Here is a 46,095-nt window from a genome sequence, read left to right as displayed (position 1 = left end):
CGGCGTGACCGGGAACCCGGCCAACACCAACGCCCTGATCGCGATGAGCAACGCCCCCGACATCCCGCAGGAGCGGTTCTCGGCCCTGACCCGGCTCGACCACAACCGCGCGATCTCACAGCTCGCCGCCAAGACCGGTGCCCCGGTCACCGACATCAGGCAGATGACGATCTGGGGCAACCACTCCGCCACGCAGTACCCCGACGTCTTCCACGCCGAGATCGGCGGCAAGAACGCCGCCGAGGTCGTCGACGACCAGGCGTGGATCGAGAACGACTTCATCCCCACGGTCGCCAAGCGGGGCGCGGCGATCATCGAGGCCCGTGGCTCCTCGTCGGCCGCCTCCGCCGCCTCGGCCACCATCGACGCCGCCCACGACTGGCTGCTCGGCTCCGCCGACGGCGACTGGGTGTCGATGGCGGTCGTGTCCGACGGCTCGTACGGCGTCCCGGAGGGCCTGGTCTCGTCGTTCCCCGTCACCACCCGCGGCGGCGACTGGGAGATCGTCCAGGGCCTCGAGATCGACGACTTCTCGCGCGGGCGGATCGACGCCTCGACCGCGGAGCTCGCCGAGGAGCGCGACGCGGTCAAGGGCCTTGGTTTGATCTGAGCCAGACCTGAGGTCTGCTTTCTTCTCACCGGGTCTCGACACGCCGGTTCGCCGCCCTCGCAGGCTCGGTCGGCGACGGCTTGCTCGACCACCATCATCAGCCGCTGACGCTTCGCTTACAGCGGCTGATTAGGAATCGACTCGGAGAGGAAGATCAGGGTGGCGCCGACGCCGCTGAGGATCCCCGCGTCCACGGCGCGGTTCCGGACGGCGAGCATGCCGGCGTCCTTGCGTCGCAGCACCAGCCGCGCCACCGCCCCAGCGATCATGGCCGCGCCCACCCACTTGACGCCGAGGCGCCAGTCGCCGCCCCAGCACAGGCCGATCCCGACACCGGTCGCGACCAGCACCGCGAGGTAGATCAGGCCGCCGACCGTCGAGGGAAGGCGCTGCGGCTCGGGTTCGGACGCCACCTCGCCCGGGTGTGGATCGACGGGTGGGTGGTCCACTGCGGTCAACTCAGCCCCGGGCCGGTCCGGAGAGGGCCTTCTCCGCCATCTCCACGATGTTGGACAGCAGCATGGCGCGGGTCATCGGACCCACGCCGCCCGGGTTGGGCGAGACCCATCCCGCGACGTCCCAGACGTCCGGGGCAACGTCTCCCGCGAGCTTGCCGTCGACGCGGGAGACCCCGACGTCGAGGACGGCGGCGCCCGGCTTGACCATGTCGCCGGTGATGATCCCCGGCACCCCGGCGGCCGCGACCACGATGTCGGCCTGACGGGTGTGGGCCGCGAGATCGCGGGTCCCGGTGTGGCAGAGCGTGGTGGTCGCGTTCTCGGAGCGACGCGTCAGCAGCAGGCCGAGCGGCCTCCCCACGGTCAGGCCACGACCGACCACCACCACGTCGGCGCCCCGGATCTCGACATCGTGCCGCCGGAGCAGCTCGATGATGCCGATCGGCGTGCACGGCAACGAGCCGCTCTCACCCAGCACGAGCTTGCCGAGGTTGACCGGGTGCAGGCCGTCCACGTCCTTGTCGGGATCGACGCGGGACAGCAGGGCGAACTCGTCCAGGCCGGTCGGCTGCTGCACCAGGAAGCCCGTGCAGCTCGGATCGGCGTTGAGGGCATCGATGACCCGCTCGACGTCGGCCTGGGTGGAGGAGGCCGGCAGGTCGACCCGGATCGACTCGATCCCGATCTCGGCGCAGTCCTTGTGCTTGGCGCCGACGTACCACCGCGATCCCGGATCGTCACCGACCAGGACTGTTCCGAGGCCGGGCACGGCGCCGGACTCGCGCAGCTTGGCGACCCGCTCGGCCAGCTCCACCTTGATCGCGTCGAGCGTGGCCTTGCCGTCGAGTGTCTTGGCGGTCATGTGGTCATCCTGTCATCGTCTGGCCTGCGGTTTGCTGTCACCTCACCGGGTTTCGACACGCTCCGTCGCGGCTTCGTTCCTCAGCCGCGGTCGCTGCTCAACCACCAACGATCGCTCCGGCTCCGCCGGAGCGATCAGTGCGCAAAGTGCCGGGTCCCGGTGAAGTACGTCGTCACGCCGGCGGCCCGCGCGGCGGCGATGACCTCGTCGTCGCGGATCGACCCGCCGGGCGCCACGATCGCCCGCACCCCCGCGTCGATGAGGATCTGGGGACCATCGGCGAATGGGAAGAACGCGTCCGAGGCGGCCACCGAGCCGGCCGCCCGCTCGCCGGCCCGGGTGACGGCGAGATGGCAGGAGTCGACCCGGTTGACCTGTCCCATCCCGACGCCGACCGAGGCGCCTCCGGAGGCCAGCAGGATCGCGTTCGACTTCACCGCGCGGATCGCCCGCCAGGCGAACTCGAGGTCGGCCAGGACCTCCTCCGACGCGGGCTCGCCGGCGACCAGGCGCCAGCGCGACGGGTCGTCGCCGGTCGGGTTGCCGTCCTTGTCCCTGCCCTCCGCGTCGATGGCGTCGCGCTGCTGCAGGAGCAGCCCGCCGGAGATCGCCCGCATGTCCCCACCCGCGCCCGGCGCGGCGACGCGCAGCAGCCGGAGGTTCTTCTTGGTGGTCAGGACCTCGAGTGCGTCGTCGTCGAAGTCCGGCGCCAGCACCACCTCGGTGAAGATGTCCTTGACGGTCTCGGCCATCTCGCGGGTGACCGGGCGGTTGGTCGCGATGATCCCGCCGTAGGCCGACACCGGGTCGCAGGCGTGGGCGCGGGCATGGACCGCGGCGATGCCCTCCCCCTCGACCCCGACGGCGATGCCGCACGGGTTGGCGTGCTTGATGATCGCGACGGTCGGCCGGTCGCCGTGGTCGTGGGCCGCACGGTAGGCCGCGTCCGCGTCGACGTAGTTGTTGTAGGACATCTCCTTGCCGTGGAGCTGCTCCCCCTGGGCGAGCCCCGGCTGCGGCTGGAAGCCGTTGACGTAGAGCGCGGCCGCCTGGTGCGGGTTCTCGCCGTAGCGCAGGGTGGCCTGCTTGGTCCACGTCGCGCCCATCCAGGCCGGGAAGCCGTCACCTCCGGAGGAGTCGCTCAGCACGTTGCCCATCCAGGAGGCCACGTGGACGTCGTACGTCGCCGTGTGGACGAACGCCTCCGCGGCCAGCTCCTGGCGCTCGGCGAGGGTGAAACCGCCCGCCCCTGCGGCGCGGAGCACGTCGGGGTAGCGCTCGGGGGAGGTGACGATGGCGACCGAGGGGTGGTTCTTCGCCGCGGCGCGCACCATCGAGGGGCCGCCGATGTCGATCTGCTCGACGCACTCGTCGGGCGTCGCCCCCGACATCACCGTCTCGGTGAAGGGGTAGAGGTTGGAGACGACCAGGTCGAACGGCTCGACGCCGAGCTCGGCGAGCTGGGCCACGTGGGTGTCGAGACGGCGGTCCGCGAGGATGCCCGCGTGCACCTTCGGGTGCAGCGTCTTGACCCTGCCGTCGAGGCACTCGGGGAACCCGGTGAGGTCCTCCACCTTCGTCACCGGGAGCCCGAGGGACTCGATGAGGGCGGCAGAGCCACCGGTGGACACCAGGGCCACGCCGGCGTCGTGCAGGCCCCGCACGAGATCCTCCAGCCCGGCCTTGTCGTAGACGGAGACGAGCGCCCGCCGCAGCGGGATCCGGTCGTTCATCGGCCGAACCGCACCTTCCTGTCGGTGATGGTGAATCCTTCGCGGGCCATCCTGCCCACGTTCTCGACGAGCATGGCGCGCTCGGCGACCTTGATCCGCTCGTGCAGCGATTCGACGTCGTCGTCGTCCTCGACCGGCACCACGGTCTGGGCCACGATCGGACCGGTGTCGACCCCGCCGTCGATGACGAAGAGGGTGCAGCCGGTCACCTTGACGCCGTAGTCCAGGGCCTCCTGCGGGCCGTGCATGCCCGGGAACGACGGCGAGAGCGCCGGATGGGTGTTGACCACCCGCCCGCCGAACCGGGTCAGGAACTCCTCGCTGACCAGCTTCATGAAGCCTGCCGAGACGATCAGGTCGGGCAGGTGCTCGGCGCAGGAGGCAGCGAGCGCCCTGTCCCACTCCTCCCGGGTGTCGTGGTCCTTGACCCGGTGGACGAAGGTCGGGATGCCGGCCCGCTCGGCGCGTGCCAGGCCCTCGATCCCCTCCCGGTCGGCGCCCACCGCGACCACCCGGGCGCCGTAGGCCGGGTCGGCGCAGGCGTCGAGGAGCGCCTGGAGGTTGGTGCCCGAGCCCGAGACGAGGACCACGAGGCGGGCGGGGGCGGGGGCGGACACGCGCGGCAGTCTAGGCGCTGGCCGGGGCCGCGCGCCGGGCGGTTCGCCGCTGCCGCCAGGTCATCGCCAGCCCCCCGAAGAGTCCGCCGATGCCGAACGTGGTGATGGCGTGGACCAGCACGTCGAACGCGAACGGTTCGACCGTCTGCATCCGGCCCGGACCGATCGCGCCGCCGGCGATCGTGGCCAGGAGGCCGACGACGACCCCGGCGAAGACGCCGCCCGTGCAGCCGCGGAGCCCGCCCTCCTCCCACCGGAGGGTGGGGTGGCGCCGCTGGGCCCGCGCCGCCCCCGCCCCTGCCACCAGCAGGGGCAGCGCCATCAGGTACGGCGTCCAGGCGCTCGGCGCACCTGCGTCGGGCAGGGCGGCGAGGAGCGGGACCATCGGGAGCGGTCCGAGCGCCACCACCGTGGGCGAGACGATCGTGCCGGTGCCGACGGCGAACCCGGGCCCCAGCAGGTAGGCGCCGGCGAAGAGGGTGGCGTTGGGGACGACGAGGAGCGTGGCGAGCACGAACAGGGTGGACTCGCCGGTGTTCATCCTGAGCTGCGAGAGCACGTTGACGGCGGTCCCGAGGTCGACCGCCAGCGCGGCGACGAGCAGGACCACGGCCACCAGGAGGTGGTAGCGGACGATCGAGACGCAGGCGGCCACGGCCCCCCGCACCGGCACCGGGACGAACGCCGCCCAGATCGCCGCGCGACCCGCTCCCACCGCGATCGCGGGCCCGCCGACGCACGCGGCCAGCACGACCACCCACAGCAGGGTCCGGCCCAGCGACGGGGCGGTCTGCGGCGTGGCCGCCAGGGCGTGGGTCACGAACGCGACCAGCCCGTAGCCGAGGGTGAAGCACGCGAGCGCCGTCGGGACGGTCCAGTCCCGCTCGCCGTCGGCGATGGCGTCGGCGTCGGGGCCGTGCCCCGAGATCGCGTCACCGACCCGCTGGCCCACACGCCAGACGGCCCAGGCGCAGACCAGGGTGACGAGGAGCGGTACGGCGGTCACCGTGACGCCCTCGACCGAGACTCCCGAGAAGTGGGCCATCAACCAGCCCAGCGCTCCCACCTGCAGGGCGTCGCGCGGTTCTCCGTGGGTGCCGGCATCGCTGAGGAACCACCCGAACACTCCTGCGGCCAGGCACACCAGCAGCACCGAGCCGGCCGCCACCACGCCGCCGAGGGTGGCGAGGACGACCAGCGGGCGCCGGTGCCGGGGGTCGGAGGGGCCGTTCGCGGCGCGCTCGGCGGTCCTGCCGTCGGTCGTGGAGAGCAGCGAAGTCATGGCCCGGCCATCCTCCCCCCGGCGTCCGGTCCACCGGCGATCCCACGCCGATGTGCGCCGTGACGCCGCCTCCCGTATTTTCTTACTGTCATGCTCATCCCCCCACCAGGCCGGCCCCGCGTCCCGGGCCGCGTCGACCCGGCATGAAGAGAGCCGACGAGTTCGACGCGTTCTACAAGGACGCTCGTTCGCGACTGCTGCTCCAGACGTATGCGCTGACCGGCGACCTCCCGGCGTCCCGGAGCGCGGTCCGTGACGCGTTCATCGTCGCCTGGCACCACTGGCGCAAGGTGTCGCGGCAGGAGGACCCCGAGGCCTGGGTGCGCCCGTACGCCTGGGCCCACGCCCAGCGCCGTCACACGGCCCGTATCTGGCACCGCGACAAGAGCCTCGACCCGGAGGCCCGGGCCACCCTCGACGCGTTGGGGAAGCTCCCGCTGGCGCAGCGCAAGACCCTGCTGCTGACCCAGCTCACGTCGCTGAGCATGAGCGAGATGGCCCGCGAGGCCGGCATGTCCCTAGCCGATGCGGAGAAGAAGCTCCAGCTCGCCACGGCACAGTTCTCCGTCCATCGCAGTGTCCAGACGACGAGCATCCGGTCGCTGATCGAGGCGCTCCGCGAGCCGGTCGAGGCGGCGCGCTGGCCCCGCCCGACGATCATCCGCCGGGCCGGGTCGGCCCGACGCCGTACCCACACGCTCATCGGGGTGGCGGCCGCCGCGGCCGCCGTGGTCCTCTCCGGAACCCTGGTCGCCGACGCCGATGGCGTCAGGGCGAGCCTCGACCGCGAGTCGGTGTCGACCTCGTCCTCCCGCTCGTCCGGGTCGGCGGACGGGTCGGGTTCCGCGCCGGCGGCGTTCTCCGGCGACGATCTGCTCAGTGCCGACCAGGTCGAGGACTACGTGGCCGGGCGGAAGTGGCGGGAGATCGAGACCACCGACAACACCCAGGGCGACGGCCTCATCCTGCCCTGCCAGCAGGCGCGGTACGCCGACCCCCGGGGCGAGGGCGCCCTGCTGCGCACCTTCGGCACCACCCCGCGCAAGGGCGGCCAGGAGGACGCGGCGTTCCAGCTGACCGAGATCTCCGAGTCCGTCCGGTCGGCCCGACGGGCGTTCCGCGCCAGCCTCGAGTGGTACGCCGGGTGCACCGATCGCCGGATCCAGTTGATGGCGACGCGGCGGGTGACACAGGTCGGCGACGACGCGAGCCTCCTGGTCCTGCGGTCGTGGGCCGGAGCCCGACCGACCATGGTCGTGGGGGTCAGCCGCAGTGGGGCGATCACGACCACGACGATGAGCTGGACCCAGCCCCAGGCGGCGCCCAGCCTGAACGGGGCCGCCCGCCTCGCCGCGGCTGCCGTCAACGGGCTGTGTGCGCGGCCGGAGGCGGGAGCCTGCGCGACCCGACCCAGGCTGGCCAGGTCCGCTCCCATCCCGGTGGGCGACGCCCCGGGCATGCTCTCCGAGGTCGACCTCCCGCCCGTGACCCGCGTGATGAAGCCCTGGGTCGGCACCGAGCCCCGCCGGGCGAGCGTCAACGTGGCCGCGACCGGATGTGACAAGACCGCCTTCACCGGCAAGCAGGTGAGCAACAACCTGACCCGCTCGTTCGTCATCCCGGCGGCCAAGCTGCCGGCGGCGTTCGGGATCACCGAGACGGTCGGCACGCTCCGGCCGGGCGCCGCCCGGACCTTCGTCGCCGGCGTACGCCGTGACCTCGACGCCTGCCCCGACCGCAACCGGGGGCTCGGCACCGACGTGACCCGGCTCGCCCACCGGCAGTCGAAGGCCCGCGACCTCACCGTGTGGCGGCTGACGACCGAGCTCGACGACAACCGGTCGGTGACCTACCTGATGGGGATCGTCCGCGAGGGCACCGCCGTCGGCCAGGTCACCTTCGTGCCCGAGCCCGACGTGACGATGGGCCCGGATGCGTTCGTGGCGCTCGTCGCCCGCGCCGGTGAGCGGCTGCCCGCCATGCCGCCGCCCGCCGGCTGAGGCCGCGCGAGCGACGGCAGCGACGGCGGGCGGACCCGGCGTGCGTCAGGACGTCTCGAGGATCTCCCGCATCAGCTGGGCGGTCTCGGAGGGCGTCTTGCCGACCTTCACGCCCACCGCCTCGAGCGCTTCCTTCTTGGCCGCGGCGGTCCCGGACGAGCCGGACACGATGGCGCCCGCGTGGCCCATCGTCTTGCCCTCGGGAGCGGTGAAGCCCGCGACGTAGCCGACGACCGGCTTGCTCACGTGGTCCTTGATGTACGCCGCGGCGCGCTCCTCGGCGTCGCCGCCGATCTCGCCGATCATCACCACCGCGTCGGTCTCGGGGTCCTCCTCGAACGCGGCCAGCGCGTCGATGTGGGTGGTCCCGATGATCGGGTCGCCCCCGATCCCGATGCACGAGGAGAAACCGAAGTCACGCAGCTCGTACATCATCTGGTAGGTCAGCGTGCCCGACTTCGAGACCAGCCCGATCCGTCCGGCCTTGGTGATGTCGGCCGGGATGATGCCTGCGTTCGACTTGCCGGGGCTGATGATGCCGGGGCAGTTGGGGCCGACGATGCGGGTCTTGCCCGACGACTCGGCGTAAGCGCGGAACTCCGCGGTGTCGTGGACCGGGACGCCTTCGGTGATGACGACGGCGAGACCGATCCCCGCGTCCACCGCCTCGACCACCGCGCCCTTGGTGAAGGCGGGCGGGACGAAGAGCACCGACACGTCGGCACCCGTCTCCGCCATCGCCTCGTCGACCGAGCCGAAGACGGGGACCGAGGTGCCGCCCTCGAAGTCGACGGTGGTGCCCGCCTTCTTGGGGTTGACCCCGCCCACGATGTTGGTGCCCGAGTCGAGCATCCGCTGGGTGTGCTTCATGCCCTCGGAGCCGGTCATGCCCTGGACGATGACCTTGCTGGAATCCGTCAGGAAGATAGCCATGATTCGTTGATCCGTCCTTGTCAGGCGTTGGCCAGCTCGGCGGCCTTGTCGGCCGCGCCGTCCATGGTGTCCATGATGGTGACCAGCGGGTGGTCGGCCTCGTCGAGGATCCGTCGGCCCTCCTCGACGTTGTTGCCGTCGAGACGTACGACGAGCGGCTTGTTGGCCTCGTCGCCCAGCGCGTCGAGCGCACCCACGATGCCGTTGGCCACCGCGTCGCAGGCGGTGATGCCGCCGAAGACGTTGACGAAGACCGACTTGACCTGGTCGTCGCCGAGGATGATGTGCAGGCCGTCGGTCATCACCTGGGCGGACGCCCCGCCGCCGATGTCGAGGAAGTTGGCCGGCTTGACGCCGCCGTGGGCCTCGCCGGCGTACGCCACCACGTCGAGCGTCGACATGACCAGGCCCGCGCCGTTGCCGATGATGCCGACGGCACCGTCGAGCTTCACGTAGTTCAGGTCCTTCTCGGCGGCCGCGAGCTCGAGCGGGTCGACGTCCTCGACCAGCTCGAAGCCGGCGTGGTCCTCGTGCCGGAAGTCGGCGTTGCCGTCGAGCGACACCTTGCCGTCGAGCGCCTCCAGGCTCCCGTCACCGAGCTTCACCAGCGGGTTGACCTCGACGAGGGTCGCGTCCTCCTCGACGAAGACCTTCCAGAGCTTCTTGATCATGTCGCGGGCGAGGTCGCGTACGTCCTCGGGGAAGCGCGTCGCCTCGATGATCTCGTCGACCTTCGCGTCGTCGACGCCGGTCTGCGGGTCGATGGCGACCTTGGCGACCGCGTCCGGCTTCTCCTTGGCGGTCACCTCGATCTCGACGCCGCCCTCGATCGAGGCGATGCAGAGGTAGTTGCGGTTGGCCCGGTCGAGCAGGAAGGAGAAGTAGTACTCCTCGGCGATCTCCGCCGCCGGCGCGATCAGGACCCGGTGGACCGTGTGGCCCTTGATGTCCATCCCCAGGATCTCGCCGGCCTTCTCGGCCGCCTCCTGCGGGTTGTTGGCCAGCTTCACGCCACCGGCCTTGCCGCGGCCGCCGGTCTTGACCTGGGCCTTGACCACGACCTTCCCGCCGTGCGCCTCGGCTGCCGACTCGGCGTCAGCAGCGTCGGTGATCACGGTGCCGACCGTCACGGGCACTCCGTGCTTGGCGAAGAGCTCCTTCGCCTGGTACTCCATCAGATCCACGTCTCGGCCCCAGTCCTTTCAGCCGGCCACCCGGCTCGTCACAGGCACATTCGATGGCACCCTATGCCCGCCGGGACCGGCGCGACCACGCCGGGGCGGGCCAACTCTTCCCTAGGGTGGGTCGCGTGACGCGCACGCAGTACTACACCGCCACCTCCGCCGACGGCTTCATCGCCGACGAGCACAACTCCCTGGACTGGCTCTTCGAGGTGGGCCGCGGCGCCGAGGTCGACCCCGCCGACAGCCGCGAGGAGGAGTGGGACGAGTTCATCGGCGGCGTGGGGTCGATGGCGATGGGTGCGACGACGTACGAATGGGTGCTCGACCACGAGAACCTGCTGGAGAACCCGCAGCGGTGGCACGACTACTACGGCGACCGGCCGGCGTTCGTCTTCACCCACCGCGACCTCCCGCCCATCCCGGGAGTCGACCTGCGGTTCGTGTCCGGCCAGGTCTCCGGCGTGTACGACGACCTCGTCGCGGCCGCGGCCGGGCGAAACATCTGGGTGGTCGGCGGCGGGGACCTGGTGGGCCAGTTCGACGACGCCGGCCTGCTCGACGAGATCCTGCTCAACGTGACCCCGGTGTTCCTCGGAGCCGGTGCTCCCCTGCTGCCGAGGCGGATCACCTCCGAGAGGGTCACCGTGCGGGAGGCCCGGCAGGCGGGCCAGCGGGTGCGGATCGTGCTGGACGTGCGCCGACCGGGTCAGGCCGGGGCGTCCTCGGCGAAGTGACCGGCGACCCAGCCGGTGATCTCTCCGGTCGGCGCCCCCGGCGTGAAGACCTTGGCGACCCCCATCTCCTCGAGCACCGGGATGTCCTCCTCCGGGACGATCCCGCCACCGAAGACGACGATGTCGGCGGCGTCGCGCTCGGCCAGCAGCTCGATCAGCTTGCGGAAGAGCGTCATGTGCGCCCCCGACAGCACCGACAGGCCGATCAGGTCCGCGTCCTCCTGGATCGCGGTCTCGACGATCTGCTCGGGCGTCTGGTGCAGCCCCGTGTAGATCACCTCGTGGCCCGCGTCACGCAGCGCCCGGGCCACGATCTTGGCCCCACGGTCGTGACCGTCCAGGCCTGGCTTGGCCACGACGATGCGGATCCGCCGGGCCTGAGTCTCTGACATGTGGGGCAGGTTATCCGACGGGTGACGAGCCTCACGCAGGCCGGTGGCACCCCGCGCAGGCGTCAGAACCGCCTCGTGTACCCAGGTTGTCCACCGTCACACCCTCCGGGAGTTCCGGCTGGTCTAGCCATCGGTTAGAGTCTGGCCTCGTTGTCTCCTAGCCCCCGACCGATGGAGAACTCGAACAATGGGTGCCCACCGAGCGAAGCGCCGCGGCCCGCGCCGCGGACCCTCGGTGAAGCCGACCCCGCGTGTCGACGCCGCGCCGGTCGCCCCCGCTCCCCCCTCGGTCGCTCCATCCGCTGCCGCCACGCCTGGCCGACGCAAGGCATCGAGGCACAGCGGCCGCCGCCGCAACCTCTTCCCGGGCCTGCCGCCGCTTCCCATCGCCGGCGGCATCGCCGCCCTGGTGGTCTCGGCGGGAGGAGCCATCACGGTCGCCCACCCCGCACTGGTGGCCGGTGAGTCGCGCATCGCGGGCGCGAGCGCACTCAACGGCACCAGCGGAGCAGCCTCGACCAACCTGCTCAACGACCGCACCGCGGCGGTGAGCCGCGACTCGCGACGCGACGCCCTCGAGGACGCCGCCGACCAGAAGCTGGTCGCGCAGGCGGAGCAGCAGGCCCGCGAGCGCAACGCCGCCCTGGCCAAGTTCGCTCAGCAGGCCGAGGCACAGGCGGCCAAGATCGCGCTCAACCAGTGGGTGCTGCCGGTCGATGGCTACGACCTCACCGCCGAGTTCGGCGACTGGGGACTGTGGGCGAGCTACCACACCGGCCTCGACTTCTCCGCGCCGTACGGCGCCCCGATCAAGGCCATGGCCAACGGCGAGATCACGGAGGTCGGGTACGACGGCTCCTACGGCAACAAGGTCGTCATCACGCTCGACGACGGCACGGAGCTGTGGTTCTGCCACATGTCGGACTTCGCCGTGAGCTCCGGCGAGACGGTCCGCGCCGGTGAGGTGATCGGCTACATCGGCGACACCGGCAACACCACCGGCCCCCACCTCCACCTGGAGGTCCGGCCGGGTGCCGGCGACCCGGTGGACCCCTACGCCGCGATGCTGGTGCACGGCCTCCAGCCTTGAGGTGCGGCTGCCTTCTTTCTCACCGGGTCTCGACACGCCGGTTCGCCGCCCTCGCAGGCTCGGTCGGCGACGGCTCGCTCGACCACCATCAGCGGATCCGCTGCCGCGTTTCCGCTAGAGCTTCTCAACGGGGGCGTAACGAAGCAGCAACCGCTTGACGCCCTCGGACCCGAAGTCGATCGACGCCACCGACTTCTCCGCCACTCCCTCCAGCGCGACCACGGTGCCCATGCCGAACGAGTCGTGCAGCACGCGGTCGCCCGGCTCCAGGGAGGGGATCTCGCGCGCCGTCTTGGCCTTCGCCGCGGCGTCGGCCTTGAGGGCAGCGGAGGAGAAGTTGCGGCGTCCCGCTTCGGTCGGGGTGCCGAGCCGGGCGGCGGACCCGCCGGCCAGGTCGGGCCGGCTCCACCGGGTCTGCGCGGCTTCGGTGCGGCGCCAGTCGACGAGGTCGACCGGCATCTCGTCGAGGAACCGGGAGGCAGGGTTGTGTGCCGGGGCTCCCCACGCAGACCGGACCACGGCCCGGGACAGGTAGAGCCGCTGCTCGGCCCGGGTGACGCCGACGTAGGCCAGCCGACGCTCCTCCTCGAGCTCGGGCTGGTCGCCCAGGGATCGGGAGTGCGGGAACACGCCGTCCTCGAGCCCGGTCAGGAAGACGACGGGGAACTCCAGCCCCTTGGCGGTGTGGAGGGTCATCAGGGTGACCACCCCGTCGTCCTCCTCGTCGGGGGTGTCGGGGATCTGGTCGGTGTCGGCGACCAGCGCCACCCGTTCCAGGAAGTCGGAGAGCCCCGGAACCGAGGAGCCCGCGACAGTGTCATCGAGGTCGGCCGGGTCGGCGGAGGGGCCGGCGACGGGGTCGTCGGAGAACTCCCGGGCCACGGCCACCAGCTCGGCGAGGTTCTCCACGCGCGTGGCGTCCTGCGGGTCGTCGGAGGCCTCGAGCTCGGCGAGGTACCCGGTGCGGTCGAGCACCGACTCGAGGATGACGTCGGGCCGCTCGCCGGCGTCGACCATCGACTGGAGCTCGTCGACGAGGCCGACGAAGCCCTCGATCGCCTTGAGCGACCGGGTCGCCAGTCCGGGGGCATCGGCCGCCCGGCGCAGGGCCTCCCAGAACGTGGTCCGGTCACGGTCGGCCAGCGACTGCACGCACTCGACCGCCCGGTCACCGATCCCCCGCTTGGGGGTGTTGAGCACCCGGCGCAGGGAGATCTCGTCGGCCGGGTTGACCAGCATCCGGAGGTAGGCGAGCGCGTCGCGGACCTCGCGGCGTTCGTAGAAGCGGACGCCGCCGACGACCTTGTAGGGCATGCCGAGCCGGATGAAGATCTCCTCGAACACCCGCGACTGGGCGTTGGTGCGGTAGAACACCGCCACCTCGCCCGGCCGGGCCGCGCCGCTGTCGGTCAGCTTGTCGATCTCCTCGGAGACGAAGCGTGCCTCGTCGCGCTCGTCGTCGGCGACGTACCCGACGATCCGCTCGCCGTCACCGGCCTGGGACCACAGCCGCTTGGGCTTGCGCCCCCGGTTGTGGCCGATCACCGAGTTGGCGGCGTTGAGGATCGTCTGGGTGGAGCGGTAGTTCTGCTCCAGCAGGATCGTGGTGGCGTCGGGGAAGTCCTGCTCGAAGTCGAGGATGTTGCGGATGCTGGCGCCGCGGAAGGCGTAGATCGACTGGTCGGCGTCGCCGACGACCATCAGCTCGGCGGGCTCGACCCGCTCGCCGGCCTCCTCGGGATCGTCGGCGCAGAGCTGGTGGACCAGGGCGTACTGCGCGTGGTTGGTGTCCTGGTACTCGTCGACGAGCACGTGCCGGAAGCGGCGCCGGTAGGTCTCGCACACGTCCGGGTGGGCCTGGAAGATGTGCACCGTGGTCATGATCAGGTCGTCGAAGTCGAGCGCGTTGGCCTCGCGCAGGCGCCGCTGGTAGAGCGTGTACGCCGACGCGTAGGCCTCCTCCAGGCCGTTGCGGGCGTCCTTGGCCGCCTCCTCGTGGTCGCGCAGCTCGTTCTTGTGGTTGGAGACCCAGTGGAGGATCGCGTTGGGCTGGTACTGCTTGGGATCGAGGTCCAGGTCACGGCAGACCAGGGTCATCAGGCGCTTGGAGTCGGCGGCGTCGTAGATGGAGAAGCTGGACTTGTAGCCGAAGTGGTGGATCTCCTTGCGGAGGATCCGCACGCAGGCGGAGTGGAACGTGCTCACCCACATGATCCGGGCCCGCTTGCCGACCAGGGCCTCCACGCGTTCCTTCATCTCCGCGGCTGCCTTGTTGGTGAAGGTGATCGCGAGGATCGAGCCCGGGTGGGCCTTGCGCTCGGCGACCAGCCACGCGATCCGCCGGGTCAGCACCCGGGTCTTTCCGGATCCGGCACCGGCCACGACGAGCAGCGGATGGCCGGAGTGGACGACCGCCTTGCGCTGGGGCTCGTTGAGTCCGTCGAGCAGCTCCTCGGCCGTGGGGCCGCGCCGGGTGGTGCGCGCGTCGGCCGCGATCTCGAAGTCCAGCTGGTCGGTGGCCGAGGAGCCGGTGGGGTGCGGCGGTGGGGGCGTACTCATCTCTCCGCCAACCCTACGTGTCGCCATCGACCAGTCCGCTCGGCCATTGGCTTGTAACACGCCGTCCGCCGGGCTTCCATCCCGTTGCAGCGGGATGGGAGTGCCGAGGACGGCGTGTTACAGCGGCGGAGTGGCCCACGTAAGGGTCCACAGTTCGCCGGTCAGACACCACTCTCCACAGGAGGCTCGGCCACGCGATGCGGCCGGCGGCGAGGTTGATGAGGCTCGGGTGCATGCACCCTGCCATTGCCGGCATCATGGCCACCCAGCACGGGCTCGTCACGCGACGCCAGGCGATCGAGGCCGGCCTCCCTCCGGAGCGGGTCGATCGGCTGGCGAGGACCGGCGCGTGGGTGACGGTGCGGCGAGGCGTGTACGTCGACCGCGAGCTCTGGGCGAGCCTCAGCCGACCCGAGGAACGCCAGCTGGCCCGGGATCGTGCCGCCAGCCTGCGGATCTCGCGCCCTCACGTGATGAGCCACGACTCCGCAGCCCTCGAGCTGCGCCTCGACATCCTGCGCCACGCCAACCCGATGACACACGTGACCCGGCCCGGCATCGTGGGCTCACACCTGCGGCACGGGGTCAAGCACCACCTGGCGCCGTACCCGCCGGATCAGGTCGTCGAGACCAACGGGCGGCGGGTGCTCGGCCCTGCCCGGACAGCCGCCGACATCGCCCGCGAGCACGGCCTCCAGCCGGGCGTGGTCGCGTTCGACTCGGCATACCGCCACGGGTGCACCGCGCACGACCTGGACGCGGCGTGCGCGCCGATGACGAACTGGCCGAACGTCACCACGGTTCGAGCCGCGCGCAGGCTCGCCGACCCGGGCGCGGAGTCGGTCGGCGAGACCCTGGCCCGGCTGCTGGTGACCGAGCTGGGCCTCGGCCGGCCAGAGACGCAGTTCGGTCTCACCGACGGGCTCCGGACGGTGTGGTGCGACCTGCGCATCGGGCGCCAGGTCATCGAGTTCGACGGCAGGCTCAAGTACCTCCGCCGACAAGACGGTGGGGTCGCCACCGTCGACCCGCGGGAGGTCCTGTGGGCCGAGAAGCAGCGACAGGACTGGGTGTGCGGGTTCAAGCTGGGCATGTCGCGCGTCGTCTGGGACGACCTGTGGGGTGACCGCCGGCGCCTGGCGCTCCTCAGGCTGCGCCGGGAGTGCGCCGAGACCGCAGCTCGCTTCGGCACCTCGATCGAGGACCTGGCGCCATACGTCGTCCGGAGCTCGCGGCGCTCCGCCTAACCCCTGCTGTGGACATCGCCGGCGGGCGGGGGCGAGGCTGGGCGGATGGCCGATTCCCCGCACGTGCTGATCGTGGGCGAGGGCCCGGTGGCCGAGGCCCTGGGCTCGATGATCTCCGCGCTGGGCTGGACGTCCACCTCGGCGACCACGCTGGAGGAGTCGGAGCGTGTCCTGCCATCAGCCGCGGCGGTCGTCGTCACCAGCCACCACGAGGACCTCGACGGCCCCGCGATCCGGGCCGCGCTCGCTGCCGGCACGTCGTACGTCGGCGCGATGGGGTCCCGGCGTACCCAGGCCCGCCGCCGCGAGTGGCTGCTCGAGCACGGCGTCACCGAGGCCGACCTGACCGCCGTGCACGCCCCGGTCGGACTCGACATCGGCGCGGACGAGCCGGGTGAGATCGCCATCTCGATCCTGGCCGAGGTGATCGCCGAGCGGCGCGGCCGGGCGGGCTCCGTGGGCTCCATCGGCTCCCGCGACGGGGCCGTCCACCCGGAGCAACCGCCCGGGACGGCGTACTGCCCCGGCGGCTGAGGGGCGCCCCCGCTGTAACACGCTGTCCACCGTTCTTCCACGCCGTTGCAGCGGCGTGGAAGTGCAGCAGACGGCGTGTTACATGCGGTCGAGCGAGCGGGTCAGGCGTGGACGGTCGACCAGAACACCGCGACGACGACGTTGGCCACGGTGAGCAGCAGCAGGGCGTAGAAGAGCCCGTCCGGGATCCGCGGCTTGCGCATGTTGGCCATCACCAGGATCAGCACGACCAGCCCGATCGCGAACTTCACGCCGATCTTGACGTGGTCGACGGCTGCCTCTCCGGACTCGAGCACGCCCACCAGGAGCAGCCCGGCCAGGAAGGCCGTCCCCGCGCCGTCGCGCATGGCGGCGTTGACGACCTTCTCCGGGGAACGGACCTGGACGATCAGGCCGCCGAAGAGGGCGGCGAAGCCGAGCAGGTGCAGGACGAGCAGGACCAGCCGCAGTGTTTCCATGGCGGCAGCCTACTGATGGGGCCGCCCGTTCAGCTCTTCGCGGTCTTGCCCGATCCGCGGCGAGACGCACGTGGCGCCGGACGGACGACGAGCACCGGGCACGGCGCGTAGTGCTGCACCCGTTGCGCGGTCGACCCGACCAGGACCACGTCGCTGATCCCTCGCCCACCGGCGGCCACGACCACGAGGCCGGCCGACAGCTGCTTGGCCGCCTTGATGATCTCGTTGGCCGGCGATCCACCGCGGACCTTGCGGTACACCTTGGGGCCCCAGCCGTCGAACTCCGCGGCGACCACGTCGACCGCGTTCTCCGCGGCCGCGCGGAAGCTGCCGGCCTCGGTGCCGGCCTTGCGCTGGTCGACGTTGGACAGGTCGTCGGCGAAGGCGACCGCGGCCAGCGGACGGACCACCGCGATCACGGAGATCCCGGTGATCTTGGTCGGGTCCGCGAAGGACTTGAGGTGACGGGCAGCCGCGAGGGACTGCTTGGACCCGTCGGTGGCGACGATGACGTGCATCTCAGGACTCCGTTCCCTGCGCAGAAGTGGGGTCGCCGCGTTCCGCGCCCGGCGGGCGGTTGCGCTTGCCGAAGAGGTACTCGATCAGGAAGAGCACGACCCCGACAGCCACCAGACCGGCGCACCAGTACAGCGACGTGGGGTCGTCGTAGATCACGTACCCGAGGATCGCGACGTTGCCCAGGAGGCCGACGAACAGCAGGAACGTGTTGGCACGATAGGTCTTCTCCGACTCGTCGTGGCCGCGCAGCTTGAGGCAGGAGATGATCACGAGCGCGTAGATGAACAGCAGGAACACCACCGTGACCAGGGACAGCCGCTCGATCAGGGACGCCCCCTCGACGTTGGGTGCCACCGTGCCCACCACGAGCAGCGCACACACCACGGCGCCGCTGAACAACAGGCCGACCCACGGGCTGCGTCGGCTGGGGTGGATCTTGGCGAAGACCCCGGGCACGACGTCCTCCTTGGCCATGCCGTAGAGGATCCGCGGCTGGGTCACGACGGCGACGAGGGTGGTGTTGGTGATCGCGATCATCGCGATCACCGAGAACAACGTGCTCATGAACTCGACGTTGATCGGCAGGATGCCCTTCTCGATGACCTCGAGCAGCGCGGCCGGCGAGGCGGCCAGGTCGTCGATCGACACGGTGAGCGCCGCCGCCATCGAGACCAGCACGTAGATCACACCAGCGGTGATCATGCCGCCGATCAGGGAGCGCGGGAACGAGCGGTAGGGGTCGATCGTCTCCTCCGCGACGTTGGCGGTGTTCTCGAATCCGGTCATCGCGAAGAACGAGAGCGCGACACCGGCGAGGATCGCCAGCGCTGGGCTGGTGCCGCCGGCGGTCTCGAACTCGGTCAGCGTCGCGAAGTCCGCGTTGCCCTCGGCGATGAACCAGATCGCGGTGATCAGCACGATCATCAGGCCGGCGATCTCGACGAAGGCCATCAGCATGTTGATGACGACCGATTCCGTGATGCCGATGAAGTTGATGATGCTCAGCACCACGATGAACCCCAGCGTGACCAACAGGGCCGGCGGCCCTGGCCAGAGGGTGGCGAAGTAGGAGGAGAAGCCGTCCGCCAGGGCGCCGGCAGCCGCGAAGCTGGAGGACAGGAAGGAGACGGTGATCAGGAAGGTCAGCACCTTGTTGCCGAACGCCTTGTTGACGTAGAGCGCGGCACCGGCCGCCTGCGGGTACTTCGTGACCAGCTCCGCGTACGCGGTGCCGGTGATCGCCGCGACCGTCACCCCGACGGCGAACGCGATCCAGAACGCACCGCCCACCGCCGCGGCCACGAGACCGATCAGCACGTAGATGCCGGACCCGAGCACGTCTCCCAGCGTGTAGAAGAAGAGCTGCTTCCCGGTGATCGACCGTTTCAGGTCGCTCTCATGGCCAGGCTCGTCGTACGGCGTGGCGTAGGTGGTTTCTTCGGCCATGGAGGCCTCGCTTCCAGGGTCTGCGGCCAATACGTCCCGGTCGGACAACCGAACCGCAATTGGCGCCGGGTTGTAAAGGGCATGAACGGGAAGGTTCTGGGTAAGCCGCGTCGGATCGATGGGCCGCCCGGCGATTCCCGCACACCCGGGACCTGCTGGGACAATGACGGGACAGTCGCCGCCTTCCCGGAGTCCCTTCGCCTTGAGCAGCCCCCACGACACCCCGCCCGTACGGCGGCGCCCGCGTCACCTGATGGACCCGGACCGACCTCGCCCGGCGCGCGACCCGCACGCCGAGGACCGTGGCCTGACCAGGGTGCAGCAGTGGGTGATGTCGACGCTCGCCGTGACCACCCTTCTCCACCTGTCGGCCGGGGTGATCATCGCCGGCATGGCGGAGTCGGATCCGACCAGGAGCGCCCAGATCGGCCTCAGCATCATCGCGGGGGCGATCGGCGTGATGGCGGTCGTCGCCGCGCTCGCCATCCACGGGCAACCCCTTCTCTCCCGCTGGCTGCTCCTGGGCCCCCTGCCGACTGCTGTCGGCCTGTGGCTCATCGTGGGCTGAACCGGGCCGCTAGAGCAGCCGGCGGTCCGAGGCCCACCGCGCGAGCTCGTGCCGCGAGGAGAGCTGGAGCTTGCGGAGCACGCTGGACATGTGGGTCTCGACCGTCTTGATCGAGATGAACAGCTCCTTGGCCACCTCCTTGTAGGCGTAGCCGCGGGCGATCAGCCGCATCACCTCGCGCTCCCGCTCCGTCAGCCGGTCGAGGTCCTCGTCGACGTCGGCCACCTCGATGGAGCCGGCGAAGGCGTCCAGGACGAAACCCGCCAGCCGCGGCGAGAACACCGCGTCGCCGTCGGCGACCCGCTGGATGGCCGCCACCAGCTCGGGTCCGGTGATGGTCTTGGTGACATAGCCCCGGGCACCGCCGCGGATCGTGCCGATCACGTCCTCGGCCGCATCGCTCACCGACAGGGCCAGGTAGCGGGTCTCGGCGGACCGGGCCTTCCGCATCACCTCGACCCCACCGCCGCCGGGCAGGTGCACGTCGAGGAGTACGACGTCGGGCCGGTGCGCGTCCACCGCGGCGACCGCGGAGTCGACGTCGGCCGCCTCCGCGACCACGTCGACCTGGCCGCCCAGCTCGGAGCGCACGCCGGCGCGGAACATCGCGTGGTCGTCGACCAGCACCACGCGGATCGGCTCAGCCATGGGAGTCCTCCTGCCTCGGGAGGTGCAACCGCACCTCGGTGCCCTGACCCGGCTCCGACACCACCTCGGCGGTGCCGCCGTGCCGTTCCATCCGGTCGATGATGCTGTGGCGCAGCCCGTGCCGGTCGTCGGGGACCCGGTCGGGGTCGAATCCGCTCCCCCGGTCGCGGACGAACACGTCGACCGCCGTGGGCGAGACCTCGGCGTAGACGTCGATCTGGCCGGTGCCGGCATGCTTGGCGGCGTTGGTGACGGCTTCCCGGGTGGCGTTGACGACCGCCCGGAGACTCTCGGCCAGCGGGCAGTCGCCGACGTTGACCACGTCGACGGAGACGCCGTGGCCGTCCTCGACGGCCGCGGCCACCCCGCGCAGCGCACTGGCGACCGTGCTCTCGTCGGTCGCCTCGCCGGCGTACAGCCAGGACCGGAGGTCGCGCTCCTGGGAGCGGGCGAGCCTGGCGACCGTGGAGCCGTCGCCGGCGTTCTTCTGGATCAGGGCCAGGGTCTGGAGCACGGAGTCGTGCAGGTGGGCGGCCAGGTCGGCCCGCTCCTGGGTGCGGACCCGCTCGGCCCGCTCGGCGGTCAGGTCGGAGGCGAGCCGGTAGATCCACGGACCGACCACGATGGCCAGCCCGACGACGGTCAGCAGCGCGGCGATGGTGACGTCGCGCGCCATCTCCAGGGAACCGCCGCGGAGCGCGAAGACCACGAAGGCGGAGACGATCAGGCCGATCCCGGCCGCGAGCCGGGCGTAGGCCGCCCACCCGCCGCGTCCGAGCACGGCCCGGACCGGGTCGATCCGGCCGGTGGTGTCGAGCCAGCGCTCGCGCTGCGCCTCGTCCGCCTGGCGCCACAGCAGGGCGATGCCGACCAGCCCGAGGAACAGGGGCCAGAACACCAGCCCCCGCCCCAGCACCGCCTCGAGCAGGAAGACGGCCCCGATGCCGAGCGCCGCCAGTGCGATCGCCGGGCCGACGTCCCCGAGCCTGCGGATCCGGCCCGGACGCCGCCCGCCGCGGGTCGCGCTCTCCAGGCCGGGGGCGCCCTCCTCGAAGCGGGAGTCGGTGGGCAGCACCAGCCACAGGGCGGCGTACATCGCGATGCCGACGCCACCGAGGGTCGCGGCCACGACGAAGGCGACCCGGACCCACAGCACCGGCAGCGCGAGATGACGGGCCAGACCGCCGGCCACGCCGCCGATGATCGGCTCCTGGCTGTCGCGATAGGCGCGGCGCGGCTCGCGACCGCCGTCGGCGGCAGCGTGCAGCGTGGTCGCACCCGGAGTCGTTGTCATGACCCGGCAATCGTCACACAGGGCAGGGGCACGGACCATGAGGTGCAACCCCGGCGCGACCCTGACCCACCACCCCCGCGGGGCGGGCAGGATCAGGGTCGTCCCCGATGGCGTACGGCCCCGTCGACCCACAGGCTTGGAGCATGACCACAGGCACACCCACTGGACCACCAGATGCACCGTCCGGCCCCACCGACGGTCCGGCTCCCGACGAGCTGGCCGAAGGGGGCCCCCGCGCCACCCGCGACGAGATCCGCGACCTCGGCCGGCTCCGTCGTTCGGTCGCCGACCGGAAGGTCGCCGGCGTGGCCGGTGGCCTGGCCCGGCACCTCGACGTGGATCCACTGATCCTGCGGGTCGCCTTCGTGGTGCTCGCCTTCTTCGGCGGTGCCGGCCTCCTCCTGTACGGCGCCTGCTGGCTGCTCGTGCCCGAGGACGGCTCGGACACGGCCGCCATCACCCTCGACGACCGGAGCCGCACCGTCGCCCTGCTGGCCGTCGGCGTGCTCGCGGCGTTCGCCCTGCTCGGCGACTCCTGGGGCGTCTTCTGGTTCCCCTGGCCCCTGGCGATCATCGCCCTCGTCGTGCTGCTCTTCCTGACCCGCAAGGACCGCCGCTCGGCGGCCCCTCCCCCGGGTTCCGGTGGCCCGGCGCCGGTCGCGCCGGGCGACACCTCGACCTACGAGGGCACCACGTCCGACGGCAGCACCTGGACCTACCAGGTCGGCTCGTCGCACCGGGGCCCCGGACCGTACGCGGACGACGTCCCGCCGTACCAGGGCCCGACGACGTCGTACGTCGCCCCCCGCGACCCGCGCCGGCGGGGACCGATCCTCTTCTGGTTCACCCTCGCGCTGATCGCGCTGGCGATCGGGATCCTGGGGATCGTCGACGTCGCCGGAGTGGCCGTACCGCCACCGGCATACCCGGCGCTGGTCGTCGGCCTCTCCGGGCTGATGCTCCTGGTCGGTGCGTTCTGGGGCCGCGCGGGCGGACTGATCCTGGTCGGCCTGCTCGCAACCGTCCCGATGGTGGCGATGACCGCCGTCGGACAGTGGGACGGTGGCGACCGGATCCGCGAGACCCCGCCCTCCGCCGCCGAGGTGGAGAACGTCTACGACTTCGACGCCGGCGAGCTGGTGCTCGACCTCACCGAGGTCACCGACGTCGAGGCGCTGGACGGCCGGGAGATCCGCGTCGAGGGGGGGGCCGGCCGGATCGAGCTGCTGGTGCCCGACGACATGGACGTGAGGGTCACCGGCGAGGTCGGCGGTCCGGGTGCGATCACCCTCTTCGGGGAGCAGCAAGGAGGCATCGGCCAGACCGGCAACGGCTTCCACAACGGCGGAACGGACGTCCCCCGCCTGACCATCCACGCCGAGCTCGGTATCGGCGAGATCCACGCAGAGAGCGAGTGAGGACATGAGCGAGCAGGACAGCGGACGTCACCCCGTCAACATCGGCCACCTGGTGATGGGCATCGCCTTCCTCGGCCTGGTCGGGATCTGGGCGCTGGTCCAGGGCGACGTCGTCAACAACGCCGACATCCGGTGGCTGCTGCCGGTCCCGTGGGTCTTCGCGGGCGTCGCGGGGCTCCTGGCCACCACCCTCTCCGCGAGGAACCGGCACACCACCCGGCAGACCGGCTGGGTCGGTACCGACGACGCCGAGGACTGATCAGGCCCGAATCAATCAGGCACTGCGGTCGGCTGCGGCCAGCCAGTCCTCGAGCGCCATCACCGTGGTGTCGGGGTGGTCGGAGAAGATCCCGTCCACCCCGGCATCGAGGAACGCCGTCGCCTCCGCGTAGCCGTCGCCCTTCGCGTTCGGGTCGGCGCCGCGGCGGAAGTTGGTGGCCATGAACTGGTTCTCGTCCCGCAGCGTCCACACGTGCACCAGCAGGCCGGCGTCGTGGGCGTCGGGCACCAGGTCCGACGGCTCCCCGGTGGCCCCGGTGACCGCGTCACGGGGCAGGACGAGGTCCTTGTGGGCCCCGACCCCGTCGGCGTACGTCGCGATCCAGGCCAGGCCCGCCGGGGTCGTGAGGTCGCGGTAGGTGCGCGGGTCGCCCGCCCTCGCGAGGTCGTACGGCGCCCCCGACGCGTCGACCAGCTGCACCAGCGGCACCCGCGTCACCTGGGCCAGATCCCGCAGGTTGGCAGTCTCGAAGGACTGGATGAACACGCCCGCCCCGGCCCGGTCCAGGCCGTGCCGGCGCAGTGCCGCGACCAGCGGCTCCTCCAGGGACAGTCCGAGGCCGTCGAAGTAGCTGGGGTGCTTGGTCTCGGGGTAGACCCCGATCCGGCGCCCGGTCCGGCGCTCCTCCTGCCGGACCAGGGCCAGCACCTCGTCGAGGGTGGGCACCTCGAACATGCCGTCGTAGCGCGTGTTGTCGGGCCGCACCAGCGGGAGCCGCTCCACGGCGCGCAGGGTCTTCAGCTCGGCCAGCGTGAAGTCCTCGGTGAACCAGCCGGTCACCGGCCGCCCGTCGATCGTCTTGGTGGTCCTCCGGTCGGCGAACTCCGGGTGCTGCGCGACGTCGGTGGTGCCGCTGATCTCGTTCTCGTGGCGCGCGACCAGGACCCCGTCCTTCGTCGAGACCAGGTCGGGCTCGACGTAGTCGGCGCCGAGCCGGATCGCGAGGCGGTAGGACGCGAGCGTGTGCTCCGGGCGGTAGCCGGAGGCGCCACGGTGACCGATGACCACCGGCGCGGTGGTGCTCGGACGGTGGGACTCGACGGGCAGCGCCGTGGCGGCCGGGGCGGCCGGGACACCAAGGGCGGCGATCGCAGTGGCCATGGCGGCGCCTCCAGCCAGGGGACGGGTGAGGGTGCGGAAGGTCATGGCCACGACGGAAGCGGAGCCAGGTGACGGGGGGTCGCCCGGCAGGTGAAGGTCGGATGGCGATGATGGAACACATGTCCCTCCCCCAGATCGACGGTCTCCACTCCCTCGCCGCACGCGAGCACCCCGAGCTCGTCTCGCCCCGGGTGGCGACCGCCCTGGCGGACTGGCCCGCCGGGGACCAGGTCGCCGTCGTCGAGATCGACCCCGCCCTCGCCGACACCGCGGCCATGAGCGAGGCCTACTCGCTGTCGATGGAGACCGGGGCCAACTGCGTCGTGGTGGCCGGCCGGCGTGCCGGGGAGGAGCGGGTCGCCGCGTGCGTCGTACGCGCGGACACCCGGGCCGACGTCAACAACCTGGTCAAGCGGACGCTCGACGTGCGCAAGGCGTCGTTCCTGTCGATGGAGCGGGCGGTCGAGGAGTCGGGGATGGAGTACGGCGGGATCACGCCGCTGGGGCTGCCTCCCGGATGGCGGATCCTCGTCGACGCGCGGGTGCCGGAGATGGACGTGGCGATCATCGGCTCCGGCGTACGTCGCTCCAAGCTGCTCGTCGGAGGCCACCTGCTCGCGGAGCTCCCGGGCGCCGAGGTCGTGGACGGCCTGGCCGGCTGACGTTCACCTGGCCGCCACCCCACCGACGAGTCCACGACCCCCGGCGCCTCCATGCTTGCAGTGACACCGCAGCCCACTGGAGGGTCACCATGTCGGTCACCAGTCGTGACATCGCCATCGGGATCGCTGCCCTGGTCGCGTTCCCCCTCGTGGTCAATCTCCCGGCCGCGCTGGCCTCCGACGGCTCTCCCCACCACAGCTCGCCGCTCTTCGAGCGTGGTGGGCACGGACACGCCCGCGCGACCCCACCGCCGCCCCGGTAGGCACCCCTGGTGGGCGCCCCTCGTGGGCGCCCCCTGGTTGGCGCCCCCTGGTTGGCGCCCCCTGGTTGGCGCTTGGCCATTTCGGCACCCAACCCTCCCGGGTGGTGCACCATGTGCATCGTGGCCGATGACAGGAACGAGACCCAGGACGAGAAGCTCGACCGCAAGTGGGGCGACCTGCTGCAGGAGCTGCGGGTCATGCAGACCGGGGCGCAGCTGACCGCGGGCTTCCTGCTCACCCTGCCGTTCACGACGAAGTTCCCCAGCCTCGACAGCTTCCAGCAGACCCTGTTCCTGGTCCTCGTGGTGGTCGCCGCCCTCACCACCGCGGTCGTGATCACGCCGGTCGCGGTGCACCGGCGGATCTCCGGCGAGCACGTCAAGGAACGCCTGGTCAAGACCGCGCACAGGCTCGTGGGCGTCGGCCTGACGCTGCTGGCGCTGCTGGTGACCGGCATCGTGGTGCTCATCTTCGACGTGGTCCTGGACCGTACGACGGCGCTCGTGACGGGAGCCGCAGTGGCCGTGGTCCTCGCCGGCCTGCTGGTCGCCCTCCCGCTGAAGCTGGTCGGCCCGAAGGACTGAGCTCGGCCGACCGAAAATCGGTCGCCGCTGTCGGCACTGGTCCGTACCGTTGGACGGGTGCGCAAACTCCCCCTCGACCACCCGGGAACCGCCGACCACCGGTCGCCGGGCCGCTACCTGTGGTGGCTGGCGAAGGGGCAGTGGCACACCCTGCTGCTGGGCATGGTCTTCGGCATCATCTGGATGAGCACCCAGGCCGTGATGCCGTTCGTCCTCGGCCGGGCGATCGACCTCGGCGTCGCCGACAAGGACGCCGCCGAGCTGCTCAAGTGGGCCGGGCTGCTGTTCGCCATCGGCCTCGTCCAGGCCGTGGCCGGGATCATGCGCCACCGCTTTGCGGTGACCAACTGGCTGACCTCGGCCTACCGCACGGTCCAGCTGGTCGGCCGCCAGGCGGTGCACCTCGGCGGCACCCTGCCCCGCAAGGTCTCGACCGGCGAGGTCGTCGCCATCGGCACCAACGACCTGTCCCACATCGGCAACGTCATGGACGTGACCGCCCGGTTCGCGGGCGCGATCGTGTCGTTCCTGCTGGTGTCGGTGATCCTGCTGAGCACGTCCATGACACTCGGCCTGGTGGTGCTGCTCGGCGTGCCCGCCCTGACGCTGCTGATCGGCCCGATCCTGAGCCCCCTCCAGCGACGTAGCGCCCACCAGCGCCACCTCATGGGCGAGCTGTCCAACACCGCCAGCGACATCGTGAGCGGGCTGCGGGTGCTGCGCGGGATCGGCGGCGAGCAGGTCTTCCACGACCGCTACCGCCGCGAGTCGCAGACCACCCGCCGGGCCGGCGTCGACGTCGCGCGGCTCCAGTCGGTGCTCGACGCCCTGCAGGTCTTCCTCCCGGGCGTCTTCGTGGTGCTGGTCGTGTGGCTGGGGGCGCGCTCAGCGGTCGCCGGAGACATCACGGCCGGCGAGCTGGTGGCGTTCTACGGCTACTCCGCGTTCCTGATGATCCCGCTCCGGACGGCGACCGAGTACGCCAACAAGCTGATCCGGGGACGGGTGGCCGCACAGCGGGTCTGCCGGGTCATGGAGCTCACCCCCGACCACACCGACCCCGAGCTGCTCGCCCCGTCGCCGCCGGTCGGCTCGGACCTGCACGACGTGCGCACCGGGCTGCACGTGCGTGCCGGCCTGCTGACCGCGGTGGTGGCCGACCAGCCCGACGAGACCGCGGCCCTGGCCGACCGGCTCGGGTTGTGCGCCGCGGTCGTGGACGACGACGTCCGGCTGGGCGGCGTACCGCTCTCGACGCTGTCGCGCGCGGAGGTGCGCGAGCGGATCGTGGTCTCCGACACGGGTGCGACCTTCTTCTCCGGCCGCCTCGGCGACGGCCTCGACGTACGCGGCCGTGGCGGCCTCGAGCGGGCTCTCGACACGGCGTCGGCCGACGACATCTTCGACGCCATCGACGACGGCCTCGACACGATCGTCGCCGAACGCGGCCGGACCTTCTCCGGCGGCCAGCGGCAGCGGCTGATCCTCGCCCGGGCCCTCACCAGCGACCCCGAGATCCTGGTCCTGGTCGAGCCGACCTCCGCCGTCGACGCCCACACCGAGGCGCGGATCGCGTCGCGGCTGCGCGCCCAGCGGGCCGGTCGCACCACCGTGGTCACCTCGAGCAGCCCGCTGATGCTCGACGCGGTGGACGAGGTCGCGTTCCTGCGGGGCGGTCGCGTGGCGGCGGTGGGCACCCACGCCGACCTCCTCGACCGCGAGCCGGCGTACCGCGCCGTGGTGACCCGCGAGGTGGGTCTCGACCAGCGAGAGGGGGCCCTGCGATGAACACGATGCTCCCCGTCGCCGACGGGCGCTCGGTGCGCCGCTACGCCACCCGGATCGCCCGCCGGCACCCCCGGTTGCTGTGGGGTGCGCTGGCGCTGCACGTCGGTGCCGCCCTCGCGGCGCTAGCCGCGCCGAGGCTGCTCGGCGACCTGGTCGAGGCCGTGGCCGCCGGAACCACCGTCGGTCACGTGGACAGGATCATCCTGGTCCTGGCCGGGTTCCTGCTCGTCCAGACGGTGCTCACCCGGTTCGCCCGCTACGCAAGCCAGGTGCTCGGCGAGCAGGTGCTGGCCGAGCTCCGCGAGGACTTCGTCGGCAACGCCCTGGCACTGCCGGTGGGGGTCGTCGAGTCGGCCGGGTCGGGTGACCTGCTGACCCGCACCAGCCGGGACGTCGACCAGCTCGGCTGGTCGGTGCGCTGGGCCCTGCCCGAGTGGACGATCGCTGTGGTCTCGGCGGTGCTGACGTTCGCCGCCGCGCTGTCCGTCGGCTGGTGGGTCGCGCTGCCGTGCCTGCTGGGCGTGCCGCCGCTGGTGATCGGGCTGCGCTGGTACCTCGCCCGCGCCAAGGACGGCTACCTCCGCGAGAGCGCGTCGTACTCCGTGATCAACGCGACCCTGACCGAGACCGTCGAGGGCGCCCGCACGGTCGAGGCGCTCGGGATCGGCGACCAGCGGGTCGCGCAGATCGACGAGGACATCAAGGAGTCCTACGACGCCGAGAAGTACACGCTCTTCCTGCGCACCGTGTTCTTCCCCAACATGGAGATCGCCTACCTGATCCCGACGGTGCTGACGCTGCTGTTCGGCGGCTGGCTCTACACCCAGGGGTCGGTGTCGCTGGGCGACGTCACCGCCGCGACGCTCTACGTCCAGATGCTGATCGACCCGGTGGACCGGATCGTCTCGATCCTCGACGAGCTGCAGATGGGGGCCGCCTCGCTGGCCAGGCTGCTCGGTGTGGCGCAGGTGCCCGACGACCGGGAGGTCACCGGCGCCCAGCCGCTGGACGAGAAGCTCGACGCCACCGACGTGCGGTTCTCCTACGTCGACGGGCGCGACGTGCTGCACGGGGTCGACCTCGACGTCGGGGTCGGCGAGCGGATCGCGATGGTGGGGCCGTCGGGAGCCGGCAAGTCGACCCTGGGCCGGCTGCTGGCCGGGATCCATCCCCCGCGCACCGGCGCGGTCACCGTCGGCGGAGTGGGCCTGGTCGAGCTGCCGCTCGGCGACCTGCGCGGCCACGTCGCGCTGGTGACCCAGGAGCACCACGTCTTCGTGGGCACGCTGCGCGAGAACCTCGCCCTCGCCGCACCCCCGGGCGCCGGTGACGAGGAGATCCGGGCCGCCCTCGACGCGGTCGACGCGCTCGAGTGGGTGGATCTGCTGCCCTCAGGGCTCGACACGATGGTGGGGTCGGGCGGCCGGGCGCTGACCGCGGCGCAGGCGCAGCAGATCGCGCTGGCCCGACTGGTGCTGGCCGACCCACACACGCTGGTCCTCGACGAGGCGACCTCGCTGATCGACCCGCGGGCCGCACGCCACCTGGAGCGCTCGCTGGCGGCCGTGCTGCACGGGCGGACCGTGATCGCCATCGCACACCGGCTGTTCTCCGCCCACGACGCCGACCGCGTCGCCGTGGTCGAGGACGGTGTGATCTCGGAGTTCGGCTCGCACGACGAGCTGGTGTCCACCGGCGGGTCCTACGCCGCGCTGTGGGACTCCTGGAACGGCCACCGCTGAGCGGCGGTTGATCCGGTGCAGGGGGTGCACCGGGTCAACCGCACCAGGGCCGAAGGCGCTTCAGACGCCGGAGATGCGGATCCCCGACTGGGTCTTGTACGCCTTGTTGATGGAGATCAGCACGGCGGTGAGCGGCTCGAGCTGGCGGGCGAGCCGCAGCCTGCCGGCGTCGATGCCGGCGCGTCCGGTGACGCAGCGGGCCAGCTCCACGACCACCGCCTTGCCCTCGGCGGAGTCGCCGCACACGAGGACGTCCTCGTGGTCGAGGAACTCCTCCTCCGCCCACAGGTTCTTCGCGGACACGTGGTGGAACGCACCGACGACCGTCGCGTCGGGAGCGATCCGCTGGGCCGACTCGGCGGCCGAGCCCTCGCCGCCGTCGATCACCCGGCCGTGGGGACCCTGCTTGTCGAAGGCGAGCGGGTTCACGCACGAGATGACCGTCTTGCCCGCGAGCGGGAGGGAGGCGACGAGCTCGTCGTGGCCGTCGTACGGCACCGCGAGCAGTACGACGTCCGCCTCGGCGCACGCGTCGGCGTTGGCCGCGCCGGTGACACCGCCGCCGTCCAGCCGGGCGTTGACCTCGTCGGCGGCGGCCTGCGCCTTCTCGGCGGCCCGGGACCCGAGCACGACCGCGTGGCCGTGCTTCGCGAAGCGGTAGCCGAGGCCCTTGCCCTGCGGTCCGGTGCCGCCCATGACTGCGATCCGGTACGTGTTCTCCACCGTGGTCTCCTCGTGTCTCGCCACCCGGTCATCCTGCTACCGTGACAGTGATCCTGTCACAGTTGGGGCAGCCAGCCGAACCCGCACCGGAGGACCACGTGAAGCTCTCGATGCCACTGATGTACGCGGGCAACCCGCGCGAGACCGCCGACCAGCTCGCGGCCCTGGAGAAGGCGGGTCTGGACACGATCTGGGTGGCCGAGCCCTACGGCTTCGACGCCCCCACCCTCATGGGCTACCTCGCCGCGAAGACCGAGACGGTCGAGATCGGCGCGGCCATCCTGAACATCTACTCCCGCACCCCCGGCGCGCTGCTGCAGACCGCCGCCGGGCTCGACAACGTCTCCGGCGGCCGGGCCGTGATCGGCCTCGGCGCCTCCGGGCCGCAGGTGATCGAGGGCTTCCACGGCGTCCCCTACGACAAGCCGGTGACCCGCACCCGGGAGATCGTCGACATCCTGCGCCGCGGCATGCGCCGCGAGGCGCTGACCAGCGACGGGCTCTACAAGCTCCCCCTTCCCGCCGACCAGGGCCTCGGCCTCGGCAAGCCCCTGAAGCTGCTCAACAAGCCGGAGCGGTCTGCCGTACCGCTGTTCATCGCCGCACTCGGACCCAAGTCGGTCGAAGGGGCGGCGGAGTACGCCGACGGCTGGCTGCCGTTCCTCTTCGTCCCCGAGAAGGCCGACCAGGTCTGGGGCGATGCCCTCGCCAAGGGGACCGCGAAGCGGCAGGAGGGGCTCGGTCCCCTCGAGGTCTCCGCGGGCGGCATGGTCGCGATCGGCGAGGGACCCGAGACCAAGGCGCTGCTCGACTTCGCCCGGCCGACGTACGCCCTCTATGTCGGCGGCATGGGCGCCCGGGGCAAGAACTTCTACAACGACCTGGCCTGCCAGTACGGCTTCGAGAAGGAGGCCAAGGAGATCCAGGACCTCTACCTCGACGGCCACAAGCGTGACGCCGAGGCGAAGGTGCCGCTGGAGTGGCTCGAGGCCGGCAATCTGGTCGGCCCCGAGTCCTACGTCAAGGAGCGGATCGCGGCCTTCCAGGAGGCCGGGGTCACCAACCTGCAGCTCACGCCCGCCACCGAGGACCCTGCGGCGACCATCGCGCAGGTCAAGGAATGGGTCTCCTGATGCCGGCGAAGCCGTCGATCTACACCCAGGAGCACGAGGACTTCCGCGCAACGGTCCGGGAGTTCCTGGAGCGCGAGGTGGTCCCCCACCACGACCAGTGGGAGAAGGACGGCCAGGTCAGCCGCGAGGTGTGGACCAGGGCCGGGGCGCAGGGCCTGCTCTGCTTCGACGTCGACGAGGAGTACGGCGGCGCCGGGGTGAAGGACTTCCGCTACAACATGGTGGTCGCGGAGGAGATCAGCCGGGTCGGCGCGAGCGGGCTCGGCTTCCCCGTGCACACCGACGTGATCGTCCCCTACCTCAGCTCGCTGGGCACCGACGAGCAGAAGCGTCGCTGGCTGCCCGGCGTGGTCAGCGGCGAGCTGATCTCGGCGATCGCCATGACCGAGCCCGGCGCCGGCAGCGACCTGCAGGGGATCCGGACCAGCGCGGTCGACAAGGGCGACCACTACGTGCTGAACGGGTCCAAGACGTTCATCAGCAACGGCATCATGTCCGACCTGGTCATCGTGGTCGCGCGGACCAACCCCGAGGCCGGCCACCAGGGCATCAGCCTGCTGGTGGTCGAGCGTGGCATGGAGGGCTTCGAGCGAGGGCGCAACCTGGAGAAGGTCGGCCTCAAGGCGCAGGACACCGCCGAGCTCTTCTTCGACAACGTGCAGGTGCCGAAGTCGAACCTGCTCGGCGAGGAGGGATCCGGCTTCATCTCGCTGATGAACAACCTGCCCCAGGAGCGGGTCTCGATCGCCGCCATCGCCGTGGCCGCCTGCGAGCACGTCCTCCAGCTCTGCCTCGACTACGCGAAGGAGCGCGAGGCCTTCGGGCGGCCGATCGGCAAGTTCCAGCACAACCGGTTCCTGCTGGCCGAGATGGCCACCGAGGTCCACATCGCCCGGGTGTTCGTCAACGACTGCGTGTTGAAGCTGAACGCCGGGGAGGTCGACACGGCGCTCGCCTCGATGGCCAAGTGGTGGACGACCGAGCTGCAGAAGAAGACCGTGGACCAGGCCGTCCAGCTCTTCGGTGGCTACGGCTACATGATGGAGTATCCCGTCGCCCGGGCCTTCGTCGACAGTCGGATCCAGACGATCTACGGCGGCACCACCGAGGTCCAGAAGGAGATCATCGGGCGGATGCTCGGGTTCTGAGCACACCGGCCACATCCGCCTCACTCCTCAGCGGATCCCTGCACTTCTCGGGCGTTGCAACGGCTGAGATGTGCAGGTTTCCCCGGCCCGCGGGGGAAACCGACGACCCCCACCACCTAGCCGAATGCGGCCAGTTCCACCAAGATCGCGGTGACACCCGCCAGCGGAGGAGCGACCGATGACCACCGACGTACTCGCCAAGCGCGCCGAGATCGAGCAGCAGATCGCCGGGCAGACCCTGGTCGACGCCCTCGCCGGGACGGTGGAGAGGTACGCCGGCGAGCCGGCGTACTCCGACAAGCACGCGGTCGCAGAGGGCGAGTCCTGGCGCACCCTCACCTGGACGGAGACCAGGGACCGGGCGATGGACGTCGCAGCGGGGCTCGTCGAGCTCGGTGTGCAGCCCGGCGACACGATCGCGATCATGGCCACCAACCGGATCGAGCACGTCCTCGCCGACATCGGCGCCGTGCACGCGGCGGCCACGCCGATGTCGATCTACAACACGCTGTCCAACGAGCAGGTCGCCTACGTCGCGGGCCACGCCGAGCCCACCGTCGCGTTCCTCGAGAACGCCGACCACCTGTCCCGCTGGCAGAAGGCGATCGAGGAGTCGGCCAGCCTGCGCAAGGTGGTGGTGATCAACGCCGGGGACGCTCCCGAGGGGGACCTCTTCACCACCTGGGACGACCTGCTGGCCAGCGGGGCGACCTACCGCCGGGACCACGACGACGAGGTCGCGGCACGGCCCCGGGCACTGAACCCGGAGTCGCCGGCGACGATCCTCTACACGTCGGGCACCACCGGGAACCCCAAGGGCGTGGTGCTCACCCACCACAACGTGCTCTACGAGGGGGTCAGCACGATCGCCGCGGCCGGGCTCGAGGGCCCGCAGCGCGCGATCAGCTACCTGCCGTTCGCCCACATCGCCGAGCGCACGCTCGGCATCTACATCCCGCAGCTCCAGGGCAGCCACATCCACGCCATCGGTGACCCCGCCGAGCTCCTCGGCGCCCTGGGCGAGGTGCACCCGACTGCGTTCTTCGGGGTCCCCCGAGTGTGGGAGAAGATCAAGACCGGCCTGTCGGCCAGGCTCGCCGCCGACGACAACCCCGACAACGTCAAGCTGGTCCACGACTCCATGGCCGCCGGCCTCGCCTGGGTGCAGGCCCAGGAGACCGGCGGCACCATGACCCCGGAGATCGAGGAGGCCTACCGCAAGGCCGACGAGGCGATCCTCGGCTTCCTCAAGCTGCTGCTGGGTCTCGACCAGGTGACCTGGGCCGCCTCCGCCGCGGCGCCGATGCCGCTGGAGGTCGCGAAGTTCATGGCCGGCCTGGGCCTGAAGGTGTACGACGTCTACGGGATGACCGAGACCTGTGGCGCGGTGACCGCGTGCGGCCCCGACGGCTTCAAGCTCGGCACGGTCGGGCGGGCCACGCCGGGCATGGAGGTCACCCTCGCCGACGACGGCGAGATCCTGATCCGGGGACCGGTCAACACCCCCGGCTACTACAAGCAGGACGACGCCACCCGCGCGCTCATCGACGAGGACGGTTGGGTGCACAGCGGCGACATCGGGACGGTGGACGAGGACGGCTTCATCGCGGTGGTGGACCGCAAGAAGGAGCTGATCATCACCTCCAGCGGCAAGAACGTCGCGCCGTCGAACATCGAGAACTACCTCAAGGAGTCCCCGATCATCGGCCACGCGATGGCCGTCGGCGACAACCGGCCGTACGTCGTCGCCGTACTCACCCTCGACGGCGAGATCGCCCCGGTGGTGGCCGAGAAGATCGGCGTCGGCTTCACCGACCTCGCCGACCTGGCCGCGAAGCCCGAGATCCGGGCCATGGCCCAGGACGCCGTCGACAAGGCCAACGAACGGCTCTCGCGGCCCGAGCAGATCAAGGCGTTCGAGCTGCTGCCGGTCGAGTGGACCGCCGAGTCCGAGGAGCTCACCCCGACCCTGAAGCTGAAGCGACGCGTGGTGAACACGAAGTACGCCGACGTGCTGGACCGCTTGTACACCTAACCTGGGCGAACTCCAGCGGCGGCGGGCGCCGGCGATTAATTTCGGGGTAGGCACCGGTCAGATGGGTGGAAACCCTGATGCCGACTGTCCCCGCCTCGTGATGGAGTTCTTCCCATGCATCGTCAGATCGCCGGCAAGCTGACCGGCCCCGTCACCAAGTGGTTCGTCGTCGCGTTCTCCCTGCTGGTCGCGGTCGGGATGGGCTACTTCTCCTCCCAGCTCACGTCCGTCCAGGAGAACGAGGCCTCCAGCTGGCTGCCCGCCTCGGCCGAGTCGACCAAGGTGCTCGAGGAGCTCTCCTCCACGGTCAACCCCAACGACATTCCCACGCTCGTGGTCTACGACCGCTCCTCCGGGTTGACCCAGGCCGACTTCGCGGCCATGGACGAGCAGGCCGAGGAGATCGGCGAGATCGACGGGGTCACCGAGGCCGGCGTGCTCTCCCCCAACGCCGCCAAGGCGCTGACGGCGCAGGGCCAGCCCGTGCCGCAGCTGGTGTCCGACGACGGCGAGGTGGCCTACCTCTACCTGACCTTCAACTTCGGCAGCAACGGCTGGAACGACATCCCGCCCGCTGCCGACGAGATCCGCGACATCGCGCAGATCGAGGGCGTCGAGGTCCACCTGGCCGGATTCGGCGGGCAGGCGGCCGACTCCGCGGAGGCGTTCGAGGGCATCGACACCAACCTGATCCTGATCACCCTCGGGGTGGTGATCGTGCTGCTGCTGATCACCTACCGCAGTGCCTACCTCTGGATCCTCCCGATCTTCAGCGTGATCGTCGCCTACGTCATCTCGACGGGCGTGGTCTACCTGCTGGCCAGGTACGCCGACCTCACCGTCAACGGCCAGAGCCAGTCGATCCTCGGCATCCTGGTGATCGGCGCCGGCACCGACTACGCACTCCTGCTCGTGGCCCGCTACCGCGAGGAGCTCCGCCGCCACGAGGACCGGCACGAGGCCATGGCGTTCGCCCTGCACCGCGCCGCCCCCGCGATCGTGGCGAGCGCCGCGACCGTCGCCGTCGGCATGCTCTGCCTGTCCTTCGCCGAGCTCAACTCCACGGCGGGCCTGGGGCCGGTCAACGCCGTCGGCATCGGGGTCACCCTCCTGGTGATGGTGACGCTGCTGCCAGCCCTGCTGGTGGTCTGCGGCCGGTGGGTCTTCGGTCCCCGCCGTGAGGGCCGCCGCACCTGGGTGAAGACCGGTGCGGGCCAGGTCGCCGGCGGCATCGCTGCCGTCGCCCTCGGAACCGTGCTCACCCGCGTGGACGGGGGGCCCGGAGTCCTCGGCGGGATGCTGACGGGTCTCGGTGTCTTCTCGGCCTTCATCGGCGTGCTCGTCCTGCTCCAGGTGGCGATCGAGCGGTGGTTCAAGGTGCACAGCCGGCCCGACTTCGGCAGCCGGGAGCCGACCAACAGCGGCATCTGGGCGAGGGTCGGAAACGCGATCAAGCCGCGCCCACGCCAGGTCTGGATCGTCACCACCGGCCTGCTGCTGCTGGCCTGCCTCGGCCTGTTCAAGCTCGACGCCTCCGGGCTCTCGACGGAGGACACCTACACCAAGGAGTTCGACTCCATCAAGGGCCAGAAGGCGCTCGAGGCCCACGACCTGGCCGACAACTCCAACACCGTGCAGGTGGTGACCGACACCGGCGAGATCAAGACCGTGCAGGCCGCGCTCTCCGACGTCGACGGACTCGGCCGGTTCACCGAGCCCCGGCCGGTGAGCGACGAGCGCAGCTACTTCGAAGCGCCCATCACCGAGGACATCTCCTCCACCGCGGCGTTCGACATCGTCGAGTCGTCTCGCGACGCCGCGCACGGCGTGGAGGGTGCCGACGCGCTGGTCGGTGGCGGGTCGGCGTTCTACCTCGACACCAAGCTCGCCTCCGACCGGGACAGCAAGCTGATCATCCCACTCGTCCTGCTCGTCGTGTTCCTGATCCTGGTCGGACTGCTCCGGGCGCTGGTGGCGCCGCTCCTGCTGATGGGCACCGTCGTGCTCTCCTTCGGGGCTGCGCTGGGCATCTCGGCGCTGCTGTTCGAGTACGTCTTCGGGTTCGCGGGCTCCGATCCCGGATTCCCTCTGTTCGCCTTCGTGTTCCTGGTCGCCCTCGGCATCGACTACAACATCTTCCTGATGACCCGGGTGCGCGAGGAGACGATGGACCATGGCACCCGCGAGGGGTCGCTCATCGCCCTGAGGTCGACCGGTGGCGTGATCACCTCGGCCGGGCTGGTCCTCGCGGCGACGTTCCTGGTGCTCGGCTCCATCCCCCTGGTCTTCCTGGCCGAGCTCGGGGTGGCGGTCGCGCTCGGGGTGCTGCTGGACACGTTGATCGTTCGCTCGGTCCTGGTCACCGCGCTCAACCTCGACCTCGGCGGCAAGATCTGGTGGCCGAGCCGGCTCGACCGGTCGTCGCCGTCCGCCGACCCGGATCCCGAGCCGGAGCACGAGCGGGTCAACGCCTGACCCGCAGCCGCACAACGAACGCCCTTCCTCCCGGTGAGGAAGGGCGTTCGTCGTAACGGCGCGCCAGGATGTCGACCCCCGGTTTAAAGTCGACTACTTCACTATGTTTACATGGTGGGGCACCTCCGGGGTGCAGACCCTGACCGCGACCGGACCGGAGGTGTCCGTCCATGACACAGACCACCGCCCCTGCGCGGCCCCAGTCCGACCGCATCCGGTCAGACCAGGAGCCGGCCCCTTCGCCGCGCCGCGCCGGCCCTTTGGGCCCCCAGCGCGTGCGCCGCCTCGGCCTGCACCTCGCCTCCGTGGCCGCGCTGCTCGTGGTCTGGTGGCTGGTCACCCGGGCCGGGCTGGTGCGACCGCTGTACCTGCCGTCCCCCGGCGCGGTGTGGGACGCGTTCGTGCGCGCCAACAGCGACCACCCGATCGCCCCCGGATCGGACCGCATCGTGCGCGGTGAGCAGAACTACTACCTGTGGGAGCACCTGGTCGCGAGCCTCCAGCGGATCGCCATCGGCGTGGGCGCGGCGGTCGCCGTCGGCATCCCGCTGGGCCTGCTCATGGGCACCACCTGGCTCGGCACCCTGCTCGAGCCCTACCTCAGCTTCCTGCGCTCGCTGCCCCCTCTCGCCTACATCGGCCTGCTCATCGTGTGGTTCGGCATCGGCGACACCTCCAAGATCTGGCTGTTGTTCCTGGCCGCGTTCCCGCCGATCGCCATGTCGACGATCAGCGGCGTCCGCGGAGTGCGCGAGGACCAGGTCAACGCCGTCCTCTCGCTGGGCGCGTCGCGGCGGCAGACCCTGACCGCGGTCGTCCTGCCCGCCACCCTGCCCGAGATCCTCACCGGCATCCGGGTGGCCACCGGCTTCGCCTGGACCACGGTGGTCGCCGCGGAGATCGCCAACGGCATCCCCGGCATCGGCGGCCTGGCCTATCTGGCCGGCGAGCAGCTCCAGAGCGCACTCGTCATCGCCTGCATCGTCGTCATCGGCCTCGCCGCGATCCTCCTCGACCTCGGCCTCAAGTCCCTCGAAAAGGTCCTCGTCCCCTGGCGGGGCAAGGCATGACAGCGCCGTCCGGCGCCCGATTGGAGAACACCCCCGTGAAGTCCCGACCGACCAGCACCGCCGCCGCGCTCGCGGCCGCGGCCCTGTCCCTGTCCCTCACCGGCTGCGTCGAGACCGGCCGCAGCAGCACCGCGGCGGCCCCCGACACCGACTGCCCGTGGCGGGCCGACGAGTCGGTGACCGCCGAGGCCCGGATCGCCTGGCAGGCGGTCCCCAACGGCGACGCGGTCGTCAAGGACCTCGGCCTGCTGGAGGCGTGCATGCCCAACGCCGACATCAGCTGGGTGCAGGCCTCCTCCGGTGGCGACGTCGTGAAGTACTACGGATCGGACGAGGTGGACCTCGGGTTGATGGGCTCGGCGCCGGCCACCATCGCCTCCTCCGAGCCGGTCGTGCAGGACGTCGACCTCTCGGTCGTCTGGATCCACGACGTGATCGGCGACGCCGAGTCCCTGGTCGTCAAGGACCCCACCATCACCGACATCTCCGGGCTGAAGGGCAAGACCGTCGCCGTCCCGTTCAGCTCCACCGCCCACTACTCCCTGCTCCAGGCCCTCGCCGACGCCGGCCTGGACGCCACGCAGGACGTCGAGGTGATCAACCTCGAGCCCGAGAAGATGCCCGGCGCCTGGCAGGGCGACCAGATCGACGCCGCCTGGGTCTGGGACCCGGTCCAGAGCCAGCTCCTCGAGGACGGCGGCGAGCGGATCCTCTCCAGCGCCGACACTGCCGAGGCCGGGCGCCCGACGTTCGACGTCGGCACCGCCAGCCAGGAGTTCGCCGCCGACAACCCCGAGTTCATGACCCAGTGGACCAAGGCGCAGGACTACGCGGTCCGGATGATCAAGGACGATCCGGCAGCCGCGGCCGAGTCCGTCGCCGTCGTGCTCGGCATCGACCCTGCCGACGCCGAGAAGCAGTTCGGCGGCCTCACCTTCCTCACCGCCGAGGAGCAGGCCGGCCCCGACTACCTCGGCGGCCAGCTGACCGAGGACCTGTTCACGACCGCGGGCTTCCTGCTCGACCAGGGCGAGATCGAGGCGGTCGGCACGCAGTCCGACTACGCCGCCCACGTCGACCCCGGCCCGGCCCGGGCCGCCGCCGATGGCTGACCGGCACGCGCGACGCGTCGAGTTCCGGGGCGTGCGTCACCACTTCACCGTGGGTGGTGCCGCCGTCCCGGCGCTGGACCGCGTCGACCTGACCATCGAGCCCGGCGAGTTCGTGACCCTGGCCGGACCGTCCGGCTGCGGCAAGACCACGCTGCTCCGGCTGCTGGCCGGCTTCATGCCGCCCAGCGAGGGCACCGTCTCGGTCGAGGGGCGCGCGGTCCGCGGACCCGGCGAGGACCGGGGCATCGTCTTCCAGCAACCCACGCTGTTCCCGTGGCTCTCGGTCCGCCGCAACGTCGAGCTGGGTCCCCGCCTGCGCGGCGTGCCGGCCCGGGAGCGCCGGGCGGTCGCCGACGAGTTCCTGCGCCTGGTCGGCCTGGCCGACTTCGCCGACCACCGGCCCTACGAGCTCTCGGGCGGCATGCAGCAGCGCTGCCAGATCGCGCGGGTCCTGGCCAACGAGCCCGACCTGGTGCTCATGGACGAGCCCTTCGGCGCGCTGGATGCCCTGACCCGCGAGCGGCTCCAGGAGGAGCTGCTGGAGATCTGGCGGGCCACCGGCCGGACCATCCTGTTCATCACGCACAGCGTCGACGAGGCCGTCTTCCTCGGCTCGCGGGTCCTCGTGATGAGCCCCCGGCCGGGCCGGATCGTGCTCGACGAACCCGCCACGCTGCCGGTGCAGGACGCGCGCCGGGACCCGGCGTACGCCGCCCTGTGTGAGCAGGTACGCGAGGCCATCCAGGTGCCGGTGACCACCTGACGGACCGGGCCCCGCCCGGGCCGTAGCCTGTCGGTGTGGATGGGCCGCCGACTCCCCAGCAGGTGCGCCGCGCACTGGCCCGGGCCGAGCGCGGCGCCGCCCTCGACCCGACCGAGGCCACCGCCCTGCTGGGCGCGCGAGGCGAGCAGCTCGACCGGCTCTGCGCGGCCGCGGCCCGGGTCCGCGACGCCGGCCTCCGCGCCGCCGGGCGCCCCGGGATCGTCACCTACTCCCCCAAGGTGTTCATCCCGGTGACGCGGCTCTGCCGGGACCGGTGCCACTACTGCACGTTCGTCACCACGCCGGGGCACCTCGCCCGGGGCGCCCACGGTCAGCAGAGTGCGCCGTACCTCTCGCCGGACGAGATCCTCGACATCGCCCGCCGGGGCGCCGACCTGGGCTGCCTGGAGGCGCTGTTCACCCTCGGCGACCGGCCGGAGGACCGCTGGCCGGAGGCCCGGGCCTGGCTGGACGAGCAGGGCTACGACTCGACCCTGGCCTACGTCCGCGCGATGGCGATCCGGGTCCTGGAGGAGACCGGCCTGCTGCCCCACCTCAACCCCGGCGTCATGTCGTGGGAGGAGCTGAACCGCCTCAAGCCGGTGGCGCCGTCGATGGGGATGATGCTGGAGACCACCTCGCGGCGACTCTTCGAGGAGAAGGGCCAGGCCCACTTCGGCTCGCCGGACAAGGACCCCGAGGTCCGGCTGCGGGTGCTCGAGGACGCGGGCCGGCTCTCCGTGCCGTTCACCACCGGGCTGCTGGTCGGCATCGGCGAGACCCTGGCCGAGCGCGCCGAGACGATCTTCGCGCTGCGGGCGTCGGCGCGGCGGTTCGGGGCGCTGCAGGAGGTCATCGTCCAGAACTTCCGGGCCAAGCCGGAGACGGCGATGCGGCACACCGACGACCTCGGGCTCGAGGAGTTCCGGGCCGCCATCGCGGTCACCCGGCTCGTGCTCGGGCCCCGGATGCGGGTGCAGGCGCCGCCCAACCTCGTCGACCTGGCCGAGTGCCGGTCCCTGCTGGACGCCGGGGTCGACGACTGGGGTGGCGTCTCCCCGCTCACCCCGGACCACGTCAACCCCGAGCGGCCCTGGCCGTCGCTCGACCGGCTGCGGGCGATCACCTCGGAGTGCGGCTTCGAGCTGCGGGCGCGGCTGACCGTCCATCCCGAGTACGTCGTCGCGGGCGAGCCGTGGCTGGACCCGCGGGTCTCCGGCCACGTGGCTGCACTGGCCGGTGACGACGGTCTCGCCCGGGCCGACGTACGCCCTGCCGGCCTGCCCTGGCAGGAGCCGGACGGCGGCTTCGACCGCGCCGGCGACGGTCACGGCCGCACCGACCTCCACACCGCCGTCGACACCGACGGCCGCAGCGAGGACCGCCGCAGCGACTTCGACGCCGTCTACGGCGACTGGGACGCGCTGCGGGAGGAGATAGTCCCTCACGAACCGGCTGCCGAACGGCCGATTTCGCAACCGGTTCGTGAGGGACTATCCGCCTTGCGCGCCGCCGAGCGGGACCCGGGAGCGCTCACCGACGAGCAGGCGCTCACGCTGATGACCGCCGACGGGGAGCTGCTCGAGCAGGTGTGCCGGCTCGCCGACGACCTGCGCCGCGACACGGTCGGCGACGACGTCACCTACGTCGTCAACCGCAACATCAACTTCACCAACGTCTGCTACGTCGGCTGCCGCTTCTGCGCGTTCGCCCAGCGGCGCACCGACGCCGACGCGTTCTCACTGTCCCTGGAGCAGGTGGCCGACCGGGCCCAGGAGGCCTGGGAGCTCGGGGCGACCGAGGTGTGCATGCAGGGGGGCATCGATCCGGAGCTGCCCGGGACCGCCTACTTCGACCTGGCGGCCGCCGTGAAGCGCCGCGTCCCCGGCATGCACGTCCACGCGTTCTCCCCGATGGAGATCGTCAACGGCGCCTCGCGCACGGGGCTGTCGGTCGAGGACTTCCTGATCAAGGCCCGCGAGTCCGGACTCGACACCATCCCCGGCACCGCCGCCGAGATCCTCGACGACGACGTCCGCTGGGTGCTGACCAAGGGCAAGCTGCCGACCCGGACGTGGATCGACGTGGTCAGCACCGCCCACCGCGTGGGCCTGCGGTCGAGCTCCACGATGATGTACGGCCACGTCGACAACCCGCGGCACTGGGTGCAGCACCTGCGCGTGCTGCGCCGGATCCAGGACGACACCGGCGGCTTCACGGAGTTCGTGCCGCTGCCCTTCGTGCACCACTCCTCGCCCATCTACCTCGCCGGCGTCGCCCGGCCCGGGCCCGGCCTGCGCGACAACCTGGCCGTGCACGCGATGGCCCGGATCCTGCTGCACGGCCGGATCGACAACATCCAGACCAGCTGGGTCAAGCTCGGCACCGAGGGCACGCAGGCCATGCTCCGCGCCGGCGCCAACGACCTCGGCGGCACGCTCATGGAGGAGACCATCTCCCGGATGGCCGGCTCCGAGCACGGGTCGGCGCGGACGGTCGCCGAGCTCACCGAGATCGCCGCCGGAGCGGGTCGCCCGGTCCGCGAGCGCACGACGACGTACGGCGTGCCGGCGCGCCGGCGCTAGCCGACCGGCAGGCCGTCGACGAAGCCGGCGATCTCGCGCAGCGTGGTCGGATCGCCCTCGTGCTGCGGGAGGTGGGCCACTCCGTCGAGCCACACCAGGCGGGCGTCTACGAGGGCCTCGGCCAGGGCCGCGGCAACGGCCTGGATGTCCTCCAGGTCCAGCCTGCCGACCATGACGAGCACCGGCACCCGGATGTCGCCGAGTCGCGGCCAGGTGTCGTCGGCCGGCGCGCGGTCGCCCGGGTCCGTGGCCCGGAGGGCTTGGCCGTTCATCTCCAGGAACAGGTCGCGGACCGCACCGTCGACCCGGCCGTCGTCGGCCGTCGGGCCGTCGAGCCAGATCCGGGCCTCGAGACGGTTCACCTCGTCCCAGTCCTCGGCCTCCTCCGCGGCCTCCGCCCGGGCCACCAGGTCGGCGGTGGCGGGATCGGCGACCTCCGGGTACGGCGCACCCCGCACCGCCGACCCGATCAGCACCAGGGCCCGCACCCGGTCGGGGTGGGCGAGGGCCAGGTCCAGGGCGACGGCGCCACCCATCGATCCGGCCACCACCACCGCCGAGTCGACGCCGGCCGCGTCGAGGACCGCGACGGCGTCCTCGACCGGCGACCACCCGACCTCGGGCTCGTAGGTCGTCTCGCCGTAGCCGCGCGCGTCGTAGCGAACGCAGCGGTGGCGGTCGGCGAGCGAGTCCACCAGTGGCTGCCAGCTGCGCCGGTCGGTGACGCCGGCGTGCAGCAGGAGCAGGTCGTGGACGGGCCGGTCCGGGCCCGCGACGTCGTAGGCCAGTCGTGCCGCGCCGGAGTCGGTGAACATGGCGGCCACGCTAGCCACCGTCGTCGCGGGCGGCCATCCGGTTTCCGGCGATACCGTGACGCCATGGCTGACATCGAGGTCCATGGCCCGCCGGTCGACCGCTCCGGGGAGATCCTGACCGCCGAGGCACTGGAGCTCGTCGCCGACCTCCATCGACGGTTCGGCACGCGCCGCGACGAGCTGCTCGCGCGACGGGCCGAGCGGCGGCAGGCGATCGCACAGTCCGGCACCCTCGACTTCCTCCCCGACACCGCCGACGTCCGATCCGGCGACTGGACGGTGGCGCCCGTGCCGGCCGACCTGCAGGACCGGCGGGTCGAGATCACCGGCCCCACCACCCGGAAGATGTCGATCAACGCCCTCAACTCGGGCGCGAAGGTGTGGCTGGCCGACCTCGAGGACGCCAACACGCCGCACTGGGACAACGTCGTCGGCGGCCAGGTCAACCTACGCGACGCCGTACGCCGTGAGCTGGCGTTCACCTCGCCGGAGGGGAAGGAGTACGCGATCGCGGACCTCGACCGGGTCCCGGTGATCGTGCCCCGCCCGCGCGGCTGGCACCTCGACGAGGCCCACCTCACCGTCGACGGGTCCCCGGTCGCGGCCGGCCTGGTCGACTTCGGGCTCTACTTCTTCCACAACGCGACCGAGCTGCTCGCCCGCGGCTCCGGCCCCTACTTCTACCTGCCCAAGATGGAGTCGCACCTCGAGGCTCGGCTGTGGAACGACGTCTTCACCCACGCCCAGGCTGCGCTGGAGGTACCGCACGGCACGATCCGGGCGACGGTGCTGATCGAGACGATCACGGCGGCGTTCGAGATGGACGAGATCCTCTTCGAGCTGCGCGACCACATGGCGGGCCTCAACGCGGGCCGGTGGGACTACCTGTTCAGCATCATCAAGAACTTTCGCGACGCCGGTCCGGCCTTCACCCTCCCCGACCGCAACGCGGTCACCATGAACGCGCCGATGATGAAGGCCTACAGCGACCTGCTGGTGCGTTCCTGCCACCGGCGCGGGGCTTTCGCCATCGGCGGGATGGCGGCGTTCATCCCGAGCCGTCGCGACCCCGAGGTCAACGAGCGCGCGTTCGCGAAGGTGCGGGAGGACAAGCTCCGTGAGGCCGAGGCCGGCTTCGACGGATCCTGGGTCGCGCACCCGGACCTGGTGCCGGTGTGCGAGGAGATCTTCGACCGGGTGCTCGGCGATCGGGCCAACCAGGTCGACGTACGCCGCGAGGACGTCGACGTGACCGCAGCCGACCTGCTGGCGGTCGACCGGACACCCGGAGACCGGACCGAAAAGGGTCTGCGCGGAAACGTGCGGATCGGGATCCAGTACCTCCAGGCGTGGCTCGCCGGCAACGGTGCGGCCGCGATCGACAACCTGATGGAGGACGCCGCCACCGCCGAGATCTCACGCTCGCAGGTCTGGCAGTGGATCTACAACGGCGCGACGCTCGACACCGGCGACACGGTCACCCATGAGCTCGTCGAGCGGATCGTCGAGGAGGAGTACGACGCCCTGCGCGCCGAGGTGGGCGACGACGCGTTCGCCGCCGGGCACTGGGACGTCGCCCGGAACCTCTTCGTCGACTCTGCCCTCGCCGAGGACTTCCCCGCCTTCCTCACCCTTCCCGCCTACGCCGCCCTCCTGGACGCCGAGTCGGCCCCCTGACCCGTTGAGTCGGGGATTCCGGTCACACGAGTAGGGGATTCGTGTGCAGACGCGGTCACGAATCCCCAACTCACCTGTCGGGAATCCCCCACTCAACGGTCACGAATCCCCAACTCAACGAGAGGGCGGGTCAGGCTTGATGCGGTCGCCGCCGACCCAGACTCCGGCGAGGTCGGAGTCGCCGCCGAGGGCGAAGATCTTGCCCACCGCGTCCTCGGCGCTGGCCGCGTGGCGGAGGCCCACGTCGAGGGGATCGTCGTCGAGGGGGCGGACCCAGATGGCGTCGAACTGCTTGCCGACCGACAGGTCGCCGACCTCGTCGCCGAGCCCGAGGGCCAGCGCTCCGGCCCGGGTCGCGAGGTGGAGCAGGTGGCTGGGGGTGAGCGGGAGGCCCTCCGGACCCAGCAGCGACTGCATGAAGTAGGCCTGCAGCCCCTCCTTGAGCAGGGAGAACCCCGTCCCGGCGCCGACGTCGGAGCCGAGCGCCACCCGGACGCCGTGCTCGACGTGCCGCCGGAGCGGGAACAGTCCGCTGCCCAGCGCGGAATTGCTGGTCGGGCAGTGGGCGACGGCCGCTCCCCGGCCCGCGAGCACGGACAGCTCCTGGTCGGTGGCGTGCACGTTGTGGGCGAGCACGGAGCGCTCGCCGACCAGGCCGTGCCGGTCGTAGGTGTCGACGTAGTGCAGCGCACCCACGAACAGCCGGGCCACCTCGGCGACCTCGGCGGTGTTCTCGTTGACATGGGTGGTGAACCAGGTGCCGGCGACGTCCTTGGTCACCGACGCACACGCGTCGAGCATCTCGTCGGCGGTGGAGTAGGAGAAGCGCGGGGTGACGGCGTACCTCGCCCGCCCGACCCCGTGCCAGCGGCCGGCCAGCGCGATCGCCTCCTCGTAGGCACGCTCGGGGGTGGTGAGCAACGGCTCGGGGAGCCCGCGGTCGCTGACCACCAGCCCGGAGGTGACGCGCAGCCCGACCCGCGCGGCCTCGGCGAAGAGCGCGTCGACCGCGTGCGAGAAGTGGGACCCGAACACCAGTGAGGTGGTGGTGCCGGCCGAGACCAGCCCGAAGACGAACTCGGCGGCCACCTCGCGCGCGTAGACGGCCGAGGCGAGCTGGAGCTCCTCGGGGAGCGCGCACCGCTCGAGCCACTCGAGCAGCGGCATGCCCAGCGCGCCGATGGCGCGGACCTGGGGGTAGTGGACGTGGGTGTCGACCAGCCCCGGCAGGAGTACGCCGCCGCGCAGGTCCACGACGTCGGCCTGCGGGTGGTCGGCGCGGACCGTCGCGAAGTCCCCACGGGCGACGATCAGCCCGTCGGTCACGGCCAGCCCGGCGTCCTCGGCACTGCGCAGCCCGCCGCCGGTGAACGGGTCCTCGGGCGTGTCGACGACCCGGGCGCGGTAGAGAGTGGTCATGACGGGGCCACGCCGACGCTGACGGTGCGCAGCAGCTGGGCGGCGACGCTCAGGGCGATGGCGGCGGGATCCTTCCCGGGGAGATCGGGGGTCCCGATCGGGGACCGGATCCGCGCGATCTCGGACTCGGGGT

At 71.5% G+C, this 46,095-nt stretch carries 41 protein-coding genes; 23 read left to right on the top strand and 18 right to left on the bottom strand.

Annotated features, from left to right (window positions below; translation table 11 throughout):
- The coding region (locus VFN12_RS14345; RefSeq protein WP_325119410.1) for a malate dehydrogenase at positions 1–610 on the top strand (610 nt) is incomplete at its 5' end.
- A gap of 116 nt (positions 611–726) precedes the next feature.
- On the opposite strand, the gene VFN12_RS14340 is transcribed toward VFN12_RS14345, so the two are convergent.
- The 5 genes from VFN12_RS14340 to VFN12_RS14320 all read right to left on the bottom strand — a co-directional run bounded on the left by VFN12_RS14340 (position 727) and on the right by VFN12_RS14320 (position 5,562).
- Entirely contained in the window at positions 727–1,059 is a 333-nt protein-coding gene (locus tag VFN12_RS14340) for a DUF3017 domain-containing protein (RefSeq protein WP_325119409.1), read from the bottom strand.
- A gap of 10 nt (positions 1,060–1,069) precedes the next feature.
- Entirely contained in the window at positions 1,070–1,930 is an 861-nt protein-coding gene (locus VFN12_RS14335; protein WP_325119408.1) for a bifunctional methylenetetrahydrofolate dehydrogenase/methenyltetrahydrofolate cyclohydrolase, read from the bottom strand.
- 134 nt (positions 1,931–2,064) lie between these two features.
- Positions 2,065–3,663 (bottom strand): bifunctional phosphoribosylaminoimidazolecarboxamide formyltransferase/IMP cyclohydrolase, encoded by a 1,599-nt coding sequence (gene purH / locus VFN12_RS14330; protein WP_325119407.1) that lies wholly within the window; start codon positions 3,661–3,663, stop codon positions 2,065–2,067.
- Positions 3,660–4,280: a phosphoribosylglycinamide formyltransferase gene (gene purN, locus VFN12_RS14325; protein WP_325119406.1), complete on the bottom strand. Its 621-nt coding sequence runs from the start codon at positions 4,278–4,280 to the stop codon at positions 3,660–3,662. Before purN ends, purH begins: the two co-directional genes overlap by 4 nt.
- Positions 4,281–4,290: 10 nt before the next feature.
- A complete protein-coding gene (locus VFN12_RS14320; protein ID WP_325119405.1) occupies positions 4,291–5,562 on the bottom strand; it encodes a DUF6350 family protein in 1,272 nt (423 codons plus the stop codon).
- Positions 5,563–5,705: 143 nt separating this feature from the next.
- Between VFN12_RS14320 and VFN12_RS14315 the strand changes: the two genes are divergently transcribed.
- A complete protein-coding gene (locus tag VFN12_RS14315; protein ID WP_325119404.1) occupies positions 5,706–7,562 on the top strand; it encodes a hypothetical protein in 1,857 nt (618 codons plus the stop codon).
- A gap of 45 nt (positions 7,563–7,607) precedes the next feature.
- Here the strand turns inward: VFN12_RS14315 and sucD are convergent, their stop codons facing one another.
- Positions 7,608–8,495 (bottom strand): succinate--CoA ligase subunit alpha, encoded by an 888-nt coding sequence (gene sucD, locus VFN12_RS14310; RefSeq protein ID WP_325119403.1) that lies wholly within the window; start codon positions 8,493–8,495, stop codon positions 7,608–7,610.
- 20 nt (positions 8,496–8,515) lie between these two features.
- Positions 8,516–9,679 (bottom strand): ADP-forming succinate--CoA ligase subunit beta, encoded by a 1,164-nt coding sequence (sucC, locus tag VFN12_RS14305; protein WP_325119402.1) that lies wholly within the window; start codon positions 9,677–9,679, stop codon positions 8,516–8,518.
- Between the two features lie 125 nt (positions 9,680–9,804).
- Here sucC and VFN12_RS14300 point away from each other — a divergent pair, with 125 nt between their 5' ends.
- Positions 9,805–10,413: a dihydrofolate reductase family protein gene (locus tag VFN12_RS14300; RefSeq protein WP_325119401.1), complete on the top strand. Its 609-nt coding sequence runs from the start codon at positions 9,805–9,807 to the stop codon at positions 10,411–10,413.
- On the opposite strand, the gene VFN12_RS14295 is transcribed toward VFN12_RS14300, so the two are convergent.
- Positions 10,386–10,805, bottom strand: a complete 420-nt coding sequence (locus tag VFN12_RS14295; RefSeq protein WP_325119400.1) for a cobalamin B12-binding domain-containing protein — start codon at positions 10,803–10,805, stop codon at positions 10,386–10,388. The two genes, VFN12_RS14300 and VFN12_RS14295, sit on opposite strands and share 28 nt — an antisense overlap.
- A 187-nt stretch (positions 10,806–10,992) precedes the next feature.
- Here VFN12_RS14295 and VFN12_RS14290 point away from each other — a divergent pair, with 187 nt between their 5' ends.
- Positions 10,993–11,895 carry a M23 family metallopeptidase gene (locus tag VFN12_RS14290; RefSeq protein WP_325119399.1) on the top strand — a complete coding sequence of 301 codons (903 nt, stop codon included), beginning with the start codon at positions 10,993–10,995 and terminating at the stop codon, positions 11,893–11,895.
- A 114-nt stretch (positions 11,896–12,009) separates the two neighbouring features.
- Here VFN12_RS14290 and pcrA read toward each other — a convergent pair whose 3' ends face one another.
- Positions 12,010–14,454 (bottom strand): DNA helicase PcrA, encoded by a 2,445-nt coding sequence (gene pcrA / locus VFN12_RS14285; protein WP_325119398.1) that lies wholly within the window; start codon positions 14,452–14,454, stop codon positions 12,010–12,012.
- A gap of 233 nt (positions 14,455–14,687) precedes the next feature.
- Here pcrA and VFN12_RS14280 point away from each other — a divergent pair, with 233 nt between their 5' ends.
- Both VFN12_RS14280 and VFN12_RS14275 read left to right on the top strand, forming a co-directional pair.
- Positions 14,688–15,701 (top strand): type IV toxin-antitoxin system AbiEi family antitoxin domain-containing protein, encoded by a 1,014-nt coding sequence (locus tag VFN12_RS14280; protein ID WP_325119397.1) that lies wholly within the window; start codon positions 14,688–14,690, stop codon positions 15,699–15,701.
- 45 nt (positions 15,702–15,746) lie between these two features.
- The gene (locus VFN12_RS14275; protein ID WP_325119396.1) at positions 15,747–16,235 is read left to right on the top strand and encodes an XdhC family protein; all 489 of its coding nucleotides are present in this window, start codon (positions 15,747–15,749) and stop codon (positions 16,233–16,235) included.
- A 101-nt stretch (positions 16,236–16,336) separates the two neighbouring features.
- Here VFN12_RS14275 and VFN12_RS14270 read toward each other — a convergent pair whose 3' ends face one another.
- The 3 genes from VFN12_RS14270 to VFN12_RS14260 are packed head-to-tail and all read right to left on the bottom strand — an operon-like array spanning position 16,337 to position 18,658.
- Positions 16,337–16,693 (bottom strand): hypothetical protein, encoded by a 357-nt coding sequence (locus tag VFN12_RS14270; RefSeq protein WP_325119395.1) that lies wholly within the window; start codon positions 16,691–16,693, stop codon positions 16,337–16,339.
- A gap of 29 nt (positions 16,694–16,722) precedes the next feature.
- Positions 16,723–17,211, bottom strand: a complete 489-nt coding sequence (locus tag VFN12_RS14265; RefSeq protein WP_325119393.1) for a universal stress protein — start codon at positions 17,209–17,211, stop codon at positions 16,723–16,725.
- Position 17,212: 1 nt separating this feature from the next.
- Complete coding sequence (locus VFN12_RS14260; RefSeq protein WP_325119392.1) at positions 17,213–18,658, bottom strand: APC family permease; 1,446 nt, start codon at positions 18,656–18,658, stop codon at positions 17,213–17,215.
- A gap of 253 nt (positions 18,659–18,911) precedes the next feature.
- Between VFN12_RS14260 and VFN12_RS14255 the strand changes: the two genes are divergently transcribed.
- Positions 18,912–19,226, top strand: coding sequence for a hypothetical protein (locus tag VFN12_RS14255; protein ID WP_325119391.1), 315 nt, complete (start codon positions 18,912–18,914; stop codon positions 19,224–19,226).
- A 9-nt stretch (positions 19,227–19,235) separates the two neighbouring features.
- Here the strand turns inward: VFN12_RS14255 and VFN12_RS14250 are convergent, their stop codons facing one another.
- Entirely contained in the window at positions 19,236–19,874 is a 639-nt protein-coding gene (locus VFN12_RS14250; protein ID WP_325119390.1) for a response regulator transcription factor, read from the bottom strand.
- On the bottom strand, positions 19,867–21,168 hold the full coding sequence (locus tag VFN12_RS14245; RefSeq protein WP_325119389.1) for a PspC domain-containing protein: 1,302 nt from the start codon (positions 21,166–21,168) through the stop codon (positions 19,867–19,869). The genes VFN12_RS14250 and VFN12_RS14245 overlap by 8 nt, the downstream gene beginning before the upstream one ends.
- Positions 21,169–21,311: 143 nt before the next feature.
- Between VFN12_RS14245 and VFN12_RS14240 the strand changes: the two genes are divergently transcribed.
- Positions 21,312–22,586, top strand: a complete 1,275-nt coding sequence (locus VFN12_RS14240) for a PspC domain-containing protein (RefSeq protein ID WP_325119388.1) — start codon at positions 21,312–21,314, stop codon at positions 22,584–22,586.
- A 4-nt stretch (positions 22,587–22,590) separates the two neighbouring features.
- Positions 22,591–22,845: a hypothetical protein gene (locus VFN12_RS14235; RefSeq protein ID WP_325119387.1), complete on the top strand. Its 255-nt coding sequence runs from the start codon at positions 22,591–22,593 to the stop codon at positions 22,843–22,845.
- Between the two features lie 15 nt (positions 22,846–22,860).
- Here the strand turns inward: VFN12_RS14235 and VFN12_RS14230 are convergent, their stop codons facing one another.
- Positions 22,861–24,012 (bottom strand): glycerophosphodiester phosphodiesterase, encoded by a 1,152-nt coding sequence (locus tag VFN12_RS14230; protein ID WP_325119386.1) that lies wholly within the window; start codon positions 24,010–24,012, stop codon positions 22,861–22,863.
- A 65-nt stretch (positions 24,013–24,077) separates the two neighbouring features.
- Between VFN12_RS14230 and VFN12_RS14225 the strand changes: the two genes are divergently transcribed.
- The 5 genes from VFN12_RS14225 to VFN12_RS14205 all read left to right on the top strand — a co-directional run bounded on the left by VFN12_RS14225 (position 24,078) and on the right by VFN12_RS14205 (position 29,007).
- Positions 24,078–24,629, top strand: coding sequence for a YbaK/EbsC family protein (locus VFN12_RS14225; protein WP_414690051.1), 552 nt, complete (start codon positions 24,078–24,080; stop codon positions 24,627–24,629).
- 89 nt (positions 24,630–24,718) lie between these two features.
- Positions 24,719–24,892 carry a hypothetical protein gene (locus VFN12_RS14220; protein ID WP_325119384.1) on the top strand — a complete coding sequence of 58 codons (174 nt, stop codon included), beginning with the start codon at positions 24,719–24,721 and terminating at the stop codon, positions 24,890–24,892.
- A gap of 120 nt (positions 24,893–25,012) precedes the next feature.
- Complete coding sequence (locus VFN12_RS14215; RefSeq protein ID WP_325119383.1) at positions 25,013–25,477, top strand: DUF6328 family protein; 465 nt, start codon at positions 25,013–25,015, stop codon at positions 25,475–25,477.
- A gap of 57 nt (positions 25,478–25,534) precedes the next feature.
- A complete protein-coding gene (locus VFN12_RS14210) occupies positions 25,535–27,265 on the top strand; it encodes an ABC transporter ATP-binding protein (RefSeq protein WP_325119382.1) in 1,731 nt (576 codons plus the stop codon).
- Complete coding sequence (locus tag VFN12_RS14205) at positions 27,262–29,007, top strand: ABC transporter ATP-binding protein (protein ID WP_325119381.1); 1,746 nt, start codon at positions 27,262–27,264, stop codon at positions 29,005–29,007. Before VFN12_RS14210 ends, VFN12_RS14205 begins: the two co-directional genes overlap by 4 nt.
- Positions 29,008–29,067: 60 nt before the next feature.
- On the opposite strand, the gene npdG is transcribed toward VFN12_RS14205, so the two are convergent.
- Complete coding sequence (gene npdG / locus VFN12_RS14200; protein ID WP_325119379.1) at positions 29,068–29,754, bottom strand: NADPH-dependent F420 reductase; 687 nt, start codon at positions 29,752–29,754, stop codon at positions 29,068–29,070.
- A 74-nt stretch (positions 29,755–29,828) separates the two neighbouring features.
- On the opposite strand from npdG, the gene VFN12_RS14195 reads away from it, so the two are divergent.
- The 8 genes from VFN12_RS14195 (at position 29,829) to VFN12_RS14160 (ending at position 42,051) form a co-directional block, all read left to right on the top strand.
- Positions 29,829–30,863: an LLM class F420-dependent oxidoreductase gene (locus tag VFN12_RS14195; protein WP_325119378.1), complete on the top strand. Its 1,035-nt coding sequence runs from the start codon at positions 29,829–29,831 to the stop codon at positions 30,861–30,863.
- Positions 30,863–32,011, top strand: a complete 1,149-nt coding sequence (locus VFN12_RS14190) for an acyl-CoA dehydrogenase family protein (protein ID WP_325119377.1) — start codon at positions 30,863–30,865, stop codon at positions 32,009–32,011. The genes VFN12_RS14195 and VFN12_RS14190 overlap by 1 nt, the downstream gene beginning before the upstream one ends.
- 178 nt (positions 32,012–32,189) lie before the next feature.
- A complete protein-coding gene (locus VFN12_RS14185; protein ID WP_325119376.1) occupies positions 32,190–34,046 on the top strand; it encodes an AMP-dependent synthetase/ligase in 1,857 nt (618 codons plus the stop codon).
- A gap of 114 nt (positions 34,047–34,160) precedes the next feature.
- A complete protein-coding gene (locus VFN12_RS14180; RefSeq protein WP_325119375.1) occupies positions 34,161–36,521 on the top strand; it encodes an MMPL family transporter in 2,361 nt (786 codons plus the stop codon).
- Positions 36,522–36,691: 170 nt separating this feature from the next.
- The gene (locus VFN12_RS14175) at positions 36,692–37,591 is read left to right on the top strand and encodes an ABC transporter permease (RefSeq protein ID WP_325119374.1); all 900 of its coding nucleotides are present in this window, start codon (positions 36,692–36,694) and stop codon (positions 37,589–37,591) included.
- 35 nt (positions 37,592–37,626) lie between these two features.
- On the top strand, positions 37,627–38,703 hold the full coding sequence (locus VFN12_RS14170; RefSeq protein ID WP_325119373.1) for an ABC transporter substrate-binding protein: 1,077 nt from the start codon (positions 37,627–37,629) through the stop codon (positions 38,701–38,703).
- Positions 38,696–39,466 carry an ABC transporter ATP-binding protein gene (locus VFN12_RS14165; protein ID WP_325119372.1) on the top strand — a complete coding sequence of 257 codons (771 nt, stop codon included), beginning with the start codon at positions 38,696–38,698 and terminating at the stop codon, positions 39,464–39,466. Before VFN12_RS14170 ends, VFN12_RS14165 begins: the two co-directional genes overlap by 8 nt.
- A 35-nt stretch (positions 39,467–39,501) precedes the next feature.
- Positions 39,502–42,051 (top strand): bifunctional FO biosynthesis protein CofGH, encoded by a 2,550-nt coding sequence (locus VFN12_RS14160; RefSeq protein ID WP_325119371.1) that lies wholly within the window; start codon positions 39,502–39,504, stop codon positions 42,049–42,051.
- Here the strand turns inward: VFN12_RS14160 and VFN12_RS14155 are convergent.
- Entirely contained in the window at positions 42,048–42,866 is an 819-nt protein-coding gene (locus VFN12_RS14155) for an alpha/beta hydrolase (RefSeq protein ID WP_325119370.1), read from the bottom strand. The two genes, VFN12_RS14160 and VFN12_RS14155, sit on opposite strands and share 4 nt — an antisense overlap.
- 63 nt (positions 42,867–42,929) lie before the next feature.
- Here VFN12_RS14155 and aceB point away from each other — a divergent pair, with 63 nt between their 5' ends.
- Complete coding sequence (aceB, locus tag VFN12_RS14150; protein ID WP_325119369.1) at positions 42,930–44,543, top strand: malate synthase A; 1,614 nt, start codon at positions 42,930–42,932, stop codon at positions 44,541–44,543.
- 114 nt (positions 44,544–44,657) lie between these two features.
- On the opposite strand, the gene VFN12_RS14145 is transcribed toward aceB, so the two are convergent.
- Positions 44,658–45,962 carry a guanine deaminase gene (locus VFN12_RS14145; RefSeq protein ID WP_325119368.1) on the bottom strand — a complete coding sequence of 435 codons (1,305 nt, stop codon included), beginning with the start codon at positions 45,960–45,962 and terminating at the stop codon, positions 44,658–44,660.
- Positions 45,963–46,095 lie beyond the last annotated feature (133 nt).

Source organism: Nocardioides sp. (genome assembly GCF_035703625.1).
Classification (GTDB): domain Bacteria; phylum Actinomycetota; class Actinomycetes; order Propionibacteriales; family Nocardioidaceae; genus Nocardioides.
The sequence above is the reverse complement of the archived record's forward strand: the minus strand, read 5'-3'. Positions and strand labels throughout refer to the sequence as shown.

Excerpts from the sequence above, each read along its gene's own strand:
- VFN12_RS14335 (WP_325119408.1), bottom strand. The coding sequence starts at position 1,930 with ATGACCGCCAAGACACTCGACGGCAAGGCCACGCTCGACGCGATCAAG.
- purH (WP_325119407.1), bottom strand. The coding sequence starts at position 3,663 with ATGAACGACCGGATCCCGCTGCGGCGGGCGCTCGTCTCCGTCTACGAC.
- VFN12_RS14320 (WP_325119405.1), bottom strand. The coding sequence starts at position 5,562 with ATGACTTCGCTGCTCTCCACGACCGACGGCAGGACCGCCGAGCGCGCC.
- VFN12_RS14315 (WP_325119404.1), top strand. The coding sequence starts at position 5,706 with ATGAAGAGAGCCGACGAGTTCGACGCGTTCTACAAGGACGCTCGTTCG.
- sucD (WP_325119403.1), bottom strand. The coding sequence starts at position 8,495 with ATGGCTATCTTCCTGACGGATTCCAGCAAGGTCATCGTCCAGGGCATG.
- VFN12_RS14295 (WP_325119400.1), bottom strand. The coding sequence starts at position 10,805 with ATGTCAGAGACTCAGGCCCGGCGGATCCGCATCGTCGTGGCCAAGCCA.
- VFN12_RS14290 (WP_325119399.1), top strand. The coding sequence starts at position 10,993 with ATGGGTGCCCACCGAGCGAAGCGCCGCGGCCCGCGCCGCGGACCCTCG.
- pcrA (WP_325119398.1), bottom strand. The coding sequence starts at position 14,454 with ATGAGTACGCCCCCACCGCCGCACCCCACCGGCTCCTCGGCCACCGAC.
- VFN12_RS14280 (WP_325119397.1), top strand. The coding sequence starts at position 14,688 with ATGCACCCTGCCATTGCCGGCATCATGGCCACCCAGCACGGGCTCGTC.
- VFN12_RS14275 (WP_325119396.1), top strand. The coding sequence starts at position 15,747 with ATGGCCGATTCCCCGCACGTGCTGATCGTGGGCGAGGGCCCGGTGGCC.
- VFN12_RS14270 (WP_325119395.1), bottom strand. The coding sequence starts at position 16,693 with ATGGAAACACTGCGGCTGGTCCTGCTCGTCCTGCACCTGCTCGGCTTC.
- VFN12_RS14265 (WP_325119393.1), bottom strand. The coding sequence starts at position 17,211 with ATGCACGTCATCGTCGCCACCGACGGGTCCAAGCAGTCCCTCGCGGCT.
- VFN12_RS14260 (WP_325119392.1), bottom strand. The coding sequence starts at position 18,658 with ATGGCCGAAGAAACCACCTACGCCACGCCGTACGACGAGCCTGGCCAT.
- VFN12_RS14255 (WP_325119391.1), top strand. The coding sequence starts at position 18,912 with ATGGACCCGGACCGACCTCGCCCGGCGCGCGACCCGCACGCCGAGGAC.
- VFN12_RS14250 (WP_325119390.1), bottom strand. The coding sequence starts at position 19,874 with ATGGCTGAGCCGATCCGCGTGGTGCTGGTCGACGACCACGCGATGTTC.
- VFN12_RS14245 (WP_325119389.1), bottom strand. The coding sequence starts at position 21,168 with ATGACAACGACTCCGGGTGCGACCACGCTGCACGCTGCCGCCGACGGC.
- VFN12_RS14240 (WP_325119388.1), top strand. The coding sequence starts at position 21,312 with ATGACCACAGGCACACCCACTGGACCACCAGATGCACCGTCCGGCCCC.
- VFN12_RS14235 (WP_325119387.1), top strand. The coding sequence starts at position 22,591 with ATGAGCGAGCAGGACAGCGGACGTCACCCCGTCAACATCGGCCACCTG.
- VFN12_RS14230 (WP_325119386.1), bottom strand. The coding sequence starts at position 24,012 with ATGACCTTCCGCACCCTCACCCGTCCCCTGGCTGGAGGCGCCGCCATG.
- VFN12_RS14225 (WP_414690051.1), top strand. The coding sequence starts at position 24,078 with ATGGAACACATGTCCCTCCCCCAGATCGACGGTCTCCACTCCCTCGCC.
- VFN12_RS14220 (WP_325119384.1), top strand. The coding sequence starts at position 24,719 with ATGTCGGTCACCAGTCGTGACATCGCCATCGGGATCGCTGCCCTGGTC.
- VFN12_RS14205 (WP_325119381.1), top strand. The coding sequence starts at position 27,262 with ATGAACACGATGCTCCCCGTCGCCGACGGGCGCTCGGTGCGCCGCTAC.
- VFN12_RS14190 (WP_325119377.1), top strand. The coding sequence starts at position 30,863 with ATGCCGGCGAAGCCGTCGATCTACACCCAGGAGCACGAGGACTTCCGC.
- VFN12_RS14185 (WP_325119376.1), top strand. The coding sequence starts at position 32,190 with ATGACCACCGACGTACTCGCCAAGCGCGCCGAGATCGAGCAGCAGATC.
- VFN12_RS14180 (WP_325119375.1), top strand. The coding sequence starts at position 34,161 with ATGCATCGTCAGATCGCCGGCAAGCTGACCGGCCCCGTCACCAAGTGG.
- VFN12_RS14175 (WP_325119374.1), top strand. The coding sequence starts at position 36,692 with ATGACACAGACCACCGCCCCTGCGCGGCCCCAGTCCGACCGCATCCGG.
- VFN12_RS14165 (WP_325119372.1), top strand. The coding sequence starts at position 38,696 with ATGGCTGACCGGCACGCGCGACGCGTCGAGTTCCGGGGCGTGCGTCAC.
- VFN12_RS14155 (WP_325119370.1), bottom strand. The coding sequence starts at position 42,866 with ATGTTCACCGACTCCGGCGCGGCACGACTGGCCTACGACGTCGCGGGC.
- aceB (WP_325119369.1), top strand. The coding sequence starts at position 42,930 with ATGGCTGACATCGAGGTCCATGGCCCGCCGGTCGACCGCTCCGGGGAG.
- VFN12_RS14145 (WP_325119368.1), bottom strand. The coding sequence starts at position 45,962 with ATGACCACTCTCTACCGCGCCCGGGTCGTCGACACGCCCGAGGACCCG.